The sequence below is a fragment of the Micromonospora sp. BS32 genome (assembly GCF_059089345.1).
On sequence record NZ_JBSSHR010000029.1, the window covers coordinates 1 to 55,988 of the forward strand.

Genomic DNA, 55,988 nt, shown 5'->3' on the forward strand with positions numbered 1-55,988 from the left:
CCGCCGGCGATGGACCATGCGCTGGAAACCCGCCCTGAACGCCTTCGAGTGGCCTTCGAAGGCCGCCTGACCGCAGGCCGCAAGTAACCCTCAACAACCCGAGTTACACCGTTCGTTTGACAGACCCATGAAACGCCCTAGCAGCCGGTAGCGTTCCACTGTGATCCGTGGAGCGGTGCTTTTTGATGTCGACGGGACGCTTACGGCGACGAGCAGCGGGCAGTACCTGGCGGAGTTCTTCGGCTATGTCAAGGTCATTCACGAGGTGCAGGCCGACTACGGCGCCGGCAGCCTGAGCAGCCAGGAGGCCGCCGCCCTCGAAGCTCGCGGCTGGGCAACACGGACGCCCACGGAGGTGCTCGGGTTCCTGGAGTCGCTGCCGCTGGTGGACGGCATTGCCGAGACGGTTCTTTGGTGCCGCCGACATGGGCTGGCACCCGTCCTGGCCACGCTGGCCTGGGACATCGTAGGCACCCATCTGTGCGACCGCTATGGCTTCGATCGAGCCTGCGGACCGCGCCTGGAGCTGGTTGACGGCCGCTACAGCGGGGAGGTCGCCGAGCAGTTCGACGAACTGAGCAAACGCGACTTCGCGGTGAGCGTGGCCGCCGAGCTGGGCGTGGAACCGAAGCGTTGCGTGGCCGTTGGCGACGGGCGCTCGGACGTGCCGCTCTTTGCTGCGGTCGGGCTGGCCATCGCCTTCAACGCAACCCCGGCGGCTCGCGCAGCCGCCCACGTATCAATCGACGGAACCGACCTGCGGGCCGTGCTGCCGCTCCTCGGCGCATGGCTGAGCGCCATGCCTGCATCGTGGGAATGAGGAGCCTACCGAATTCCTTCTCGGCGCACTGTTCTCGGCATGACAGGACTTGCGCCGGCGGCCATCCTGTCGCCCCTAGCTTGCTCGATCTGTCGCACATCACCTGGCAAAGCTGCGTCGCACATCAGTTGTCAGATCACAGACGCGGTCAAGCCCCGCCAGCTAGGGCGTGTCCCGCGATCTCGATGGCAGTCTTGGTGTAAATCGCCTATGCGGATGATGGCACTCTCGACGTCGCATAGATCCGCATCTGGCTCCGGCGCCATGTCCGTGATCCGCAAGCTGGGGACCACGTAGTCTCCACGGGTGAAGGAGATTGGGACGTATGTAGAAATGACGGCCCGTGACCAGCTCAATCCGGCGGCATCGATGCCCGGACTGGTCTTGAAGCCCCTGGGTCGGGATTCGCCGCTGGTTGTTGACCTGCGGACCAGGATCGGCGCCCCTTACGGTTGGAGGAGCGCACGCCGGACCGAGGAAGAATGGGGCGCATGGTTTGCCCAGTGCCCGACCAGGACGTTTTGGCTGCTGTCCATCGGGGGCGAACCTGTGGGCATGGTCTCCTACGATCTCCACTCCGGCGATGAAGTGGAAATCGAAGCCTTCGGGCTACTGCCCGATTTCGTCGGCAAGGGCCTGGGCGGATGTGCGTTAACGCTTGCAGTTCAACGGGCGTGGAAACTGAGCCCCGCAGTGAGTAGGGTCTGGCTGCATACATCGACGCTGGACCACCCCCGCGCCCTACCCAACTACCACCGCCGGGGTTTCCGCACCTTCAAGACCGAGGAAGGCGAGCGCGACTGACCGGGCGGGACACGCTCAAGATCACAGGACAGGGCCTAGTTCCGGAGGTCGTGGGCGGCGCGCACGATGAGTTGTCGTGCGTCTTCTCCGGTCACGGCTTCCTTCCAGAGTCGTTCGACGGCTTTGGCGTACGCCGCGGCTTCGTCGTCTCGGTGGGTCGTCTCGCCGACGAAGGTTTCCACGATGGCGGCGTCGTCGTACGTCTGAAAGGAGTTCTGCGGGGTGGTGGCGAGTTGAACGCCGAGCGGCAGGATGGCGAAGCGGATGTTCGGTACGCCCACCACGGTTTGGAGGCGGTCGAGTTGGCCGCGCATGACGTCGGGCGGGCCCACCAGGTCGCAGCCTCGATCAAAGCTGCGCCCTGGTTGTATTCCCTGCCATCTATGGGCGTTGGCGGACCGTCTCAGGGCTGGAAGTACTCGGGACCCCAGCAGGTCGCGTCCGCCGGCAACTCCCACCAGTGCGGCATCAACGTCGGCCGCCACGCCGGATCCGGCTGGAAGTCCATCCACTGGCCGTCGAAGGGCGCGGCCCCGGCGCGGGCCAGGGCAAGCAGTCGTTCGCCCTCGGCCCGGACCCCGGCAGCCTCGACTTCATCCCAGAACGCCGGCTCGCCGGTGTACTCGGCGAACGCGTCCTCGTCCTTCCACGACCACCTACCATCCGGATAGACGAGCAGGTCGAGCTCTTGGTCGTAGACGTCGACCCCACCAGCCCACCGGGTGACCGGACGCTCCAGGTTGACATACCAGCCGTCGAAATCGCCGTCCGGTCGCCAGCTCCACCAAACGGAGTGCGCCGCACCAGGCGGCATCAACATCAGAGTCCGGAAAGGCTCCCACGTACTCAGGCTGAGCATCGTAGTCATCCGCAGCGACGTGAGCAGCGACAGTTGCCGGGTCGGCTGGCCGGCGCCGTCAACCCGACGCATGGCCTGTGAGCCCGCCTCGATCCACAGCGCCAGCCCGCGCTCGTCGTCGCTGACCACCCGCCCGCACAGCACCGAGCCGACCCGGCCGTCCGGGTACAGGTGCCGGCGGACGATCGTCTGCCCCCGCTCAAAGATCATTCGAGCACGATACCCAAACGAGGGACGAGCGGGACTTCGTGAGGGAGATCGATCGGAGAGCCGCCAGTTGTTCCCCTTCTCCGGATAGGTGCCAAGGACTACGGCGCCCGGTCGGGGTCAAGGGGTGGCCGTAGGCCATCGGCGTGCCGACGCGCAGCGCCCTTGATGCCGACCGGGTGGCGAAGAGAATCGGGCATCCGGGGGATGGGTTACGCCCTGGTCCTCGTCGTCGAACCGCGAACAGTGCCCGCGCGACTCGGAGGCAAGCAGCTCTGCTGCGCGGCAGCGATCGCCCCGCCCTCGATGGAGAGCAATCCCGATGGCGATCGTCCCGCCTCAGCCCTTCATGCTCCTGGTGCTTCGCAGCGTGGCCGGCCGGCCCGGCCGATGCCGGCCGGGAGGTCGCCACCAGGCCGGGCCCGGACCGGCACGGCCCGCTTGCGGGCCGCCTTGATCTGATAGAGCGGACTTCGGCAGTGCTCGGCCCCATGTCAGTCTCGTGTCCCGGGAGATGCTTGACGATCGCGTCCCACCTGATGTTTGACATGATCCCCAAGCCGCGCCTTACGGTTTGCGACAGGGGCGCGCGTCGCGGCATGGGCAGAGGGTCGGACGATCCACTAACCTCCGGGTCGTGGCAGCCAAAGCAGCGGGAGCGTTTCGTCGGACGCCGATCGAGCGATCAGACCAGCGCATCGCATGGGAACGGACCGACCAGGCTTTCTTCGCTGCCGGAGCGTGTCACATCCTCGCCTGGGTCTGCCGAGGTTCTGACTGGGTCCCGGTGAAGTGGTCCACCTGTTGTGAGAGCTCGATGCCCCATGATGGGGCTGGGAGGGATCATCACCGATGGGTGCTCGACGGCGGCACACGCCGGAGCAGATCATCCGCAAGCTGCGGGAGGGCGAGAAGCTGATCGGGCAGGGCGGCGCCCTGCCCGAGGTGTGCAAGCAGCTGGAGATTTCCGAGGCGACTTGGCACCGGTGGGTGGCGCAGTACGGCGGGATGAAAGGCGATGACGCCAAACGGCTCAAGGACCTGGAGCGGGAGAACGCCCGGCTGAAGAAGATCGTCGCCGATCAGCTGTTGGACATCGACATGCTCAAGGAGCTGAACCGGGGAAACTGGTGAGTCCGGAGCGCCGCCGCCGCGCCGTGACGGTGCTGCAGCAGCGCTTCGGAGTGTCCCAACGACGTGCGTGCCGGCTGGTCGGGCAGCACCGGTCGGCCCAACGCCGGCCGGCGCCGGCTCCTCGTGACGCTGATGAGATGCTTCGGGCGCGGCTGCGGCAGATCTCCGCGCAGTATCCGCGGTGGGGGTGGCGCAAAGCCCATGCGATCGCCGCCCGGGAGGGCTTGGTGGTCAACCGGAAACGCACCCGCCGGCTGTGGCTCGACGAGGGCCTGAAACGCCCGCCCAGGGTGCGCAAGAAGCGGCGGGCCGGACCGGGCCGTCACCAGCGGATGCGCGCGACGCGGCCGGATCAGATGTGGGCGTTGGACTTCCAGGTCGACGTCACCGCCAACGGCAGGCAAGTCCGGTTCCTCAACATCGTCGACGAGTACACCCGCGAAGCCCTGGCCACCCGCGCCGCACGCTCCTTCACCGCGGACGCCACGGTCGCCGTCCTCGACGAGGTCAGCGCGCGGCTGGGTCGGCGGCCGAAGCACATCCGCATGGACAACGGCCCCGAGCTGACCGCCCACGCCCTGACCGACTGGTGCCGCTACACCGGCGTCGACCCCGCCTACATCGACCCCGCATCCCCGTGGCAGAACGGGATCTGCGAATCGTTCAACGGCCGTTTCCGCGACGAATTCCTCACCTGCGAGCAGTTCGACACCCTCCTCGAGGTCCAGGTACTGGCCGAAGACTGGCGCATCGAGTACAACACCTACAGACCCCACGGCTCGCTGGACTGGCTCACCCCCGACGCCTACCGGCAGCAGTGGATCACCAACCGGCAACCAACGCTCTCATAGCCGGTGGACCACCAACCGGGGCCCAGTCAGTTCCTACCCAGACCGGCCGATCGAGATAGCCGGGGTGCGCTACGCGGGCGGCTGGCAGGTCTTCCACGCCTACGCGGTCTGGGATGGCTGGGCGTTCGACCACTCGGGCTGGAATCCCGAGCCGGAATTGCTGGCGGTCAACACGGCCTTCGAAGGCCGCCCGCTGGAGCGCGTCAAGATCACGGACGGTCTCGCTGGCTTCTGCGAGACGCACCACTCCCGCATGCCGAACCAGTATTGGCAGGACCCGCTCCCCCGTGTTCGCGACTACGTGAGCCGATACACCCCACCTTGGGCATAGCACCTCGCCTCCGGCCTGGCAGCGGTGGCCTTTACAGGTGACGCAGCCTGGACGGCCGGTAGGGTCGCGAGATGGGTCACGGCGGCGAGCATGACGTGGAGCAAACGTTGGCCGGCGGGCGCTTGACGGCTGGTGTGGTCCGGGTTGGAGACACCGTGCGTCGCCCGGCCTCGCCCGCGTCGCGGTTCGTGGCGCGACTGCTGACTCATCTCGCCAAGACCGGCTTCGACGGCTGCCCTCAGCACCTGGGATGGGACCAACACGGCCGTGACATCTTGTCGTTCGTGCCCGGCCATGTTCCTCCACGATGGCAGCACTTCACCGACGACCAGGTCGGACAGGCAGCGACGCTGCTACGACAACTGCATGACGCCACGCGAGAGCTGGCGTGCAGCCTCCGGGGTGAGGTGGTCTGCCATCACGACCCCGGTCCGAACAACACGGTCTTCCGTGACGGCCGGCCGGTCGCCTTCATCGACTTCGACTTCGCGGCGCCTGGCCACCCGTTGGAGGACGTCGGGTACATGGCGTGGGCCTGGTGCATCTCGTCACGGCCCGACCGGGGACCCGCGACAGAACAAGCCCGCCAGGTGCGGAACCTCGCCGACGCTTACGGCTTGAGCTCGGCCGACCGTGGCCGCCTACCAGCCGCGATCCGCCAGCGCTTACGTCGCAACGAGGCGTTCTGGCGAGACATCCTCGACGACCAGGTCGCCTCCGTCCCGCACGCACGCTCTGCCGAAGTGCTCGCCTGGACCCAACGCGAACTCGCCTACACCGAGGCCACCCAGGAGACGTTCATCGCCGCACTGTGTCCGGCGTGAGCGGGTCCCCGGCTCGGCGACCGGCACGATCACTGATGGTGATGCTCGGTCGAAAGATCTAGGTCAGCCGTCAAACATGTGCTGGGACGGATTCGTCAAGCAGGTGGTGGGACTAGACATCGGCCCCATGTCAGTGTTTTCCGTCGACTGATGCGCGACACTTGTCCGCCAACTGATCTGCGACACCTCCGCGCGCTGATCGCGGCATGTGCGGATGGCCGCAGCGCACGCGACCTGCGACATGGGCCGGCCCTCTCAGAAGTGCTGCAAGTCGACGGGGTCACGTCCAACGACGCGACGTCACGGAGGCCCGGCGGCTATGACCCGAACTTCGTCCATTGCCCTTCGGAGACCACCTCGACGGAGCCGTCGACGACCTTGATGGCCGTCTGTTCGTCAATGGCGTAGGCCGGGACGCCGATTTCGGCGGCCCACTGCTCTGCGTCGGCCAGGGTGTTTGTTGGGAAAGCGTCCAGGTGCGGGAAGATCGAGAAGTCGACGACTCCCAGGGTGCGGTCGTCCGGCGCGGACGGCCACTCGACGAAGTACGCTCCGATCCGGGGCGTCATCACCATGCTTCCGGCACTCACTCCCACCCAGACTGTGTCGGGCAGCGAAGGCAGCAGATCGGCCAGCCCGGACTCCCGCATCCAGTGGCACAGGTACGTCGCGTCGCCGCCGTCGACCAGGAGCACGTCTGCCTCCCGGACCCAGGGCACCCATCGCTCCGCGCCGATGGTGGGTAGTGCGGTGAGCTCGAGGACACCGAGCGACGCCCAACCCAGGCCGGACAGGTACTGAAATACGGGCTCGGCGGCTACGAAGCCCCGCACCGATGTCGGACCGCACATCGGGTGACCCCACTGTGCTGTCGGGACGCAGAGGGCGTGGCACTCGGCGATCGGCTTGCCGAGGAGCTGCACGAGCGCCGAGTGGATGCTTGGGTTTGTGATGCCCCCTGACGTCAGCAAGAGCTTCAAGGTGCCTCCAAGTTCGCGCGCGGTAGGTGGATGTGATTGAAGACGCGGGACCGTGCTGGGACTCATCGCAGTTCGGGCAACCTCTTCAAGAATCCCTCAAGTCGCCGGGCGCGATTGCCCACTAATCCACCACCCGGTACTACCCCGCACAACACGTGCACCCGACCGACGCACGCAAGATGCGCATGTCGCGGCGACCGCTCATCGGCAAAGCAGAACGTCCGCGCCAGCGAGGCTCTGCTACGGACGGTGATGGGCGCACCGGCTGCCCACGCGCTCGATCCGCGGCAGATCCGGATGCCGCGCGGGCCAAGCGCGGCGCCACGCAAGACGTCGAGCACCGGAGCGCTCGATGCTCTGGTGTCCTGCAGGGGTGGAGGACTGGGGTCTTGGTAAGTCACAGCCAAGGTTCCGACAGTGGACGGGGAATCCGCCCGGGATCCCTCATCATTTTTTTGACCTGGTCGTCGACGGGAGCAGCCATGAAGTGCATAGACGTATGGATCCGTGCCGTCGGAGGGACGGTCGTACTCGCGCTCGCGTTGACCGGGGTGGCCGGGTGCGGCGGATCCGCGACGACCGGGGATGCGGCGACGGGGCGTTCGGCCTCCGCCGGGACGGGCGCGATCCCCGGGGCCACTGCGGCCACCACCACACCGGCGGCCACCACGGGCGGGCCGTCGGCCAACGCCTCCCCGGTACTGGCCGACGGCCGGAGCGCGGTCTACCTCACCGGCCTGGACACCACCCGGAACACCGTCACGTTCGACCTGATCGAGTTCCTGACCGGCGACGCGGCCAAGGCGGAGTGGAAGAAGGAGCACCCGGAGAACCCCGACGGCCCGGACAACGACTACATGATCGTCAACAACAACAAGATGTTGCGGACGCTGCCGGTCGCTGCAGGTGTGCAGTGCGTGGCGCTGTCGACGCTGGGCGGCACGGACATGAAGACGATCAGCTTCGCCCACTTCCCGGCATTTCTAAAGCAGCAGAACAAGGGGATGACGCTCACCCCACCGGACATCGCGGTGCTGCCGTTCTGGCTGACGGTGCAGCAAGGGACTGTCATCAGGTTCGAGGAGCAGTTCCTGCCTTGATACACGAGCGGGAGAATCGGGCCCGCGTTCGTCTACCTGCACGAGCGGATGTCGAACCGGCCGGTCATCGTGACGCCGCGCAACGGTCGACCAGCGGCAGATGCGGATGTCCGATCATGGTTGGTTGAACGCGCCGGGGCGGGGCCTCGCTCGAAGTGTTCCCAGGGGGTGCGCGAACGTCAGTGAGCGGGCCCTAAACTTGCGGCTCGTGACGACACCCCTCACTCCGGTCGAGGTGGCCTTCGCGCTGTTGCGGGAGGGTCGCATGGGCGACGCCGAGAACCTCATGACGCGCGAGCTGCAGGCCGTCACGGACAAACATGGTCACGGCAGCCCGGAATGGGCCTCGGCCCAGTGCGACCTCGGCAATGTGCTGCTCAACGCCGATCAACGCGACCGCGCGATCGAGTGCTACCGCCGCGCCGTCTCCGCGACGCCGCGCGATCACGAGTCCCGCAAAGACCAGTTGACCCACCGACTCAATCTGGGCTTGGCGCTGCGCATGGCCGGACGACTCGACGAGGCCGAGACGGAGCTACGCCAGGGCGTTCAGGAGCGGCTCGCCTTCTACGGTCGCGAGCATGCCGGGTACGCGTTCGGCCTGGAACCGCTGGCGGACCTGCTGCGGCAGCGTGGCGACGTGGCAGGTGCCCGGCAGGTCGTCGAGGAGGCGGTGGCCAATCTGTGGCGCAACGGGCACGAGCGGGTGGCCTCCGCGTTGGCGCTGCGAGCAGCGATTGTGCACGCCGGTGGCACCCGTGAGCCGCTCTTCGTGGGCCTGCACCAACTGCCGGACGAGGTTGTCGAGCAGGTCGGGCGAGTCGTCACCCAGATGCTGGACCACGACGATCCAGCATCCAAGCCCCTGCTCACCTCCCTGGTCGCCGCCTTGGAGGAGCGGCTCGGCATTGACCACCAGGCGACGCTCAACGCCTTGTCCGCGCTGGCGAACCTCGGCCGTGATCTCGATGACCAGGCGGGGCGGGTTGATGCGATCGAGCGCGTGCTCGCTTCGTACGACCGCCTGGGCCGCCAGGAGGAGGCGCTGATGGCAGCGCTCGGCTTGGCGATGGCCCAGGACGAAGCCGGCGATGCCGAGGCGGCGCTGCGCACGTATGCGTCGGCGCACGCGAGGGCGGAGCGCATCGGTCGTCCGGAGCTGCGGAGTCAGGTGCTGCGCAACTGGGGTCTCGCACTGAAGGAGGCCGGCCAGGTGGGCCTGGCGGAGCAACGGCTGACCGAGGCAGTGAGCCAGGCACGCCATGGCACCGACCATGACACGGTCGGGCGAGCTTGCATCGCCCTCGGTCTGTTCCTTCAGCATGAGGCGCGGCTGTCGGAGGCCCGCACGGTCCTGGAGGAGGGCCTGACCGTCATGGATCCCGTACACCCGGACGCGATCATCGGCCGCAGCCACCTCGGTGCGGTCCTGGATGGCCGCACCTGCGGGTGCGGCGATATGGCGGGCACGATCGCCGACGCGTTCCGCGAGTTCGTCATTACCAGGCTTCCCGCGGACCTGCTCGACCGCCTCGACGTGGCGATCGTGGACGGCGACTTCAAAATCGATGTCGGGCTGCGGCGAGAACCGGCCGAGTCCGAGCTTGAGCGGCTCAACGACGTCTTCCAGACCGCTCACGCGGAATTCCGCCGCCGGCTCAGTGAGCCCCGCTACGCCGGCTGACCGTCCGGCTGCCGTTGCAGTACCAGGCCATGGGCGCGCGTGTCAGCCTCGCCATGATCACGCGCACTGTTCTCGGCAGATCCGCAAGTCCCGAAGCGCACTGATGTGGCCCTAGGTTCATCGCGCTGTCGCGCATCACGCGGCGGAGATGTGTCGCACATCAGTTGTGTCGCACATCAGTTGTCGGATCACACGCCGGCGGCCGGCTGCTGGGTCTCAGGACCTGCATGACAGATCGGTATCAGGACGTGCGTGACACTCCGCCGAGTGTTGGTGGAGATTAGCGTGACGGAGCAGCGGTATCGGGCTGTATTGGCGGTGCAGGCAGGGTCACGGTGACCGACGTGGCGGCCCGCTTCGGCGTCTCGGCAGGCCGTCCATCGGTGGCTCACCTGGTAATGCCGATGAAGGTCTTAACGGGTTGGCGAACCGGTCAAGCCGGCCCCTGTCCTCGCCGACACAGACCGCTTCCGAGATCGAGGCGCTGATTTGCGAGCTGGGTCGGACTCATCCGCGCTCGGGTGCCCGCCGAGTCCTGTTCGAGCTGCAGCGCACGGGTTGCCCTGGACCGCTTCCGTCACGGATCACCGTGCATCGGATCTTGGTCCGGCATGGCTTGGTCGATGAGCGGCCTCGCGGTCTCCGTCGCGAGGACTATCGGCGCTGGGAACGCGACCGACCGATGGAGCTGTGGCAGCGACATGCCGCTTGGACTACACGTTCCACGTGCCGAGGCCCGGCGGACCGAGGCAGTGCTCGACCCGTCAGCGGCCGGTGGCGTGCACGAGGCCGCGGGGCAGCGGGACGCGGTCAGCCGCGCAGTCGCACGCGATAAACCCCGGTGACGTCGGTGGTCATGCCCGCGAAAATGGCCGATGTGGAAGAGGTCGAGGTCGTCGTCGCCCATCACGAACGCGCGACCCTGCGCGTCGGCGACGTGTTCCTGAAGATCGACGCTGATCAGACGCGCACCGACGTCGAGGTCGAGGCGATGGCTATGGCGCCGATCCCGACTCCGGAGGTCCTGTGGCGGAAGCCGCCCGTGCTCGCGCTCGTCGCTCTCTCAGGGACGGCACTCGGCCGCCTCGGCGAGCCGTCGACCGCGTCGCCGGCGGCGTGGGCCGCGGCGGGTGCCGCCGCACGGATGCTGCACGACGCGCCGCTGCCGCCATGGCCCGGTCGGCGCCTCGACGAGTTGGCATCGCACCTCGACAGCGAATGCGAGTGGCTCGTCACGAACGGCGTCCTTCCCACCGACTTGGTCACGCGCAACCGCCGGGTTGCCGAGGCTGCGCTCCGGCCGTGGACATCGGTGTTCACGCACGGCGACCTGCAGGTCACCCACGTGTTCGTCGACGGTGACGAGATCACCGGCGTGATCGACTGGTCCGAGGCGAGCCAGGGCGATGCCCTGTTCGACCTCGCCACCTTGACGCTCGGACACGAGGAGCACCTTGGCGATGTCGTCGCCGGTTACGGCACCGACGTCGACCTCGACGTGATCCGCGCGTGGTGGTCGTTGCGAAGCCTGCTGGCGATCCGCTGGCTGGTCGAGCACGGCTTTGACCCGTCCTCGCCAGGCTGCGAGGTCGACGTGCTGAGATCTCGGCTGTGAGGCTGCACGAGCCCGACGGCCACGAGTGCGTTCTGCCGCACCGATCGGGCCATCTCCTTCAAGCGCGTCGTCTTCCGGACCGACGAGGTCATGGTCCTCGAAGATCCCGGGCGGCCGGTCGGCGACATCGGAAGCCAGCGCACGACTCGACCGGACCTATGCCGACGTCCGGTTCGGCGGGGACTTCGAGCCGGTCACCGCACCGACGCCGAAGCAACGAGAGGTTTCTGCTGAAGCAGGTGAAGGCAACGTCACCGCAGAGGCAACTTCCTAGCCGGAGCTGTCACCCACGTCGCGAGACGGGTCTGTCACGGACGTCTTGGGACTCGGCATCTGTCCGGTCTCTGGACCTGGGTGACAGATCGGCATCAGGACCTGCGTGATCCGCGTTTGCAATACTGAGCCGCGTGATGGATACCCAGCGGCTCAGCCTGATCCCGCTCGACCGCGAAACAGCACAGGCCATTGTGGACAGCGACCGCACCGGCCGGGCATGGCACGAGCAGTTCCCCCGCGAAGACGACCGCGACGGGGTTAGTGGGTGGCTGCGCCAGAGCGACTCGGTATTCGGCAACTTCGTCATCGTCGAGCAGGCGTCCGGACAGGCCGTGGGCACCATCGGCTTCTTCGGCCCGCCTGACGAGACCGGCACGGTGATGGTCGGCTACGGCCTCGTCGAGCCGTGCCGCGGTCACGGCTACGCCACCGAGGCGCTGCGGGCGCTGGTCGGTTACGCGGCGCGGCAACCGGCGGCCAAGCGCGTGGTCGCCGATACCGAAAAAGACAACGTGCCCTCGCAGCGGGTGCTCGACAAGGCCGGCTTCGCCAAGACTCACGAGACCGACGACGCCTTCTGGTACGCGCTGGACCTCTAGGTTCTGCAACAGGTCGTTGTCGCGCAGCAGCCGTCACATTCCGGCCTGGCGGGGGCCCGCAACCAGCGGGCCTACCCGCCGGAGCAATGACTTGGTTCAACATGTGGCGAAGCCACTGGCGGAGGAGTTCAATGCGGCCGGCATCGTGCCGACCCGAGCGACCGGAATGCACGCGCTCCGACACTTCTACGCCTCGGCGCCGCTCGACGCGGCGGAGAGCATCAAGGCTCTCGCCTCCTACCTCGGCCACTCCGACCCGGCTTCACCCTCCGGGTCTACACGCATCTCATGCCGGCCAGCGAGGAACGCACCCGCAACGCCATCGATCGACTCTTCCGGCCCACCGCTGCTGACGGCCCCAGGACAGCCTGACGTGGGGGAGGGGTGACGTTCGCCCAGCGCGGGGTCTGTGTCACCACGAGAATCCGGCGTACAGGTCGACTCGTCCGTCGCCCACCAGGTCAGCCACCCTCACGTGGTGGCTGACCTGCTGTTCCTTCGGGTGTTGCCCGTTGTAGGTGTGCGCGCCGGCCGCCAGGTTGCCCGCCAGCGCGCACACCGCAATGGTCAGCAGCAGCTTGACGCGGCACCGCTGAAGACCGGCTCCTGCTCGGCCGCCGGGGTGCAGCAGGCGCTCTCGGTCGCCTTCTGGAGCTGGTCCGAGTCGGCCTTGACGGTGTAGACCTCCCAGGGCTCGTTGCCCGGACCGCGCACCCAGACCTTGTCCTGGAGGGCGTAGCAGCACTCGGTGCTGTTCTCCTCCAGGGTGATCAGGCCGGCGTTGGTGAGCCGCTGGGTGGCGGCGTTGACCTCGTCCGTGCTGAACACCTCGACGCCCAGGTGGTCCATCACGGTGGGCTGCTCGGGCTCGCCTTCGAGCAGGACGAGCTTCAGCGGCGGGTTCTCGATGGCGAAGTTGGCGTAGCCGGGGCGACGCTTGGCCGGCTCGGTGTTGAACAGCTTGGAGTAGAAGGCGACGGAGCCTTCGAGGTCGGACACGCGCAGAGCGAGCTGGACACGGGACATGGGATTTCCTCCTGTTAGGTCAGCGGACGAGCAGTTGGTCGGCATGCGACGGAAGGCCTTGATCACAGCTCGCCCTTGCCTAGATGGTTTTCGAAGCAGCCCCACTGTTGCACCCTGTTTTTACATCTGTCAACCTAGAGGAATGTCGAAACAACCTCTTCCTGTGGTGGGTCTTCAAGCGGTGGCGTGTTGCTCTCGGCTGGCGGTACGTCCGCTGGATACCGATCAGGCGGCGGTGGTCGCGCCGATGTTCAAGGCCCTCGGCGACCCGGTCCGGCTGCGGCTGATGTCGATGATTGCCTCGGTACCCGAGATGTGCGTGTGCGACCTGACCCCGGCGTTCGACCTGTCCGGGCCGACCATCTCGCACCACCTGAAGGTGCTGCGGGAGGCCGGTCTTGTCGACTCCGAGCGTCGAGGCACGTGGGTGTGGTACCGGGTCAAGCCGGAGGCGTTCCGTCAGCTCGGGGCGCTGCTGGATTTGCCCGCCGCGCCCGCGCCGGTCGACCAGGCCGCAGCGTGAGCCTCGCCCTGGCGCGCGTTCGCCGAGTCCGCCGGCACCGCCTACTGGCCGCCGCGGTCGTCGGATTCCGGATCGCTGCCGCCCGCCTGTGGCGGCTATGAGGGCAGCCCTAACCCCTCGCTTGTAGGAACTGCGCACATTGGTGGTCAGCGTCCGGGCACGTCCGCCTACGGCTGCGCGAGAGCCGTCTGCGCCGGCGGCACGCAACGAACTGCTCACGTTACCCGTGCTGCTGCTCGCCTCGGCCGTCCTGCTGGCGCTGTGTCTCGGCTGTGCCGCCTTCTGGCTGTACAACTAATCCGGTAGTTGTTCGCGTTGCTGGTGAGGCGCTCCGGAGGTCAGGAATGGTAGAGCACCAGGATCCGCCGCTGGCGGAGCTGGTGGCCGGCACAGCCGACGACGTCTGGCGGTTCACCGAGACGATGGGCAGTGAGCAGGGGCTGGCGTATGCGCAGGGGTGGATACGCGATGCGGATCCTGGCGTGCGAGAGGTTGGGTTCATGGCGCTCGGGTCGGTGGCGTTGAACTATCCGCCGGCGCTGGAGGAGTTGCTCGATCACGCCGACGCCGGCTGCGCCGATGTCGACGTGGGCGTCCGAGCCGCGGTGGCCCAGGTGCTCGGCAACCAGAGCGGCGAACAGCGGTGCGTGCCTTTCTTGCTGCGGCTGCTCAACGATGCCGACGTCGAGGTGCGCCGGATAGCGATCGGCGGCCTTCCGATTGTGCTGGACGACCCAACGGCAGACGACCCCGCGGTCACGGCGCTGGTCGGGCTGCTCGCGGACCGCGAACCGATGCTGCGTGACTGGGCGGCGTTCGCGCTCGGCAGCCAGCTCGATGTCGACTCACCGCAGATTCGTGCCGGGCTGCGTAGCCTGCTCAGCGAACCGGACACCGCTGAGGCCTACCCGGCGGCGGAGGCCGCCCTTGGACTGGCTCGCCGCGACGATCCAGAGGTGTCTACCGCTATCGCAGATCGCCTGACCAGGCCGGACCCCAGTTCGTTATGGCTGCGCGCCGCCGCCGAACTTGCCGACCCTCGCCTGCTTCCAGCACTCGTCCAGCTGCGGGCACCGGACAACGAACCAGATGATCCGTGGGTCGAGCAGCTTGAGCACGCCATCGCCCGTTGCACCGCCGCCCGGATGGACGACGACGAAGATCGGCACGGCGATTGAGCCGCGCATGTCAACCGGCATTTCGACCAGCTCCGCGAGCGGGCGGGTGTGCTGTGGACTGTCCGGGACCCGGTGCAAGGTTTCAGGGTCGGCGATGACGAAAGGACGCGATGGAGACGTTGGACTTGGAGCTCTTCGCGGACTACCACCAGATCCACCTGACGGACGACGGGTCGACGACGGACCTGGGCGAGGCTTGGACCGGCCGGGCCGTGCACGACCAGCTGGCCGTAGCCGGTGATGCGATGGCAGTCGGCACGTCGGTCAACGTGACGGTCGCCGTAACCGTCGAGGTGTTGGACGCTCCGCCATCGGGCGACCTCGCGGACTTCGACCACGTGGTCGAGGGCGGTATGCAGGTTCCGTCAGGTCGACTCGTCGTGATGGGCTGCACTGACTACGAGCCGGATGCCGCAAGGGTCAACGTGCTGGCAGGACCGGTTCGCGTCCGGATAGGCAGGAGCAACCTGGCCGAGGCGGAACGCTTGGGGATCGACTCTGACGACGACCCGTCGACGAGGGAGCGGCTACGAGTGCAGGTATGGTCCGCCCCGCTGGGCGATCCGGTCGTGTTGAAGCGCTGGAGGCCGCTCGTCGCTTAGCAACGCGACAACCCCGGCGATCATGCCAAGCGTCTGATGGGACGCAAGTGACAAGCATGTCCCGTGACGCGACAGGCCGGCAGCCGGCTCTCGTACTCAGTCATGCTCCGGGGTGCCGCTGACCCGGTGGGCGGCGGCGTGCAGCACCTCGGTCACGAGCCGGCGCACGTGCCCGCCCCTGGCCCGGTAGAGAGCCCGGCGGCCGTCGCGTCGCACGCTCACCAGCCCGGCCAGCCGGAGCTTGCCGAGGTGCTGTGACACCGCCGGTCGAGCCATCCCGACCGCCGCCACCAGCGCCGTCACGTCGTGCTCGCCCTCGCTGAGCAGCCACATCAGCCGCAGCCGGGTGCCGTCGGCGAGCATCCGCAGCATCTCGGTCGCCGCCTCGACCTGCTCCTCGCCGGGGAGGCGTTGTTGCAGGTCGTTGGCACCTGCAACGTTGTCGCGTGCGTACATGAGCACATATTATCGCTGGTGGGCGGCGCGGACCCACCGTGGCCGCCCGAGGCAGGGGGAACCGGTGCAGGATCACGACCACGATCACCGCCACGGCGAGCCGCACCATCACCACGATCATGATCATGGCCACGATCGTCGGGTGGGCGGGTGGCGGCATCGGCTGGGACACGCCTTCGTCCCGCACTCGCACGACTCCCGGGCGAAAATCGATCCCGCGCTGGAGTCGTCCCGGGACGGATTGCGCGCGCTGTGGATCTCGCTGGTCGGCCTGGGCCTCACCGCCGTCGCCCAGGCCGCCGTCGTGGCGTTCTCCGGCTCAGTCGCCCTGCTCGGCGACACCCTGCACAACGTCGCCGACGCCCTCACCGCCGTACCCCTCGGGATCGCCTTCCTCCTCGGCCGGCGGGCCGCGACCCGCGCCTACACCTACGGCTTCGGGCGCGCCGAGGACCTCGCCGGCATCGTCATCGTCGCGGTCATCGCCGCGTCCGCCGTCGCCGCCGCCTGGACCGCGGTCGTCCGCCTGCTCCACCCCGCCGAGATCAGCCACCTGCCCTGGGTCGCCGCCGCCGGGATCATCGGCTTCGTCGGCAACGAGCTGGTCGCCCGCTACCGCATCCGCGTCGGCCGCCGGATCGGCTCCGCCGCCCTGATCGCCGACGGCCTGCACGCGCGTACCGATGGCTACACCTCCCTCGCCGTGGTTGCCGCCGCCGGCGGGGCCGCGCTCGGCTGGCGGTGGGCCGACCCCGTCGTCGGCCTGGTCATCGCCGTCGCCATCGCACTCGTGCTCAAGGACGCCGCCCGCGAGGTCTACCGACGGCTCATGGACGCCGTCGACCCCGCCGTCGTCGACCAGGCCGAAGCCGCGCTGCGGGCCGTCGACGGCGTGCGCGACGTGGCGGCGGTCCGACTGCGGTGGATCGGCCACCGGCTGCACGCCGAGGCGGATCTCGTGGTGGACGCCGAGCTCAGCCTCGTCGCCGCGCACGAGATCGCCGCCGACGCCGAGCACCAGCTCACCCACGCCGTACCCCGGTTGACCAGCGCCACCGTGCACACCGATCCCGACAGCCACCCCGGCGGGCACCACCACAGCGATCTCTCCCACCGGCGCCGCCGGCTGCCGCGCTGACTCCGCCAGCCGGGCCGTCCCCGCCCCGCTACGCCGGTCCGGGTGCGTACGGCCGACGCCGTTCCGCCGCCCGCACCGCGGCCGGCATCACCAGCCCCACCGCGACGAACACCCCGCCGAGCAGCAGCCACCCGGGCGCGCCCCAGGTGAGGCAGCAGAGCGCGAGCACCGACGGCGCCGCCACGCCGGCCAGCCCGGAGCCGAAGCCGAAGAGCCCGGTGTACTGCCCCTGCGCGTGGGCGGGCGCCAGCGCGAACCGCAGTTCCAGGGAGCCGGCGGTGTGCCACAGCTCGCCGACGGTGTGCACGCAGATGCCGACCACGATGAGCGCGGCGGCGAAGCGGCCGGGGAGTCCAGCCGCCGCGGCCATCGCCGCCATGCCGACCAGGAACGCCACGCCCGAGCGGCGGATCACCCGGGCGGCGGTGGCGGTGTCGTCGACCCCGCGGCTGGCCCGGACCTGGAGCAGCACGACCAGCGTGGTGTTGACCAGCGCGGCCCCGCCGACGAGCCAGCGGGGCGCGTCGGTGTTGCCGACGATCCACAGCGGCAGCGCGAAGAGCAGCACCTGGTGGTGAATGGACAGCACTCCGTCGAGCGCGGTGACGGCGACGTATCCGCGGTCCCGCAGCGCACTCCACCGGCCGGTCTCCGGCGGTGCGGGCAGGGGCGGCAGGGACGGTAGCGCGGTGATGACGGCGGCGCAGGCAAGGAAGCTGACCGCGTTGCCAAGGACCAGGGCGAGGTACGCCGGTCGGCTGTCCAGCTGTACGGCGAAGCCGGCGGCGACCGCCGCGCCGCTGCCGGCGAGGTTCGCCACCGATCGCAGGTACGACCGGTACCGCGCGAGCTGGTTCCCGCCGACCTGTCGGACCAGCGGTCCGCGGGCCGCGGCCCCGGCGGCGCGGGCGAGCTCCCCCAGGCAGAGCGCCGCGACGAAGAGCCCGAAGGAGTGGACGAACACCAGCCCCGCCATCATGACCGCCTGCACGCAGAGCGTCAGCAGGTAGACCTCGCGTGGTCCGCGCCGGTCGGCGACGTGGCCGACCGGCACCCCGGCGAGCAGACCGACCACGGCGGCGACGCCCATCCCCAGGCCGACCTGGGTGACGGAGAGCCCGACCGGGCGGGTGAAGAACAGCGCCGAGCTGACCATGAAGAGGCCGCTGCCGACCATGTTGACGAACGTGGCGAGCGCGAGGACGCGTTGCGACCGGGACTCGGGCAGCAGCCCCCGCCGCACCGGCCAGGACCGCCGGTCCGGGCGAATGTCGGGCTGTTCTTCCTGCGTGGCATGTACGGACATGGCGGTGTTGTCCTTCCCCCGTGGACGGCCCGCCGATGATGCCAACGCCGGCACCGGGGCGGCATCGGCTCACTGCCCGATACCGGACAGGGGTCGACGCTGATACGTTCATTACGGTCGAGGAGAGCGGTTTGGACAGGCCGCCCCGCAGGTCCCGCCGTACTCCGGCCGTGCCGCGTGGCCAGCGCCGCGACCCACTCCGCCCGTTTCCGGTACGCCTCGTCCCGCCTGACCGTGGCCTCCCGCTCAGTGGACCGACAGCTCCTGGGCCCGCACCTCCGGCTCGGTACGCACAACCGGCGGGACGGCACGCCGACCGGACCAGAGCACCCGGGCGACGATCCCCGGCGCGAAGAGCCCCGGCGGCGGAGTCATCAGGTTGGCGACGCTGAGGAAGCGCCGTCCGACGACGGCGTGCCGTGCGGCGGCGACGTGCAGCCGGGTGACGTACCCGTTGAGGAAGCGGGTCCGGCGGCTGCGCGGCCCCACCACCGTCGGGTGGCGCAGGTCGGCGCCGACCGCCATGTCCCACGGGACGTCCACCACCTTGGCCGCTCCGGCGAAGAAGCGGCGCGGCAGCTCCTGCCGGCCCTGCCGGAGGCAGTCGCGCAGCACCATCGCCTCCACCGCGGCCACCGTCATGCCCTGTCCGTAGGCCGGGTTGAAGCTGCACACCGCGTCGGCGACGGCGACGAAACCCTCCGGCAGTCGGCTCAGGTGCTCGTACCGGCGGCGCACGCTGGTGGGCAGCCGCATCCGCTTCGGCGGGCCGAGCGGCTCCGCCCGGCTCAGCAGCGCGTGCAGCTCCGGGGCGGGCAGCCGGCCGGCGAAGGCGAGGTAGCCGTCCGGGTCGACCGGTGGGGCCTGGCCCGGGCCCACGCCGAGCAGCGTGACCATCCAGCGATCGCCCTCGGCCGCGATGGCGACCCCGCCGTACGGGGTGGCCGGCGACGGGCTGCTGACGAAGGCGGCGAAGTCGGCCTCGCCGGGGGTACGGCGGTAGTCGCGGGAGACGTACACCGTGTGGGGGTCGACCCGCTCCTCGGCGGGCGGCTGGTAGCCGAGTTCGGCGAGCCAGGTGGGGCCACGGTTACCGCGGCCGGTCGCGTCCACGACCAGCTCGGCGTCGTGGTGTTCCTCGGTGCCGCCCCGGGGCAGGATCCGCGCGCCGGTGACCGTGCCACCGTCGGCGTCGGCGAGCAGCCCCAACGCCTCGCATCCGTCGTGGATCTCGACGTTCGGCAGCGCGCGGACCCGGTCCCGCACGTATCCCTCCAGGGCTCGCCGGCTGACGCAGAGCCCCTGCAGGCCGGAGGCGACCCGGGGGATCCGGTGGCCGTCGTTGACCCAGAGGCAGTCCCGCTGGATGTCGATGGCGAGGGCGCCCTGGGCGGTCAGGTCGGCGGTCAGGCCGGGGAAGAGCTCCTCGAGGACCTGTCGGCCCCGGGCGAGCAGGCCGTGCGAGTGCCCGCTCTGCGGCACACCCTTGCGGTCGGCGGCCGCCGTCGGCAGCTCGTCACGGTCGAAGACGACGACCTTCGCGTACGACTCGCTCAGGACCCGGGCGGCGAGCAGGCCGCCGATGCTGCCGCCGAGGACGATCGCCTTCCCGGTCTCATTGGTGGTGGACACGGTGGACTCCGTTTCATCAAATGGGTGCCTACAGTGAGCGACACGGCGGCGCGGTGAAGAAAGCGAATTGGCGGACGGCTACTTTCCTGTCGGGTGTGGTGACCGATGTCTCAGTCGTCTACCAGTCAATTTCTCCGGCGGTCATTTCGCCGAATGGATGATCGGGCGACCTGGTCGATCGGGCGTTCCGGGAAGGCTGAAAGGTCCGCTTCGGCTCGCCGGGCGTCCTGCGCGCGACCTGATCGCGGTCCTCCTGGCGGAGAGCCGTTGGCCGGTCGCCTGAGAAGATCACGCGTGGCATTCGACGAGCGGATCGCGGAACTACTGGCCGAGCGGCGCCTGGTGGAGTGGCGGCAGCTCGGTTACGACCGGTGGCGGGCGATGCTGGACGACCGGGATTCGCGCCGGGTCGACGGCCCGGACGGCCGGGCGTACACGGTGGTCAGCTACGCCCTCGACGACGGTGACGGGCGGATCCGGCTGGTGGTCGCGGTGGACGACGGGGGTCGATCGGCGTACTCGCCGCTGACCCGGGACGAGATCATGCGACCCGACGGCACCTTCATCGACTGACCTCGCGCCCGCCGCCGCCCGAGTCGCCGCCAGCTCGCCGGGGAGTGTCACCGGCCGAAGTGGACCCGACCCTATGTAGAACTGCGATATAGTCCAGGCATGCGGATGACCATTCCGGTCGCCAAGGTGCTCTCGGCGCTGCTCGCCGACCCCGACGCCGAGCGCTACGGCCTGGACCTGATGAAGCTGACCGGCCTGCCCAGCGGCACCCTCTACCCGGTGCTGCACCGGCTCCAGGACGCCGGCTGGCTCGCCGCCGACTGGGAGGCGGTCGACCCCACGGCCGCCGGCCGGCCCGCCCGGCGCTACTACCGGCTCACCCCCGACGGCGTGGTCGCCGCCCGGCAGGCGCTCGCCGAGCTGCGGGCGCTCACCCCGGAGGTCGGCCCGTCCCTCGGCGGCGCGACCGGGGCGCCCGCATGGTGAGCCGCCCGGCCGCGCCGCACCACACGAGGGGTGCCGACCTGGCGACCGGCCCGGCCGTCCTGAACCGGCAGCAGGCACCCACATGGTGACCCGACGCGTCGCCGAGGGGCTGCTCCGTGCGGCGGCCCGCCGCTGGCCCGCCGACCTTCGCACCGAGCTGCACCGCGAGTGGGCCGCCGAGCTGCACGTGCTAGCGCAGAGCGGGCAGCGGGCCCGGATGCTGCGCTTCGCGGCCAGCCTGGCCACCAGCCGGGCAGCCACCCCGCTGGTGGACCGGACGGTCCTGCACCGTCAGCTCCGGCGGACCGCCGCGGCCCTACTGCTCGCCCCGGTCGTCTGCGTCGCGATCGTGCTCGTCGCCGTGACCGCGATGAACCGGGCGTACGCCGCGCTGCTCGGGGTCACCGGCCGGGCCGACGCGGTGCAGCTGCCGCTCTGGTCGGCGCTGACCGCCGGGCTGGGCGTGCTGCTGGCGCTCCTCGTCGCCCGGGCGGCCCGGCGCGGGGTCCGGGTCGGCCCGCTGGCCACCGCGCTCGGCGTCGCGCTGCCGCTCGCGGCCACCGCGCTGCTGGTCGAGTCGGGCGTCAACGACAATCCGGAGAAGCTGGCCCGGACGCTGCCCGGGGTGCTGGTCTGGCTGGTCGGGCTGACCCTCACGCTCTGGGCCGCGGCCCGGCTGGCGCGGGCCGGGCGGACCCGGCTGGCCTGGACGGTCGGCGTGCTCGGCGCGTTCGCGGCGGCGGACGTCGCGGTCATCCTCACCGTGGTCGCCAACATCCCGGCCGTCGACCCGGTGGCGCAGGCCGGCGAGCTGCCGCCCGACGCCGTGGACCGGGTCTCCGCCCCGCTCTGGCTGTTCGCGTGCTGGACGGACTCGTCGTTCGGGCTGCCCCGGCCGACGAGCTGGGAACGGTTCCTCATCACCGACCTGGTGCTCACCGAGCCGTACTTCTACCTCGCCTGCACCCCGTACGCGTTGACCTGGGCGATCCGGACGGCGCGCAGCGAGCCGGTCGCCGTCGCGTCGCCGGCCGGCGTACCGGCCTGAGCCGGGGGAGAAGCCGGGGCTGAGCGGCCCCGCGCGGAGGGCCGTCAGCCGGCCACGGTCAGGTCGTCCCAGGACGTGCCGGCCGGCAGGTACCAGGCCGCCCCGTCCGGGGCGAGTGCCCGGGTGATGACCAGCCGGGCGTGCGCGTCCAGCGGGGGCAGCGCGTCCGGCGGGAACCACCGCACCGCCACGGACTCGTCGTCGTTGACCCGGGCCGTGCCGCCGAGCAGTCGGCACTCGAAGCCCAGGTTGAGGTACTCGCACCGGTCGCCGTTGGGATAGGTGTGCGGGTGCGAGACGACACTGGCCAGTCGTACCGGCTCCACCCGCAGGCCGGTCTCCTCCTCGACCTCGCGCACCACCGCGGTCGCCGGCTGCTCGCCGGGCTCCACGAAGCCGCTGACCACCGACCAGCGACCGTCGTCGGCGCGCTGCCCGAGCAGCAGCTCACCGGCGGGGTTGCGGACCACCGCGCTGACGCTCGGCAGCCAGAGCAGTTCGGTGCCGACGTGCGCGCGCATCCGGCGGATGTAGTCAGGTGTGGGCATCCGGCGACTCTAGCCAGCCGGCCGCGGCGCCGGCAGCCCCGTCACGCCGGGCAGGGCAGCCGCTCCAGCGTCGCCGGCCCGGGCGTCGGGCCCACCACCTGCGCGAAGCACCCCGCGGCGGTGGCCCGCTGCCAGCCGAAGACCGTCGCCGCGGTCTTCGCCACGCGTACCCGGAAGACCAGCCGGACCCCGTCGCGACCCGGCACGTCACTCTCGACGGCGAGCACCTCCACGCCGTCGACCTCGGTCGCGGCCCGGCGCAGCCGCTCCCGCGACGCCGTCGGGTCGGCGAGCAGCTCACCCCGCGCGCGCTGCGCCGTCGCGGTCACCTCGCGGTCGGCGCGCCGCTCCAGCCGCCGCTGCGAGTGGTCCCGCAGCAGCGGCACCGCCACGACCACCCCGACCACCGCCACGATCGCGACCACCGCCACGACGACCAGCCCACGTCGTACCCGGACCGTTGTTCCTCCCCCGAAACGCACCGCAGGATTCTCCGCCACCGACCGCCCTCCCGGCTGCCCCGTCCGCCCTCCCGGCCGCCCCGTGACCGGCCGCGACGGATTCCGCCGTTCCGCTCCCCGCCCCCGTCAGCACGTCTACTGTGGATGTCATCGGCGACTTTTGGCGGTTCCGGTGGCGGCCGGACTGCTCGCGGTGCACAGTGATCTCATGAACGACAGCGGAAGTGGTGGGCACTACTACTGGTGCACGCGACACCACCGGGTCGAGACCGATGCCGACGTGTGCCCTGCGAAGCACGTTCTCGGACCGTACGACTCGGCCGCCGACGCGGAGAACGCCCTCCAGCAGGTGCGGGAGCGCAACGAAGCGTGGGAGGCCGAGGACGCCCGTTGGGCCGGGGAGGGCTGACAAACGGCGCGGGACGGCCCGTGCCGAGGAACTCCGCACCTCCGTGAGGAGGCGCGCGAGAGCATGTCCCCAAGGAGGGAACCGAGATGGCCGAAGCACGTCAGGCCACCACCCGCCCGGCCGCCAGGAAGACCGCTGCGGCGGCGCGAGGCGCCGGCGCGACCCGGAACACCGCGGCACGCCGGTCCACCACCGCCACGGTGGCCGCCGACAAGGCCGCTCCCAGCGCGGCGGGCGCCGGCTCCGGCCGGTCCCCGGCGAGCGCGGCCACCGTCGCGAAGAAGACGGCGGCGAGGAAGACCACGGCGGCGGCGAAGACCACCGCGAAGAAGGCCCCCGCCTCGAAGACCACGGCGAAGAAGGCCCCCGCCGCGAAGACCACCGCGAAGAAGGCCCCCGCCGCGAAGACCACCGCGAAGAGGGCCACCGCCGCGAAGACCACCGCCAAGAAGGCGCCGGCCCGCAAGACCGCGGCGAAGGGCACGGCAGCGGCGAAGAAGACGACCGCGACCGCGAAGAAGACCACCGCAGCGGCGAGGAAGACCACCGCCACCAAGGCGTCCACCGGCGCTCGCAAGGTCACCTCCACGGGTACGAAGGCCACCGCCTCGGTCCGGAAGAGCACCGGCGCGGCGAAGACCACGGCCGCGGCGAAGAAGACCACTGCGGCGAAGAAGGCCCCGGCGAAGAAGGTCACCGCGAAGAAGGCCCCGGCCTCGAAGACCACCGCCAAGAAGGCGCCGGCGAAAAAGGCCACCGTCAGCTCCTCGACCGCCACCCGCAAGGCGGCCGCGAAGAAGGCGCCCGCGAAGAAGACCACCGCCAAGAAGGTGACCGCCCGCAAGGCGCCGACCCGGACCGCCGCCGCCCGGGCCACCGCGCCGGCCAGCGCCCGGTCCCGGGCCCGGAAGGCCACCGGCTGACCGTACGCCGACCGCCACCGCTCCGCCGGAGAGCGGATCACCCGCGCCACTGCCAAGATTGACCTCGTGGTCATCCGACGCGTACTGGCGCCCCGCATCGACTTCGGCGCGCTGCGCCGCGAGCTGGGACTGCCCGCGGCCTTCCCGCCCGCGGCGCAGCGCGAGGCGGACGAGGCGGCCGCCGCGCCGCTGCCCGAGCGGGCCGACCGGACCGACGTCCCGTTCGTCACGGTCGACCCGGCCAGCTCGCGCGACCTCGACCAGGCGATGCACCTGAGCCGCCGGGCCGGCGGCTACCGGGTCCGGTACGCCATCGCCGACGTCGCCGCGCACGTCCGCCCCGGCGGCGGGCTGGAGGAGGAGACCTGGCGGCGCGGCCAGACCGTCTACCTGCCCGACGGCAACGTGCCGCTGCACCCGCACAGCCTCAGCGAGGGCGCGGCCAGCCTGCTGCCCGACGCCGACCGGGCGGCCGTGGTCTGGACCATCGACCTCGACGGCGACGGCGCCACCGTCGCCGTTGCGCTGGAACGCGCCCGGGTGCGCAGCCGCGCCAAGCTGGACTACGTCGGCGTCCAGGCCGACGCGGACGCCGGGCGGCTGCCCGAGCCGATCGCCCTGCTGCCCGAGATCGGCGCCCTGCTCACCGCCCGCGGGCTGCGCCGTGGCGCGATCAACCTGCCGCTGCCGGAGCAGGACGTCGAACCCGACGGCGACGGCTGGCGACTGGTGCTGCGCGGCCCCAGCCCGATGGAGGACCACAACGCCCAGATCTCCCTGCTGACCGGGATGGCCGCCGCCGACATCATGCTGGCCGGCCGGATCGGCCTGCTGCGGACCATGCCCCGGCCGAAGCCGGAGGCGGTGGCCCGGCTGCGCGCGGCGGCCGCCCCGCTGGGCGTGGACTGGCCGGACGGGACGGGCGTGGGCGAGATCCTGGTCCGGCTGGACGCCTCCCAACCCCGGGCCGCCGCCTTCATCGACCAGGCGGCCGAGCTGATGCGCGGGGCGGCGTACACGGCGTTCGACGGCGAACTGCCGGAGCAGCCCGAGCACGGTGGGGTGGCGGCCGCGTACGCCCATGTCACCGCGCCGCTGCGCCGGCTGGCCGACCGGTACGCCACCGAGGTGTGCCTGGCCCTGCACGAGGGGCGGCCGGTGCCCGACTGGGCGCGGGAGGCGCTGCCGAAGCTGCCCGAGGTGATGGCCACCACCGACCGGACGGCCGGCGCCGCCACCCGGGGCGCGGTCGAGCTGGCCGAGGCGGTGCTGCTGGAACACCGGGTGGGGGAGACCTTCGAGGCGGCCGTGCTGGACGTCGACGCCCCGCCGAACGGGCAGTCGAAACCGAGCCGCCCGCCCGGCGGCACGGTGGCGCTGGACGCCCCGCCGGTACGCGCCCGCTGCACAGGTGAGCTGCCGCTCGGCGAGCGGGTCCGGGTTCGCCTGGTCACCGCCGACCCGGTCACCCGCACCGTCCTCTTCGCGCTGGCCTGAGCCGGGGCAGCGGGGATTGTCACAGCGCCTCGCGCTGCTGCCGCCCGGCCTCGTTTGCGAGGATGGCGGCATGGCTTACGACGCGACCACGCTGCCCGACGTGTCCGGGCTGACCGTCGGCATCATCGGCGGCACCGGCGACCAGGGGCGGGGTCTCGCCTACCGGTTCGCCCGTGCCGGGCAGACCGTGCTGATCGGATCCCGTTCCGCCGAGCGCGCGGCGGAGGCCGCCGCCGAGATCGCCGCGCTGCCCGGGATGCCGGCCGGCGTCGACCTCACCGGCGCCGACAACGACGAGGTGGCCCGGCGCAGCGACGTCGTCGTCATCGCCGTGCCGTGGGACGGCCACGCCGCCACCGTCGCCGCCCTGGCCGGGCCGCTCGCCGGCAAGATCGTGGTGGACTGCGTCAACCCGCTCGGCTTCGACAAGCAGGGCCCGTACGCGCTGACCGTGCCCGAGGGCAGCGCCGTGCAGCAGGCCGCCGGGCTGCTCCCCGACTCCCGGGTCTGCGCGGCGTTCAACCACGTCAGTGCGCCGCTGCTGGCCGACCCGGAGGTCGACCGGATCGACCTCGACGTGCTGATCTGCACCGAGGACCGCGAACTGGTCGACATCGTCGGCGCGCTGGCCGCCCGGATCCCCGGCATGCGGGGCATCTACGCCGGCCGACTGCGCAACGCCCACCAGATCGAGGCGTTCACCGCCAACCTGATCGCCATCAACAAGCGCTACAAGGCGCACGCCGGGATCCGCGTCACCGACCTCTGAGGTCGGGTCGCCCGACGGGTGTCGTACGCCGGGCGCATCATGGCCGGATGGAATGGCAACTGGTGATCGACTGTCGGGATCCGTCGCGCCTCGTGGCGTTCTGGGCGGAGGCGCTGCGCTACCGGCCGCAGCCGCCGCCGGACGGGCACCCGACGTGGCGGGACTGGTATCTGTCCGTCGGCGTCCCGGCCGACGAGCTGGAGGGCGACTGCCTGGACCGGTTGGAGGACCCGACCGGGGCAGGCCCGCGGATCTGGTTCCAGCCCGTCCCAGAGGTCAAGTCGATCAAGAACCGGCTGCACATCGACCTCAAGGTCGGTGGCGGCCGGGCGGTGCCGGTGGCGCAGCGCCGGATCACGGTCGACGCCGAGGTCGGCCGGCTGACCGCGCTCGGCGCGCGGGTGCTGGGGTCGATGGACGATCCGGAGAACGGCTACTACTCGTTCCAGCTGGCCGACCCCGAGGGCAACGAGTTCTGCGTGGTCTGACCGGCGGCCGTCCAGTGCTTCGGAAGAGCCGTCCCGGCGGTGTGACGGCTGCGCCGCACCGCCGGGACGGCGTACCTCAGAAGGTGTGCTCGGCGGCCGGGAACTCCCCGGCGCGGACCTCGTCGGCGAACCGGCGGGTCGCCTCGGTGAGCGCGCCGGCCACGTCGGCGTAGCGCTTCACGAAGCGCGGGGCCTTGCCGGTGCGCAGGCCGGCCATGTCCTGCCAGACCAGCACCTGCGCGTCGGTGTCCGGCCCGGCGCCGATGCCCACGGTCGGGATCGGCAGCTCGGCGGTGATCCGCTTGGCCACCTCGCCCGGCACCATCTCCAGCACCACCGCGAAGGCGCCCGCCTCGGTCACCGCCCGGGCGTCGGCGAGCACCTCGTCGGCGGTGTCGCCCCGGCCCTGCACCCGGTACCCGCCCAGGGTGTGCTCGCTCTGCGGGGTGAAGCCGATGTGCGCCATCACCGGGATGCCGGCGCCGACGATCGCGGCGATCTGGTCGGCGCAGCGCCGGCCACCTTCCAGCTTGACGGCGTGGCAGCCGCCCTCCTTCATGAACCGCACCGCCGTGCGCAGCGCCTGCGTGGGGCCCTCCTCGTACGAGCCGAAGGGCAGGTCGCCGACGATCAGCGAGTGCCGGGTCGCCCGGACCACGGCCCGGACCAGCGGCAGCAGCTCCTCGGCGGTCACCGGCAGGGTGGTCTCGTAGCCGAAGACGTTGTTCGCCGCCGAGTCGCCGACCAGCAGCACCGGGATCCCCGCCTGGTCGAAGATCGCGGCGGTGTACTGGTCGTACGAGGTGAGCATCGACCAGCGGTCGCCACGCTCCTTGGCGGCGATCAGGTCGCGGGTGCGTACCCGCCGGGTGACCGGGCCGCCGTAGAGGGCGGTCACCTCGGCTGGAGTGGACTCCACCATCACTGTCTCCTTCCTCGAGGCCGCCTTCGCGGTCCCCGGGTTGCACCGCGATCGTCGCACCGCTCGCCCCGGCGACGGCAGGGCGGAGTGCAGGATTTCACTCCGCCCCGCCCGGCCCCGGCGCGGCGCAAGGAGGTCAGCCGTGCTCCCGCCAGCGGTTGGTGATCGGCAGCCGGCGGTCCCGGCCGAACGCCTTCATGGAGATCTTCGTACCCGGGGCGGACTGCCGGCGCTTGTACTCGGCGGTGTCCACCAGTCGGAGCACCTTGTCGACCACCGCCGCGTCGTGACCGGACTCGACCAGCCCGTCGCGGCCCAGGTCGCCGTCGACGTACCCGATCAGGATCGGGTCGAGCACGTCGTAGTCGGGGAGGCTGTCGCTGTCCAGCTGGCCCGGGCTCAGCTCCGCCGACGGCGGCTTGCCGATCGAGTTCTCCGGGATCGGGGCGGTCGTGCCGCGCCGCTCGGCGTCGGCGTTGCGCCACGTCGCCAGCCGCCAGATCAGCGTCTTCCAGACGTCCTTGACCGGGTTGAAGCCGCCGACCGAGTCGCCGTAGAGGGTGGAGTAGCCGACCGCCAGCTCGCTCTTGTTGCCGGTGGTGAGGACCAGGTGGCCCTCCTGGTTCGACAGCGCCATCAGGATCACGCCGCGTACCCGGGCCTGGAGGTTCTCCACCGCCACCCCGGAGAGCGACATGTTGGCCAGGAAGGTGTCCACCATGGGCTGGATCGGCTCGATCCGATAGTCCAGCCCGGTCCGCTTGGCCAGGTCCTCCGCGTCGGCCCGGGAGTGCTCCGACGAGTGCTGGCTGGGCAGCGACACCCCGACCACCCGCTCCGGCCCGAGCGCGTCCACGGCGATCGCGGCCACCACCGCCGAGTCGATGCCGCCGGAGAGGCCCAGCACCACCGAGGGGAAGCGGTTCTTGTTGACGTAGTCGCGCAGGCCCAGCACCAGCGCGTGCCAGACCTCCGCCTCGTCGGCTACCGGCTCCAGCACGCCGCCGTCGGCCGCCGGGCCCGCCGGGGCCGCCGGCACGGCGTCGACGGTACGACGGACCAGCCGCATCCCGTCCGCCAGCTCACCGGCCTCGCCGGCGTCCGCCGCCGCCCCGGCCAGCTCCACGTCGTGCACCATCAGGTGCTCGACGAACTGGGGCGCCCGGGCGAGCAGTGTGCCGTCCGCCGCCACGATCATCGAGTCGCCCTCGAAGACCAGCTCGTCCTGGCCGCCGATCATGTTGACGTACGCGATCGGGGCGCCCGCCTCGGCGGCCCGGCGGCGGACCAGCGGCAGCCGGATGTCGTCCTTGTTCAGCTCGTACGGCGAGCCGTTGATGTTGACCACCAGCCCGACGCCGGCCTGCCGGGCCACCGCGAACGGGCCGCCGGCCTGCCACAGGTCCTCGCAGATGGTCAGCGCGACGTCCACCCCGCCGACCCGCACCACGGTGAGGGTGTCGCCGGGCACGAAGTAGCGGTCCTCGTCGAAGACGCCGTAGTTGGGCAGGTGGTGCTTGAAGTAGGTGGCGACGATACCGCCCCGGTGCAGCAGCGCGGCCGCGTTGCGGGCCCCCCGGCCTGGCTCGGCGTCCCCGCTGACCTGCGGCGGGCCGTCGGCGTCCAGGTAGCCGACCACGACCGGCAGGTCACCGAGGCCGTCGGCGGCCAGGTCGGCGGCGAGCCGTTCCAGGGCGGCCTTCGAGGCGGCGACGAAGGAGCGGCGGAAGACCAGGTCCTCGACCGGGTACCCGGTCAGCATCATCTCCGGGAAGGCGACGAGCTGGGCGCCGGCGTCGGCGGCGCGCCGGGTCCAGGAGCGGACCAGCTCGGCGTTGCCGGCGAGGTCGCCGACCGTCGGGTTGACCTGGCAGAGAGCGAGACGCAGGGTGGGCATGTCCTCATCTTGCCCCAGCGCCCGCAGGGCAATCCGGCACCTCGGGGGAGACGGCGGACACCCTCCGCCGCGCGGGACCGGCGGTCGCCGGTCGATCAGGCGGGACACGGCGGGACGGCGGGCGGCGGGTCGCGTAACGTCGGCGTAACGAGGCCCGGGGAGACTGGGCGGTCAGGTCGGGCAGAGCCCGGTCGAAGGCGGACAAGAGTGTCGCGAGGGGTTGGGGAAGTGGACCGTCAGCAGGAGTTCGTCCTCCGTACGCTGGAAGAGCGGGACATCCGGTTCGTCCGGCTGTGGTTCACCGACGTGCTCGGCACGCTCAAGAGCGTCTCGGTGGCCCCCGCGGAGCTGGAGGCGGCCTTCGAGGAGGGCATCGGTTTCGACGGCTCGGCGATCGAGGGCTTCGCCCGGGTCTTCGAGTCCGACATGGTCGCCATGCCCGACCCGACCACCTTCCAGGTCTTCCCGTTCGAGGGCGGGGTCAGCGGCGAGAGCGCCCGGATGTTCTGCGACATCCTGCTCCCCGACGGCGGCCCGTCCTGGGCGGACCCGCGGCACGTGCTGCGCCGGATGCTGTCCCGGGCGGCCGAGAAGGGCTTCACCTTCTACACCCACCCGGAGATCGAGTTCTTCCTGCTGGAGAACGGGGCGCAGGACGGCTCGGTGCCGACCCCGGTGGACACCGGCGGCTACTTCGAGCACACCACCCACGCCGTCGCGCGGGACTTCCGCCGGCAGGCGGTGCTGGCCTTGGAGCGGATCGGCATCTCGGTGGAGTTCAGCCACCACGAGGTCGCCCCCGGCCAGCAGGAGATCGACCTGCGCTACGCCGACGCGCTGACCACCGCCGACAACATCATGACCTTCCGGCACGTGGTGAAGGAGGTGGCGCTCTCCACCGGGGTGCAGGCCAGCTTCATGCCGAAGCCCTTCACCGACCAGCCCGGCAGCGGCATGCACACCCACCTGTCGCTGTTCGAGGGGGAGCGCAACGCGTTCCACGACGCCGGCGACCCGATGAAGCTCTCCAAGGTGGCGAAGTCCTTCATCGCCGGCCTGCTGATGCACGCCCGGGAATACACCGCGGTCACCAACCAGTGGGTCAACTCGTACAAGCGGCTCTTCCCGCTGGCGCTGCCGGACCGGATCACCGAGAGCCCGGCGTACGTCTGCTGGGGTCACCTGAACCGTTCCGCGCTGGTCCGGGTGCCGGCGTACGGCAAGCCGAACTCGGCCCGGGTGGAGGTCCGCTCGCTGGACTCGGCGGCCAACCCGTACCTGGCCTTCGCGGTGATGCTGGGCGCCGGCCTCAAGGGCATCGAGGAGGGCTACGAGCTGCCCCCGGGCGCCGAGGACGACGTCTGGTCGCTGACCAGCGCCGAGCGTCGGGCGATGGGCTACGAGGCGCTGCCGGAGAACCTGGCCGAGGCGATCGACGTGATGGCCGGCTCGGAGCTGGTCGCCGAGGTGCTCGGCGAGCACGTCTTCGACTTCTTCCTGCGCAACAAGCGCGCCGAGTGGGAGCAGTACCGCCGCGAGGTCACCCCGTACGAGCGGCAGCGCTACCTGTCGCTCTAGGCGGGCGCGATCAGGCGGGCGCGATCAGGCGGGGCGTTCGGCGAGGGTGTAGCGCACCCGCTGGGTCAGCCGGATCGTCCCGTCGTCGCCGCGGAGCCCGTGGACGAAGTCGGTGGTGGCTCGGCGTACCGTCTCGCGCTCGCCCTCGGCGACGGCGTCCCAGAAGGCACGCTGACCGTGCGACATGGAGAAGGCGTGCCAGTGGTCGGGGTCGGTGAAGACGGCCTCGATGTCGACCCCGACGGTGCGTACCCGCTGGTAGCCGGTGGCCGTCAGCAGCTCCTCGACGCCGGCGTCGCTGGCGAACGGGCCGGTGGTGCCGCTGGTGCGGGCGTCGAGCAGCTGCGGCGGCAGGTGCGGCCGGAAGATCTCGTCCAGCTCCTCCCAGCGCGGGTCCCGGTCGGAGAAGGTGGCGACGCCCAGCCGGCCGCCGGGCACCAGCAGCTCCCGCCAGGCCCGCAGCGCCGCCGCCGGGTCGGGCAGGAAGAACAGCACCAGCGACGAGGCCACCACGTCGTAGCCGCCCGCCGGCAGGTCGGGGGCGGCGGCGTCCATCAGCCGTACGTCCACCTGGGCCAGTCCGCGCCGGGCCACCTCGGCCCGGGTCGCCGCCACCATCTGAGGTGCCAGGTCGGCAGCGGTCACCGACCCGGTCGGACCGACCGCCCCGGCGAGCGGGACGAGGACCGCTCCCCGCCCGCAGCCCACGTTCAGGGCGCGTTCGCCGGGCCGGGGGGCGAGCTCCCGGACCAGTCCCTGGGCGATCGGGGTGAACCAGGGCACCCCGACGTTGTCGTACGTGCCGGCCACCCGGTCGAAGAGGGCGGCCACCCGGGCGCTGCGCGCACTTCCCGCTGGGTCCATGCCGGCGAGTCTCGTCCCGCCCGTCCCGCCGGCACAGCCCCGTACGGTCAGCCGACGCCGCCGCGCTGGGCGGTAATCCGCCCGACGGGCGCGCAGGACAGGGCCCGCGGGACTGCCGGAGGTGGTGCGGTCCCGCTATCGTCTCGATCACCGCGCCGGCACTCCCGCCGGGCGTAGAGGTCGGGAGGCTGTCGGTGCTGGAGGATCTGCTCACCGGAGCATGGCAGAGCGTCGTGTTCGGGGTCGTCGGGGTGGGGCTGATGGCGGCCGGCTTCGTGCTGGTCGACCTGCTCACGCCCGGGAAGTTGCGGGAGCTGATCTGGGTGCATCGCAACGGCAACGCCGGGTTGCTGCTCGCCGCCAACCAGCTCGGCATCGCCGGGATCGTCTTCACCGCGATCCTGACCAGCTACAGCGACTTCGGCAAGGGACTCGCCTCGACGGTGATCTTCGGGCTGATCGGGCTGGGCATCATGGCGCTGGCCTTCTTCGTGCTCGACATGCTGACCCCGGGAAGGCTCGGCGAGATCATCTGCTCGGACGAGCCGCACCCGGCGGCCCGGGTCAGCGCCGCCACCCACTTCGGCGCCGCGCTGATCGTCTGCGCCTGCATCGCCTGAGTGTCGTACCCCGGGCTTAGCTTCCGGGGGTGAACCGCACCGACCGTCTCTACGCCCTGGTAGAGGAGCTGCGGGCGGTGTCGCCGCGGCCGCGTAGCGCCCGCTGGCTGGCCGGGCGGTTCGAGGTGAGCACCCGCACCATCGAGCGGGACATCGCCGCGTTGCAGGCCGCCGGGGTGCCGATCTGGGCCGAGCCGGGCCGCACCGGTGGCTACGCGGTCGACCGGGCGCACACCCTGCCCCCGGTCAACCTCACCGCCGCCGAGGCGGTGGCGATGGCGGTGGCGCTGCGCCGGCTGGGCGGCACCCCGTTCGCCGGGGCGGGCGCCACCGCGCTGCGCAAGCTGCTCGCGGTGCTGCCGGCCGCCGACGCCGCCGAGGCGCGCCGGCTCGCCGGCCGGGTGCACCTGATCGGTGACGGGCCGGCGACGCCCGTCCCGGCCACCGTCGCCGACGCGGTCGCCGCGCGCCGCGTGCTGCGCCTGCGGTACGCCGACCGCGCCGGCGCCGACTCGCTCCGCGAGGTCGAGCCGCTGGGCTACCTCGGCAACCCGTCGCACTGGTACCTGGTGGCCTGGTGCCGGCTGCGCGACGGGCTGCGCTGCTTCCGCACCGACCGGATCCGCGCGGTCGAGGCACTGCCCGAGGTGGTGACCCGGGAGCTGCGGGTGGACGATCTGGACATCCCGCACGGGCGGGTCCGCGCGCTGAGCCTGGTCTGAGCGGTTTTCCGTTATCGGCCGGGCGGCCGCCCGTCTCCGTAGGGGGAAGGGGCACGACCCGTCCGACGCACGAAGGTGGGAGACATGCGGGAAAACGGTCGCGGTGGACCCGACCCGGGCACCGTCGCGGCGGCCCGCGACGGTGACCCCGCGGCGCTCGACGCGCTGGTGGCGCAGTCGCTGCCGCTGGTCTACAACATCGTCGGCCGGGCGCTGCGCGGGCACCCCGACGTCGACGACGTGGTGCAGGAGACCCTGCTGCGGGTCGTCCGGCACCTGCCGGACCTGCGGGAGCCCGGGGCGTACCGGTCCTGGCTGGTGGCGATCACCGTCCGGCGGATCCGGGACCATGAGCAGCACCGCCGGGCGGAGGCGACCGTGGACGCCGGGCTGGACGCCGCCGTGGAGCTGCCCGACCCCGGTGCCGACTTCGCCGCGGCGACCATCCTCCGGCTCGGCCTGACCGACCAGCGGCGGGAGGTCGCCGAGGCGACCCGCTGGCTGGACCCCGACGACCAGCCCCTGCTCGCCCTCTGGTGGCTGGAGACGACCGGCGCGCTGCAGCGGGCCGACCTGGCCGCCGCACTGGACCTGTCGCCGGCGCACGCCGCCGTGCGGGTACGCCGGATGAAGGAGCAGCTCCAGCTGGCCCGCACGGTGGTGCGGGCGGTGCACGCCCGGCCCGGCTGCCCCGGGCTGACCGACGTCGCCCGGGAGTGGGACGGCCGGCCGGGGCCGCTGTGGCGCAAGCGGCTGGCCCGGCACGTCCGCGACTGCGGCGTCTGCGCGGCGTACGCCGACGACCTCGTCCCGGTCGAGCGGCTGCTCGTCGGGCTGTCCCTGCTGCCCGTCCCGCCGCACCTCGCCGCCCACCCGGTCCCGCCGCCGGCTGTCCCCACGCCGGGCGGGGCGCCGTCGACCGCCAGCCGGCCGGTCGGGTCCGATGGTGGCGGATCCGATGGCGCCGCGGGCCCACGGCCGGGTCCGGAGCCCACCCGCAGGGCGGGCGCCCCCGCGAGCGGGCGGCGGTTGCTCGCACCGGTCTCCGCCGCGGTGGCGGTCTGCGTGCTGGCCGGGGCGCTCGCCGTGGCCCACCTGACCGGCGGGGGCGGGGCGTCCGCACCGGCGCCGGCCGAGCGCCTGACCGGCGGGCGGTTCGCCACCCCGACGGCCGCCGTCGCGCCGAGCGGCGCCATCGCCATCCCGCCGTCGCCGAGCGCGCCGCCGCGTACCCCGGCCGCCACCCGCCCCCGCACCACCGCGCCCCGGGCCACGGCGTCGCCCGCGGCCGCACCGGCCGCCGCGCCGGTCGTCTCCTCGGCTCGTAAGGGCGTCGGGGTGTGGACGTTCCCCGGGGTGGACCGGGCGCTCGACGGATCCGGGGCCGGTTGGTACTACACCTGGAACACCAGCCACCAGGGCGTCAGCACCCCGAGCGGCACCGAGTTCGTGCCGATGATCTGGGGGGCGAAGAGCGTCACCCCGACCGGCCTGGCCCAGGCGCGGCAGGCCGGGCGCTACCTGCTCGGGTTCAACGAGCCGGACATGGCGGGTCAGTCGAACATGACGCCGGAGCAGGCGCTCGACCTGTGGCCGCAGCTGGCGGCGACCGGCCGGCAGCTGGGCAGCCCGGCGGTCGCCTTCGGGGGTGCCACCCCGGGCGGCTGGCTGGACCGGTTCATGGCCGGCGCGAAGGCCCGGGGCCTGCGGGTCGACTTCATCGCCCTGCACTGGTACGGCGGCGATTTCCGGACCGCCGAGGCGGTACGCCAGCTCCGGTCGTACCTCCAGGCGGTGTACGACCGTTACCACCTGCCGATCTGGCTGACCGAGTTCGCGCTGATCCGGTTCTCCGGCGGGGCGGTCTTCCCGTCCCAGGGGGAGCAGGCGGCGTTCCTCACCGCGGCCACCCGGATGCTGGCCGGGCTGCCCTGGCTGCGCCGGTACGCCTGGTTCGGGCTGCCGGCCAGTGACAAGGACCGGTCCGGGCTTTCCGCAGCGGCCCCGCCGTGACGGAGGTGGGCCGGGCCTTCCAGGCGGCCCGCTGACCCGGCGCCCGTACCGGCCGGACCGGGACGCGCCGGCCGGATCGGCGAACACCGACCGGATCGGAAACACCGACAGGACGTTGTCGCCGACGGGGGCGAGGCTGACTCCCGACGACGCCGGCCGACCGGGCCGGCGCGGGATGCAGGAGGCAGCGCATGTCCACCACGCCCATCACCTGGTTCGAGATCGGCACCGACCGGCCGGACGAGGCGGAACGCTTCTACGGCGAGCTGTTCGGCTGGTCCTTCGAGGAGCAGGGAGCCGGCGGGTCGTACCGGGTGACCGGGGCCGGCGGGGAGACGGGGATCGGCGGGGCGATCCGGGCCACCGGGGGAGGCTCGCCCAACTACGCGATCTTCTACGCGGAGGTGGCCGACGTGGCGGAGGCCTGCCGCCGTGCCGAGGCTGCCGGCGGAAAGGTGCTGGTGCCCCTGGTGACGGCGCCGAGCCGGCTCACCTTCGCCCACCTGGCCGACCCGGCCGGTAACCACATCGGCGTCTTCACGCCGCCGCCGGCCGGCTGACCGGCGCTGCCGACGTGGCGGTGTCCCGGTCGCCGGACACCGCCGCCTCGCCGATCCCGAGTCGATGGCGCCGCGACAGTGCTACTGGCGCGGCTGCCCGCGGTGGGTGATTCGGCGCGTTCTCCGACGAATGCCGGTTGTTATCCTCGCGTAGCTCATCGTGCCGGCCCGGCGGGTTCCAGCGGTGCGGTGGTGGCCTGCGATCCGGCGCTTCGGCTGTCGGTGCGGACGACGCAGCCGACGAAGGAGGCGCCATGCCCCCCGCAGCACGGGCACCGCGCGATGTCCGGGTGCCCGGACCTGGAGCCGCGGTCCTTCGTGTCGGCGCTGTGGTGGCGACGACCTCCATCGCGGCCCTGACGTATCTCCCGTACGGCAACCGCCACCATTTCTACGATCTGCACATCTATTACGACGCCCTGAGGTGGTGGGCCGACGGACACCCGCTCTACGACTATTCGAGACCGGACGAGGTGCAGGGTCTCCTCTACTTCACCTACACCCCGTTCGCGGCCCTCGTCATGTGCCCCATCTCCTTCCTTCCCTTTGCTGCGGTCGCTCTGATCTTCACCGCCCTGACCGTGGCGGCCACCTACGTCGCCACGGCGTGGCTCTGTCGAATGGCGAAGGGCGGTTGGCGAGGAGCGTCGCCCTGGTACGTGGCGGCACTGGTGACCCCCCTGCTCCTTCTGGTGGAGCCCATGCGCGAAACCATCACCCTCGGGCAGATCAACCTGCTGCTGGTGCTCCTGATACTGGTGGATTTCGCCTACTGCCTACCGAGGGGGCACCGGTTCGCCGGCATCGGGATCGGGCTGGCCACCGCGATAAAGCTCTTCCCGGGCATCTTCATCCTGTACCTGCTCGCCACGCGCCGTTGGCGGGCGGCGGTGGTGGCGATGGCGGCGGCATCCGCCGCGACCGTGCTGGCCGGGCTGGTGGCACCCGGGACCTCGTGGCGATTCTGGACAGACGCCCTGTGGAGCACCGAACGGGTCGGACGTCTCGACTACACCGGTAATCAGTCCCTGCTGGGACTGTGGAGCCGGCTGGTGGCGCCGGAGCCCGCCAGCCGACCGCTCTGGCTGATCGCGGCCCTGCTCGTGGTGTTCCTGGGAATACGACGTGCCGCCCGGGCGGCGGCGGCCGGCGACGAGCTGTTGGGGCTGACGATCACCGGGCTCGTCGGCGGCCTGGTCAGTCCGATCACCTGGCCACACCACATCTTCTGGCTGCTTCCGGCGCTGCTCGTGTTAGTTGGCAGGGCGACCGCCGCCGACACCCGTGTCGCTCCTCGCGCGCTCACACTCCTGGCGGTGGCCGGCGTCTACGCCGTCGCCTTCTACGGCGTCGTGTCATTCACCAACCGGGGCGACGCCGTCGAGCGGACCGACAGCGTCCCCGAGTTCGTGCTGCGCAACCTGCTCGTCCTGGTCGCCCTCGCGCTGGTCTTTCTCGTCCCGGTGCGAGGGCGCTCGGAGGTGGGTGGCGTCGACGCCGGGAAGGAAGCGGGCGTTCGTTCCTTGCACCGTCCGGCGTGACCGTCGCGGTCATGGTCTTCGCTCAATGCCGGGGCTGTCCTGGCGGAGGGGAGCCGCGCCACTGGCCTCCGTGGGTCAGGATGGGTGCGGGCGACCGCGGCCGAGCAGGCAACGGGGACGGGGCTGAGGTGGCCCCGCCGCGGGGGCTGGCCGGCCGGGAGGAGAGGGAGCGGCCGGGCGAGGGGGCGGCGGGGCCACCGGGTCACTTGCCGGTCATGCCCTCGGGGCCGCCGTGGTGGCCGCGGCCACCACCGCCGGGGAAGACGCCGGCCTCGGCGGCCTTGGTGATCGCGTCGGCCTGCTCCTGGGTGAGCTTGCCGTCCTTGACCGCCTGGTCGAGCCGCTCCTTGAGCTGCGCCTGCCGGTCCTCGGTGGACGGCCGCTCCGGTCGGTCGGCCTTCTGCTGCTCGCGCACCTTCTCCAGGGCGGCGGTCACCTTGTCGGTGGAGACGCCCAGCTCCTTGGCGAGCGCCTCGGCGAACGCGTTCTGCCGGTCGGCCCGCTGCTGCTGCCGGTCGGTGCCCTGGTCGCTGCTGCTGGCGCTCGGCGTCGGGGTGGCGCTGTCCTCGGCGAAGGCCACCGTGGGGGCGGCGATCCCCACGCCGAGCACTCCGGCGGCGGCCAGGCCGGCCAGCAGGTGCTTCTTCGACATCGTGCGGGACATCAGTCCTCCAGCTGTTCGGTGGTAGTGCGATGACGTCACCGACAGTGACCAGTGAACCTGGAGGAACCCCGTCCCGACCCTGTCAGCCAGCTGGCAATCCGGCCGACAGAGCGGGCGAAAACGGAATCAGCGGACGGCGGGGGAGACGGTGAGGGTGCCGGCGTCGGCGTCCAGGGTGGCGCGGGTACCCACCGGGACGGTCAGCTGCCCGACCCCGTGACCGATCGGCAGCCCGCCGAGCACCGGCACGCCCAGGTCGCCCAGGCGGTCGGTGAGCACGTCCACGACGGTGGTGTCCCAGCCGTCGGCGCACTCGGTGAACTGGCCCACCGCCACCCCGGCGATCCCGTCCAGCGCGCCCGCCCGGCGCAGGTGGGTGAGCATCCGGTCGACCTTGTACGGCGGCTCCTGCACCTCCTCGACCAGCAGCACCGCCCCGGTCAGGTCCGGCATGTCCGGCGTGCCGATCGACGCGGTGATCAGGCAGAGGTTCCCGCCGAGCAGCGGCCCCACCGCCCGCCCCGGCACCCGGACGCCGAAGGTCTCCTCTCCGGCCGACGCGGCCACGGCGACCGGCGCGGTGGTCATCAGCGCGGCGTGCAGCGACTCCGCCGACGCCAGCGGGGTGCGCTCGTCCAGCCAGGCCGCCCCGGGGCCGTGCACGCCGGCCAGCCGGGCGCCCCGCCAGAGCGCGAACTGCAACGCGGTGATGTCGGAGAAGCCGGCCACCACCTTCGGGTCCCGGCGTACCGCGGTCATGTCGATCAGGTCGACCACCCGCTGCGCGCCGTAGCCGCCCCGAGTGCAGATCACCCCGCGGATCCCGGGGTCGGCGAACGCGGTGTTCAGGTCGGCGGCGCGCAGCTCGTCGCCGCCGGCCAGGTAGCCCTGCCGGGCGTACGCGTTCGGGGCGAGCACCGGACGCAGCCCCCAGCCGGTCAGCAGCTCGATGCCGCGGGCCACCCGCTCCGGCCGGGTCGGCCCGGACGGCGACACCAGCATCACCGTGTCGCCGGGACGCAGGACCGGTGGACGCAGACAGTCTTCGGTGATCACAGCGGCCGAGCGTAGCGGTCGTGGGTGCCCAGGCCGAGCCGTTCCGGGTCGATCCCGACCCACCCGATAGCCTCGACACCGTGGCGACCGCGCTGGTGATCGAGAACGACCCGACCGACGACCTCCGCCGGCTGGGGGATTGGCTGACCGAGGGGGGCCTGGAACTGCGGGTGCTCCGCCCGCACGCGGGCGACGAACTCCCCGCCGACCTGACGGGGTACGCCGCGCTGGTGGTGCTGGGCGGCGAGCAGCAGGCCTACCCGCTGCCCGACGGCAACCCCGGCGCGCCCTGGTTCCCGGCGTTGGAGGGGCTGCTGCGCAAGGCGGTCCGACACCGCCTGCCCACCCTCGGCGTCTGCCTCGGCGGGCAGCTGCTCGCCACCGCGCACGCCGGCCTGGTGGAGCGCAGCCCGTCCGGCCCGGAGGTCGGCCCCGGCGTGGTCGGCAAACGGGACGCCGCCGACCACGACCCGCTATTCCGGTACGTGCCGCTGATCCCGGACGTGCTCCAGTGGCACTCCGACGAGATCACCGAGCTGCCCCGGGGGGCCACCCTGCTGGCCGCCTCGACCCGCTACCCGCACCAGGCGTTCCGCCTCGGCGACCGGGCCTGGGGTCTGCAGTTCCACATCGAGTGCGACACCGCGATGATCGCCGACTGGGCCCGCGGCTCCGAGCTGCTGGCCGAGCTGGGCTACGACGAGGAGCTGGTGGTGGCCGCCTGTGACCGGGTGATGGCCGACGTCGAGGAGGTCTGGCAGCCGTTCGCCATCCGGTTCGCCGCGCTCGCCCTCGGCGAGCTGGACGACGACACCACCCGCCGCAGCCTGCCGCTGCTCGGCCACTGAGATGACCAGACCGGCCAGGGGGCGGCTCGCCCGGTACGGCTTCGGCGCCGCCGAGGGCGGCGGCGAGGCCCGCGCCGCCGACCTGCTCGGGCCGGACGGGCTCGGGCTGTGGCGCCTCGACGAGCAGGAGCCCGCCGGCGAGCGAGCCGCCGAACTGCTGGCCGGGCTCTCCCGGGCCGCCGACCCCGACCTGGCCCTGCGTCAGCTGCACCGGCTGGTCGAGGCGGAACGCCGGGGCGCCGGCACCACTGGGACCGCCGAGTCGGCGCTGCTCGACGCCCTGCACGCCGACGCGGGCCTGCGCCGCCGGCTGATCGCCGTGCTCGGCGCCTCCTCGGCGCTCGGCGACCACCTGGTGGCCAACCCCGGCCAGTGGACGGTGCTCTCCACCGCGCCGGACGGGCTCGCCCCCATCGCCGAGGGTCGGCTCGACCTGGCGCTGGCCGGGCGGCTGACCGCCGCCACCCAGCCGACCGCAGTGCTCCGGCAGGCGTACCGGCTGGCGCTGCTGCGGATCGCGGCGGCCGACCTGACCGGCGGACGCGGCCTGGAGCAGACCATGGCGGCGCTCTCCGCGCTGGCCGACGCCACCCTCGCTGCGGCGTACCGGATCGCCGTCGACGAGCTGCCCGATCCGACGTCCCCGCCTCGGCTGGCCGTCGTGGCGATGGGCAAGTGCGGCGGCGACGAGCTGAACTACGTCTCCGACGTCGACGTGATCTTCGTGGCCGCCGACGACGAGGACCTCACCGCCGCCACCATGATCGCCACCCGCCTGATCCACATCTGCGGCCTGGTCGCCTGGCCGGTGGACGCCGCGCTGCGCCCCGAGGGCAGCCGGGGGCCACTGGTGCGCACCCTCGCCAGCCACCTCGCGTACTACCAGCGGTGGGCCCGGACCTGGGAGTTCCAGGCGCTGCTCAAGGCCCGGCCGGCCGCCGGCGACCTCGACCTCGGCCGGGAGTGGATCGAGGCGCTCGCTCCGCTGGTCTGGCGGGCCGCCGAGCGCCCCGAGGCCGTCTCCGACGTCCGGGCCATGCGCCGGCGGATCATCGAGAACATCCCGCCCAAGGAGCTGGAACGCGAGATCAAGCGCGGCTCGGGTGGGCTGCGCGATATCGAGTTCGCGGTGCAGCTGCTGCAACTGGTGCACGGCCGCGGTGACGAGTCGCTGCGTTCGGGAGGCACCATCCCGGCGCTGCGCGCGCTGGTCGCCGGCGGCTACGTCGGCCGGGCCGACGGGGAGGCGCTGCTGCGTGGGTACCGCTTCCTGCGCGGCGTCGAGCACCGGCTCCAGCTCCAAGGCCTGCGGCGTACCCACACCGTGCCGACCGAGCCGGCCGCGCTGCGCTGGCTCGCCGCCGCGCTCGGCTACACCGCCGCGCCGGGCCGCAGCGCCGTCGAGGCGTTCCGGGTCGACTGGGTCGCCCACGCCGCCGAGGTACGCCGGCTGCACGCCAAGCTGCTCTACCGGCCGCTGCTGGAGTCGGTGGCCCGGGTGCCCGCCGACGGGCTGCGGCTCACCCCGGAGGCCGCCCGGCACCGGCTGGAGATCCTCGGCTTCGCCGACCCGGCCGGGGCGCTGCGTCACCTCCAGGCGCTCACCGGCGGGGTGAGCCGGACGGCGGCCATCCAGCGCACCCTGCTGCCGGTGCTGCTCAGCGAGTTCGCCGACGCCCCCGAGCCGGACCGCGGGCTGCTCAACTACCGGCAGGTCTCCGACAAGCTCGGCAGCACCCCGTGGTACCTGCGGCTGCTGCGCGACGAGGGCCCGGTGGCCCGCCGGCTGGCCCGGGTGCTCTCCTCGTCCCGGTACGCCGCCGACCTGCTCGCCCGCGAGCCGGAGGCGCTGCGCCTGCTGGCCGAGGAGAGCGAGTTGGCCCCCCGTGGCCAGGAGGTGCTCTGCGACGGCTTCGCCGCCGCGGCGGCCCGCTACCCCGACCCGGAGCAGGCCACCCGGGCGGTGCGCGCGCTGCGCCGCCGGGAACTGGTCCGGATCTCCTGCGCCGACCTGCTCAGTCGGGCCGGCGGGCTGGCCCCGCGCCCGGAACGCGGCTCGACAGCCGCGCCGCTGGCCGACATCACCGCGGTCGGCAGCGCGCTGGCCGACGTCACCGACGCCACCCTGGCGGCGGCGCTGCGGACCGCCCGGGCCGCCCAGCCGGGGCCGCCCGGGCTGCGTTTCGCGGTGATCGGCATGGGCCGGCTCGGCGGGTACGAGTCGAACTACCTCTCCGACGCCGACGTGCTCTTCGTCTACGACCCGCCGGCCGGGGCGGTCGAGAGCACGGCCAGCGCCGCCGCGCACCAGATCGCCGAGGAGCTGCGCCGGCTGCTCGGCATGCCCGCCCCCGACCCGCCGCTCGGCGTCGACGCCGACCTGCGTCCGGAGGGCCGGCAGGGCCCGCTGGTGCGCAGCCTCGCCGCGTACGCCCAGTACTACGCCCGCTGGTCGAAGGTGTGGGAGGCGCAGGCGCTGCTGCGGGCCCGGTTCGTCTGCGGCGATGCCGACCTGGGCGCCGAGTTCGAGGCGATGGTCGCCCCGGTCCGCTGGCCGGTAGACGGGCTGACCCGGGAACAGGTGGTGGAGATCCGCCGGATCAAGGCCCGGGTGGAGCACGAGCGGCTGCCCCGGGGCGCCGACCCGGCCACCCACACCAAGCTGGGCCGGGGTGGCCTCGCCGACGTCGAGTGGGCGGTGCAGCTGCTCCAGCTCCGGCACGCCGGCACGCATCCCGAGCTGCGCGGCACGCGTACCCTCGACGCCCTCGCGGCGGCCCGGGACGCCGGCCTGGTCGACCCGGCGGACGCCGCCGAGATGGCCGCCGGCTGGACCCTCGCCGCGCAGGTCCGCAACGCGTTGATGCTGGTCCGGGGCCGCGCCGGCGACCAGCTGCCCCGGCACGGGGTGGAGCTGGCCGGGGCGGCCCGGCTGCTCGGCCGGGAGGACCCGGGCGAGTTCCTCGACGAGTACCTGCGCACCGCCCGGCGGTCCCGCGCCGCGATGGAACGGGTGATGGAGGCCTGAGTCGTCCCGCCGTCAGCGGCGGCGCACCAGCACCAGGTGGTCGACCAGGGTGGCGGGCTCGCCGCCCGGGCCGGTGACCTGGCGACGCGGGGCGTCCAGCCGTTCGGTGAGCCAGGCCGCCGGGTCCAGGTCGAGCACGGCGAGGGTCTCCTCCGGGGTGTAGAAGCGGACGTGCGGGTGGGCGAGGCGGCTGCGCGGCGGGACCTCGCCGTGCTCCACGACGAGCAGCCGACCGCCGGGCGCCACCGCCCGGGCGGCGGCGCGCAGCACCTCGGTCCGGGGGAAGTCCAGCGGCGACTGGAGGAACTGCGCGGAGACCAGGTCGAACCGGCCCGCCGGGAAGGTGCGGGTGAGGTCGTGCCGCTGGAAGTCCACCAGGGACGACACCCCCGCCCGGGCCGCCTCCGCCGCGGCCCGGTCCAGGGCGGTGGCGGAGACGTCGACGGCGGTGACCCGCCAGCCGCGGCCGGCGAGCCAGAGCGCGTCGCCGCCCTCGCCGCAGCCGAGGTCCAGCGCGGTGCCGGCCGGCAGGGCGCCGGCGACCTCGGCCAGGTGCGGGTTGACCCGCCCGCTCCAGACCCGCTCCCGCCGCTGGTAGTGCTCCTCCCAGTGCCGCGCGGTCTCCGCGTCCACCGCGCCGGAGTCGCCGGCCTCGCCCTGCTCACGCCGGGCGGCGACCGCGGTGGCCGTCTCCTCGGCGATCAGGTCGGCGTTGAGCGCGGCGGCGGCCTTCAGCCCGGCCGCGGCGGCGGCGATGACGGTGGCCTGCGGGTCGGCCACGTTGCCGGCCGCCCAGACCCCGGGTACCCCGGTCGCCCCGCTCGGGTCGACGGCGACGTGACTGCCGAGCACCTCCCCGGCCAGGACCAGGTCGGTGGTGGGCAGCGCGAGACCGGCGAGCATCCCGATCCGGGCGTGGAACCGGGGACCGACCACCAGGGCCTGCCGGGCGACCACCTCCCCGGTCCGCAGCCGTACGCCGGTGAGCGTGTCGTCGGTCACCTCCAGGGCGGTCACCTCGCCCGCGACGACGGCGACGCCCCGGGCGGCCAGCTGCTCGGCCTGCTCGTCGGTCAGCGCCGGCCCGGTGTGGGTGAACACCACCACGTCGTCGGTGAGCTGGCGGAACAGCAGCGCCTGGTGGGTGGCGGCCGGGGTGTTGGCGAGCACGCCGACGGCCTGGTCGCGCACCTCCCACCCGTGGCAGTACGGGCAGTGCAGCACGTCGCGCCCCCACCGCTCGGCGAGGCCCGCGACGGCGGGCAGCTCGTCGACCAGGCCGGTGGTGATCAGCAGCCGGCGGGCCCGGACGGTACGCCCGTCGGCCAGCTCGACCGCGAACCGGGCGCCGTCCGGCTCGGCGCCCAGCGGCCGGGCGTCGGTCACCCGGGCGTCGACCACCGGCACGTCGTACCGGGCCAGTTCCGCCCGGCCGGTGGCGTAGAGCTCGGCCGGGGGGACTCCCTCGCTGGTCAGGTAGTTGTGCACGTGACCGGCGGGGGCGTTGCGCGGGGTGCCGTCGTCGAGCACCAGCACCGACCGGCGGAAGCGTCCCAGGGCGAGGGCGCCGCTGAGCCCCGCCGCCCCACCGCCGAGCACCACCACGTCCCGGACGTCTGCCTGCTTCATGATCTTCGCCCTCCTCCGGGCGGACCGGTCCCGCCCCGACGCTCCGGATCGTCCGGGCACCCGGCGCGTGCGACAACTATCGTTGCCGTTATGGCAAACGATCGGGCGTCGGACGAGGACCGCGTGGCGCCGGACGAGGTGTTGACGGCGGTCGGGCCCCGCCTGCGGGCGCTGCGCCAGCAGCGCGCGGTGACGCTGACCCAGCTCGCCGCGGCCACCGGCATCTCGGTCAGCACCCTGTCCCGGCTGGAGAGCGGCGGCCGCCGGCCCACCCTGGAGCTGCTGCTCGCCCTGGCCCGGTTCCACCGGGTGCCGCTGGACGACCTGGTCGGCGCCCCGGAGACCGGGGATCCCCGGGTCCGCCCCCGGCCGCTGGTCCGCAACGGGGTGACCATCGTGCCGCTGACCCGCCGTCCCGGCGGCGTGCAGGCGTACAAGATGCTCTACCCGCCGGGGGCGCGGGCGGGGGAGCCCACCCAGCAGGTCCACGAGGGATACGAGTGGCTCTACGTGCTCTCCGGCCGGTGCCGGCTGCTGCTCGGCGCGCACGACCTGACCCTCGACGCCGGCGAGGTCGCCGAGTTCGACACCCGCACCCCGCACTGGTTCGGCAACCCGTTCGACACCCCGCTGGAGGTCCTCAGCCTCTTCGGACCGCAGGGGGAGCGGCTGCACGTCCGGGCCCGCCCGTCCCCGGTCCGCCGCGACCCGGGCGCGGCCTGACCGGCGCCGCGCGGCCCGGCCGCGAGCGCGGCCGTCAGCCGCCCAGGGTGTACGTCCCGGCGGCCGGCACGGTCACCGTCGTCCAGTCCCCATCGGCGCCGACCGTGGCGCCGCCGGACGCGGTCAGCCAGCGGGTGTACCGGACGCGGACCGGCACCGGCCCGGCGCCCGGGGCGCGGAACGTCAGCGACGCGGCGTCGGAGCGCACCAGCTCGCCCGGCGCGCCGACGAGCGGGGTCGGGTCGGCCACCGCCCAGAGCCGCCAGTGGTCGTCCGACCAGACCTCGGTCAGGTGCGGCAGTCCGGCCTCGACCAGCTCCGCCTCGGCCCGGCCGACCCAGGAGAGCGGGACGTCGGGGACCGCCACGTACTGCACCGCGTTCTCGTCCAGCCAGGCCCGGTAGCTGTCGGCGGTCAGCGGAACTCCGGTGCCGGTCGCCCCGGGCACGGTGGTGAAGAAGAGCGGGTTGCGGGCGATGTCCGCCTGGCGCAGCCAACCCCGGGCCAGCGGGACCTCGCCGAGCTGGGCGGCCTCCCAGTAGTTGCGGGTCGGCGGCACCTCCACCCGGCCGGTGAGCCCGCGCCGGGCCAGCTCCGCGGCGAGCGGGGTGAAGAACGACCGGTCGGCGGTCGGGTCGCCGACGCTGCGCAGGTCGGCGGCGACCACCGGCGGCTGCCACCAGCAGACCACCGCCAGCAGCGCGCCGAGCGCCACCCACCCGGCCACCCGGCCCCGGCCGGTCGCCCCGGCCCGCTCCGGGTCCCGCCCTCCGGCGGTCAGCCGGTCGGTCAGCCGGCGCGGGGCACGGGCGGCGGCGGCCAGCAGCGGCAGCGCGAACATGACCACCAGCCGGGTGGCGTTCAACCCGACCGGGGTGTGCACCAGCGCCGCCGCCAGCACCCCGGCCGCCGAGAGCAACGCCCCCACCCGTACCGGCCGGTGGGCCACCAGCGCGGCCACCAGGAGGCTGGTCAGCGCCGCCCGCAGGGTGTCGCTCCGGCTGATGTTCATCCAGCCGCCCTCGCCGAAGAGCAGCCCGGTCACCGCGAGCGGCAGCGCCGCCGGCACCGCTAGCAGCAGGCCGTCGGCGTACCGGCGGGTGAGCAGCAGCGCGGCCCCGGCGAGGCCGACGAAGAGGCCGGCCACCGGGCTGGTCGCCGACGCCAGCAGCGCGCCGGCCACCACCAGGACCGGCCTGACCCACCGCCGGGCCGGGCCGCGGGGCAGGGTGAGGGCGAGCAGCGCGGCCAGACCGAAGGCCACCCCGAGGGCGTACGTCACCCGGCCGGAGACCAGGTTGCCGGCGATGGTGAGCACCCCGACCAGGCTGCCGAGCAGTGGCCGGGGCACGCCGGTGCGGACCAGCAGGGCGGCGAACGCGGCGGCCGACGCGACCAGCGCGAGCACCCCGGTGAGCCGTACCCCGAGGGTCGCCATCAGCGGCGGGGAGACCAGGCTGTAGCCGAGCGGGTGGATCCCGCCGTACCAGCGCAGGTCGACCAGGGCGGGGCCGTGCGCGGCGAAGAAGTCGGCGCGAGCCACCTGGGCGGAGAGGTCGGAGCCCATCCGGGGCAGGGCCAGGAACACCACGCCCAGGACGGCCGCGGACACGGTGGCCACCGCCACCTGCCTGCTGCCCCGCATGCCCACCTCCGGTCCGCGACCACCGTACTGGCAGCATGTCGGACGTGCCTCACCACCTCTCGCGCTGGATCGGCCTGGCGGGTTCGACGGTGCTCGCCGTCACCGCGTACCTCGGCGGCGCGCTGCCGGACTCCCCGCTGCGCGCCACCCCGGTCAGCGTCTGGCAGGGCCCGCGCGGGCCGCTGGTGATCGGGCTGTGGCTGCTCGGGCTGGGCCTGCTGGCCTGGGCCTGGTGGAGCCTGCGCGACCGGGTGCCGTCGGCCCGCTGGGCGCTGGTCACCGCCGGGCTCTGGCTGCTCCCGCTGCTGGTCGCGCCGCCGCTGGGCAGCCGGGACGGCTACGCGTACGCCTGCCAGGGGGCGAGCTACGCGGCCGGCATCAACCCGTACGAGCAGGGCGTCTCCGCGCTGCCCTGCCCGTGGCTGGACACCATCTCGTACATCTGGCGGGACACCCCCGCGCCGTACGGCCCGCTGTTCGTGATGCTCGCCGGGGCGATCGTGAAGGCGACCGGCTCGCTGACCGCCAGCATCGCGCTGTTCCGGCTGCTCGCCGTCGCCGGAGTGGTGCTCACCGCGGCCTGCCTGCCGGTGCTGGCCCGCCGCTGTGGGGTGCCGGTGGAGCGGGCGCTCTGGCTGGCGCTGGCCTCCCCGCTGATCGGCGTGCACCTCATCTCCGGGGTGCACAACGACGCGCTGATGGTCGGGCTGCTGGTCGCCGGGCTGGCGGTGGTGGCGTCCCGGCCGGGTCGCCCCTGGCCGCTGCTGGCCGGCGGCGTGCTGCTCGGGCTGGCCGGCGGGGTCAAGGTGACCGCGCTGGTGGTGGTGCCGTTCGCCGCGCTGGCCGCGATGGGTGGGCCGTACCGGATCCGGACGCTGCTGCGCGACGGCGGCCCGGTGGTCGGCGGCGCGGTGGCCGCGGTGGTCGGGGCGACCCTCGCCGCCGGCCTCGACTTCGGCTGGATCAGCGGCCTGGAACAGGGCAGCCTGGTGGTGGCCTGGACGTCACCGCCGACCGCGATCGGGCAGACCGTCGGGTACCTGCTGGCGCCCTTCGGGGTGCACGTCGACGCGCTGCCGGTCACCCGGGCGATCGGCGTGCTGGTCCTCGCGGTGCTGCTGGTCTGGCTCTGGTGGCGGGCCCGGCACCGCGACCCGCTCTGGCACGCCGGCCTGGCGCTGGCCGCCACGGTGGCGCTGGCCCCGCTCTTCCACCCCTGGTACTGGACCTGGCCGCTGGTGGTCCTCGCCGCCACCGCCCGGCACGCCACCCGGTGGTTCGCGCTGGTCGCGCTGGTCTCGTCGTTCCTGGTGCTGGCCGACGGCACCGGGCTGGCCCGGTACACGAAGATGCCCGGGGCGCCGCTGATGACGCTGTTGGTGATCGTGGTGGCGGTCCGGTTGGTACGGTCGGCTCGGGCGGCCCGTGAGCCGGCCCCCGTCGACCGATGAGAGGTGGCCGGTGACCGAGGCCGGCGCGCCGACCGACGGCCGGCCCCGCCTCGCCCGGTACGCCGGCCTGGCCGGCGCGGTGCTGCTGGCCGTGGCCGGCTGGCTCGGCGGGGCGCGTCCGCACGTCCCGCCGACCGGCCCGTGGCTCGCCCCGTACGGGCCCTGGGCGCTGGGCTGCTGGCTGGCCGGCACGGCGCTGCTGGTGGGCGCGTGGTGGGCGCTGCGCCGGGGCGTCCCGTCGACCCGGTGGGCGTACCTGACGGCGGGGCTGTGGCTGTTGCCGCTGTTGGCCGCGCCGCCGCTGGCCAGCCGGGACGTCTACTCGTACGCCTGCCAGGGCTGGTCGTACGCGGCCGGGCACGACCCGTACGGGACGGGGGTGGCGGCGGCGGGCTGCCCGTGGGTGGACTCGGTGGCGCCGATGTGGCGGGACAGCCCGGCCCCGTACGGCCCGTTCTTCATGCTGCTCGCCGCGCTGGCCGCGGTGCTCGGCGGCGGCCTGGTCGGCACGCTGCTGCTGCTTCGGCTCTTCGCCCTGGCCGGGGTGCTGCTGGCCGGGCTCTGCCTGCCGGGGCTGGCCCGGGCCGCCGGGGTGCCGACAGGTCGGGCGGCCTGGCTCGCGCTGGCCTGCCCGCTGGTCGGGGTGCACCTGGTGGCGGGTGCGCACAACGACGCGGTGATGCTCGGGCTGCTCCTGCTCGGCCTGCTGGTGCTGGTCCGGTTCCCGGGCCGGCCGCGCGGGCTGCTGGTGGCCGGGGTGCTGCTCGGGCTGGCGGTGGGGGTGAAGGCGACCGCGGTGGTGGTGCTCCCGTTCGCCGCGCTGGCGGCGGTGCTCGGCCGGTACACGGTCCGGGCGCTGCTGCGCGACGGCGGCTGGCTGGCTGCCGGGGTGCTGGCCGTGCTGGCGGCCATCTCGGCCCTGTCCGGCCTGGGGCTGGGCTGGGTCGGCGGGCTGGCCCGTAGCGGCGACTCGCAGCAGTGGACGTCGCCGCCGACCGCGGTCGGTTTCGTCGTGAACTACCTGGGGGAGCTGACCGGGCGGCGGCCGGGGGCGGTGCCGGTGACCCGGGCGGTGGCGCTGCTGCTGTTGGCGGTGCTGCTGGTGGTGCTCTGGTGGCGGGCGTGGACGTCGCTGCGGGAGCTCAACGACGTACCGCAGCGGGTCCGTCGGCTCTCGGCGGCCCGGCCCCGGGTGGCCCTGTTCGGGGCGGGGCTGGCGCTGGCCGCCACGGTGGCCCTGGCCCCGGTCCTCTACCCCTGGTACGTGACCTGGCCGCTGGCCGTGCTGGCCGTGTCGGCGACCCGGACCACGTGGTTCGTGCTGCCCAGCGCGGTTTCCGCCTTCCTGGCCCTGCCGGACGGCACCACGGTGGCCCGCTACAGCAAGGCGCCCGGGGCGATCGCGATGACGGCGCTGCTGGTGCTGCTCGCGGTGCGGGCGGTGCGGGCCCGCCGGACCCGATCGGTCTGAATTCGCCGACGTGCTTGACGAGGCTTCTCGAGCAGCCTACGTTTAACGCATCAGTTAATTAACGAGGTGGTTAAGAGCATGGCGACCGACCGGCTCAGCGTGATCTTCGCGGCGCTGGCGGACCCGACCCGCCGGGCGATCCTCGCCCGGCTGGCTGAGGGGGACGCGACCGTCACCGAGCTGGCCGAGCCGTTCGAGATCAGCCTCCCGGCGATCTCCCGGCACCTGAAGGTGCTCGAACAGGCCGGCCTGATCACCCGGAGCCGCAGCGCCCAGTGGCGGTCCAGCAGCCTCAACCCGGAACCGCTGCGGGAGGCGACGGACTGGATGGAGCGCTACCGCCGGTTCTGGGACGCCAACCTCGACCGGCTCGACGCCCACCTCAGGAAGCTGCAGGCCCGACCGGGGCCGGACGACCGACAGTGAGAGAGGACCGCACCATGACCGACACCACGGCCACCCACGAACTCGTCATCACCCGCGTCTTCGACGCCCCGCGCGAGCTGGTCTACCGCGCCTTCGTCGACCCTGATCAGCTCGCCGCCTGGTTCGGGCCGGTCGGCTGGTCGGTGCCCCGGGAGACCGTCGACATCGACGCCCGGGTCGGCGGCCACCAGCGGTTCACCATGGTCAACGACGCCGACCATCAGATGACCTCCGCGGTCGAGGCCACCTTCACCGAGCTGGTCGAGAACGAGCTGCTGGTCGGCGAACAGCGCGTCGACTTCGGTGCGGGCGACATTGTCATGAAGCTGCGGGTCGAGTTCCACGACGAGGACGGTCGGACCCGGCTGGTGTTGCGGCAGGGGCCGCACGACCCGGCGATGGAGGCCGGCGCCCGGGCGGGCTGGACCAGCTCCTTCGACAAGCTGGACGCGCTGCTCGCCCGCTGACCGCCGGGGGGAAGCGGCCGGGCCGGCCCCGCGATCGCGGAGCCGGCCCGGCCGGTGCTGGTGGAGCGTGCCCTGCTGAGCGACCTCAGCAGTCGAAGTACATCGCGAACTCGTGCGGGGTCGGCCGCAGGCGGACCGGGTCGACCTCGTTGGCCCGCTTCCAGCCCACCCAGGTGGAGATCAGGTCCGGGGTGAACACGCCGCCGTCGAGCAGGTAGTCGTGGTCGGCCTCGAGCGCGTCGAGCACCTCGGGCAGCGAGCCCGGCACCTGCTTGACGTCGCCCCACTCCTCCGGAGGCAGGTCGTACAGGTCCTTGTCGATCGGCGCCGGCGGCTCGATCTTGTTCTTGATGCCGTCCAGGCCGGCCATCATCATCGCCGAGAAGGCGAGGTACGGGTTGCTGGACGGGTCCGGTACCCGGAACTCGACCCGCTTGGCCTTCGGGTTGCTGCCGGTGACCGGGATCCGGGTGCACGCGGAGCGGTTGCGCTGCGAGTAGACCAGGTTGACCGGCGCCTCGAAGCCCGGCACCAGCCGGCGGTACGAGTTGACCGTCGGGTTGGTGAAGGCCAGCAGCGACGGCGCGTGGTGCAGCAGACCGCCGATGTACCAGCGGGCGGTGTCCGACAGGCCGGCGTAGCCGGTCTCGTCGTAGAACAGCGGCTCGCCGTTCAGCCAGAGGCTCTGGTGGGTGTGCATGCCGGAGCCGTTGTCGCCGAAGAGCGGCTTCGGCATGAAGGTCGCGGTCTTGCCGTTGGCCCAGGCCTCGTTCTTCACGATGTACTTGAAGAGCTGGAGCTGGTCGCCGGCGTGCAGCAGGGTGGAGAACTTGTAGTTGATCTCCGACTGACCGGCGGTGCCCACCTCGTGGTGCGAGCGCTCCACGGTGAAGCCGCCGTCGACCAGCCGCCGCACGATCGAGTCGCGGAGGTCGGCGTAGTGGTCCACCGGCGGCACCGGGAAGTAGCCGCCCTTGTAGGCGGTCTTGTAGCCGCGGTTGCCGCCCTCCTCCTCGCGGCCGGAGTTCCAGGCGCCCTCGATCGAGTCGATGTAGTAGAACGACTGGTGGGCGGAGGTCTCGTGGCGGATCGAGTCGAAGATGTAGAACTCCGCCTCGGCGCCGAAGTACGCGGTGTCGGCGATGCCGCTGGCCGCCAGGTACGCCTCGGCCTTCTTGGCCACGTTCCGCGGGTCCCGGGAGTAGGCCTCACGGGTGAACGGGTCGTGGATGAAGAAGTTGAGCGCAAGGGTCTTCTGCGCGCGGAACGGGTCGATGAACGCGCTCGCGACGTCCGGGAGCAGGAGCATGTCCGACTCGTGGATCGCCTGGAAGCCGCGGATCGACGAGCCGTCGAACGCGAGACCGTCGGTGAAGACGCTGTCGTCGAAGGACTCGACCGGCAGATTGAAGTGCTGCATCACGCCGGGCAGGTCACAGAAACGTACGTCGACGAACTTCACGTCCTCGTTCTTGAGGTATCGCAGGAGTTCCTCGGGATTGGCAAACACACGTCCTCCTGGCACGTCCACTCCGGTGGCTGGGCACTGGCGACGGTATGACCACGGGGTTGCCCGGCCGTGTCTCCTATGTTTCTGCCGTGTTACGTCGCTCGCGGAGCGTCATCTGCGCCGCTCGGTCCCCTCCGGGACCCTCGTTCGGACGATACCCGCTGGGTCGGTTGATAGCTAATTGGCATGGTTGGCCCGATTCCACGATCCGTGGCGAATCGGCTCCCGGCCCCCGCCTGACTACCCTTGACCGTCGTGACCAACCCGTACGCCGCGCCACCGGTGCCGCCCGCCGCAGACCCGTCCTTCACCCCGCCGAGCCTCGGACGCCGGTTCGGCGCCCTGGTGATCGACTGGGTGCTCTGCCTGCTGGTGTCGAACTTCTTCGCCGACCCGGTGCGCGACGGCTGGCCCCCGGTGCTGGTGCTGATCCTGGAGTACGGCTTCTTCCTCGGCCTCTTCGCCCAGACCCCCGGCATGTACGTCACCCGGATCCGCTGCCTCGGCTGGGCCGACGGCGGCCGGATCGGCATCGCCCGTGGGCTGCTGCGCGGCCTGCTGCTCGCCTTGGCCGTGCCAGCCCTGATCATGGACGAGCACCGTCGCGGCCTGCACGACCGCCTGACCGGTGCCGTCATCACCAACGCCCCTCGGCGCTGACCGCGCCGGAAACGGCGAGGAGCCGGGCCCGCACGGGCCCGGCTCCTCGCGTACGTCAGAAACGGTCAGCGGCCCCGCGACTGGCGGAAGGCGCGCGGCGGACGCATGTTCTTCGGGATCGCGCCCTTGGGCATCTGCGGGCGGGCGGTGAGCGCCTTGAGCCGCTTGTCGAGCGCGTTGACGTCCTTGCCCTGGAGGTTGCGCGGCAGCCGCATCAGGGTCGTCCGCAGCTTGCGGATCGGCAGCTCGCCCTCGCCCTGGCCGATCACGTAGTCGTAGAGCGGCGCCGAGCCGATGACCTTGGCCAGCCGGCGCTTCTCCTGGCCGAGCAGGCCGCGGACCCGCTGCGAGTTCCCCTCGGCCAGCAGGATCACGCCGGGACGGCCGATGACCAGGTGCACCATGTCCATCTGGGTGGTCGAGCTGACCGCCGGGGTGACCCGCCAGTCGCCGCGCATGCTCTCCATGATCTGCGCCGCCGCGCCGGGCTGCCCCTCGGCGGCGTTCATCATCGCCTTGTTGGACCGCAGGTTCAGCACGATCAGCACGGCGAGCAGGGTGAGCAGGATGCCGATCGGCAACCAGATCCAGCTCCAGAGGACGACCGCGACCACGGTGAGCGCGAGCGGGATCAGGACCGCGGCGGCGATCAGCGGCGCGAACCACCTGTCCTGCTTGGCGGTGAACCGGAACACCATCCCGATCTGCTTCAGCCGCTGGCCGAACGAGACCTTCTCCTGGGGCTTTGCCATGACCCAGAGTCTAGTGGTCCCCGTCCGCCCGGTTGATCCCCGGCCGGCTGAGTACCTTACGAGCCCTCAGTGCCCCGTTGCGGGCCGGGTAAGGAGGGGGAGTGGGCCGAAGATCAGGCGGTACACCCATGCCCCCGGGGCACCTTCGCGCGAAGAGTCAGAGTCGGCGGTCGACGACAGCGCCGACCCGATTCGAAGGAGCCCGACATGTTCGGCAACGACGCGGAATTCCTGCTCACGATCCACCGCTCGCACGCCGCGGAGCTCCAGGCCGAGGCCGAAGCGGCCCGCCTGGCCCGCTCGCTGCCCCGCCGGCATTCCGGCGGCTGGCTCAGCCGACGCCGCCGGCCGGGCCGTACCGACGCGGCCAGCCGGTGACCACCGCGACGGCCGCCGCACCGGCGGCTCGCACCGACGGGCCGCCGGCGGACGCCGCCGGCAGCGCCCCGCGACCGGCCGGCACGGGGCGGCCGGTCGCGGGGCGGCCCGCCGGCGGGACCGGCGACGGCGACAACCATGGCATGCTCGGTGCCGTGACCGTACGCGCCGCCAGCACCGTCCTCGTGGGCCGCCAGGGCGAGTTGGGGATGCTGCGCGCCGCCTTCGACCGGGCCCGCTCCGGCGAGCCGACCACCGTCCTGGTCGGCGGTGAGGCCGGCGTCGGCAAAACCCGCCTGCTGGACGAGTTCGGCGCGCTGGCCACCGCCGCCGGGGCGCGCATGCTGGTCGGTCAGTGCCTGGAGCTTGGTGAGGCCGGGCTGCCGTTCGCGCCGTTCGCCGCCGCGCTGCGCGAGGTGCTGCGCCGCGACGGTCCGGGCGCCTTCGACGGGTACGAGGCGGAGTTCGCCCGGCTCCTGCCCGAGCTGGCCCGGGTGCCCGCCGCGGTCGCCGCGCCGGTCGGGCCGATCCCCTCCGACGCCCCCCGGGGCTACCTGTTCGACCTGGTCGGCGAGTTGTTCCACCGGCTCGCCGCCGCCCAGCCGATGGTGCTGCTGATCGAGGACCTGCACTGGGCCGACCGGTCCACCCGGGATCTGATCGGCTTCCTCGTCCGGGCCACCCGCACCGCGCGGATGCTGCTGGTCTGCACGTACCGCACCGACGAGCTGCACCGGGGTCACCCGCTGCGCCCCTTCCTGGCGGAGCTGGACCGGGCCCGCGGCGTCGAGCGGGTGGACCTGGCCCGGCTGGGCCGGGACGGCACCGCCGCGATCCTCACCGACCTGCTCGGCGGCGAGCAGTCGGCCCGGGCCGTGGACGACATCCACGAACGGACCCAGGGCAATCCCTTCTTCATCGAGGAGCTGGCCGCCGCCAGTGGCCCGGTCGGCTGCGCCACCCTGCCCGATACCCTGCGTGACCTGCTGCTCGCCCGGGTCGACCGGCTGCCCGACGCCGCCCAGCGGGTGCTGCGGGTCGCCGCCGCCGGCGGTACCCGGATCGCCCACCAGCTCCTCGCCGAGGTCGCCCGGCTGCCTGAGCACGAGCTGGAGGACGCGCTGCGCGCCGCGGTCGCCGCCCAGCTCGTCGTCGCCGGCCCCGACGGTGACTACGAGTTCCGGCACGCGCTGGTCCGGGAGGCCGTCCACGACGAGCTGCTCCCCGGCGAGCACGCTCGCCTGCACGCACGGTACGCCGCCGCGATCGAGGCGCAGCCGCACCTGGTCGCCGCCGGGCGCGCCCCGGCCGAGATCGCCCACCACTGGCACGCCGCCCACGATCACCCCCGCGCCCTGGTCACCGCCCGGGCGGCGGCGGAGGCGGCCGCCGACCGGTACGCGTACGCCGAGCGGAGCCGGCTGCTGGAGCGGGTCCTGGAGCTGTGGGAGGTGGTGCCCGACGCCGCCGACCGGC

General features: G+C 72.5%; 55 protein-coding genes and 1 pseudogene (1 of these 56 running past the window's edge). 37 read left to right on the top strand and 19 right to left on the bottom strand.

The genetic code is table 11. The features are described 5' to 3' along the window. Positions 1-160: 160 nt before the first annotated feature. Positions 161-820 carry an HAD family hydrolase gene (locus AC5RWQ_RS28100; RefSeq protein ID WP_494285648.1) on the top strand — a complete coding sequence of 220 codons (660 nt, stop codon included), beginning with the start codon at positions 161-163 and terminating at the stop codon, positions 818-820. A gap of 306 nt (positions 821-1,126) precedes the next feature. Further along, the gene (locus AC5RWQ_RS28105) at positions 1,127-1,624 is read left to right on the top strand and encodes a GNAT family N-acetyltransferase (RefSeq protein ID WP_494285649.1); all 498 of its coding nucleotides are present in this window, start codon (positions 1,127-1,129) and stop codon (positions 1,622-1,624) included. Between the two features lie 35 nt (positions 1,625-1,659). Here AC5RWQ_RS28105 and AC5RWQ_RS28110 read toward each other — a convergent pair whose 3' ends face one another. Together AC5RWQ_RS28110 and AC5RWQ_RS28115 are read right to left on the bottom strand one after the other, a co-directional pair. Then, positions 1,660-1,956, bottom strand: coding sequence for a Scr1 family TA system antitoxin-like transcriptional regulator (locus tag AC5RWQ_RS28110; protein ID WP_494285650.1), 297 nt, complete (start codon positions 1,954-1,956; stop codon positions 1,660-1,662). Positions 1,957-2,027: 71 nt separating this feature from the next. Then, the gene (locus tag AC5RWQ_RS28115) at positions 2,028-2,612 is read right to left on the bottom strand and encodes a ribonuclease FAU-1 family protein (protein WP_494285651.1); all 585 of its coding nucleotides are present in this window, start codon (positions 2,610-2,612) and stop codon (positions 2,028-2,030) included. A gap of 930 nt (positions 2,613-3,542) precedes the next feature. Here AC5RWQ_RS28115 and AC5RWQ_RS28120 point away from each other — a divergent pair. The 3 genes from AC5RWQ_RS28120 (at position 3,543) to AC5RWQ_RS28130 (ending at position 5,830) form a co-directional block, all read left to right on the top strand. Beyond that, positions 3,543-4,675 (top strand): IS3 family transposase gene (locus AC5RWQ_RS28120; protein ID WP_494285652.1). Its coding sequence is split into 2 segments (ribosomal slippage): positions 3,543-3,810 and positions 3,810-4,675, totalling 1,134 coding nucleotides; the frame shifts between segments, so codons are not numbered across the junction. Between the two features lie 64 nt (positions 4,676-4,739). Next, positions 4,740-5,006, top strand: a complete 267-nt coding sequence (locus AC5RWQ_RS28125; protein ID WP_494285653.1) for a hypothetical protein — start codon at positions 4,740-4,742, stop codon at positions 5,004-5,006. 71 nt (positions 5,007-5,077) lie between these two features. Beyond that, positions 5,078-5,830 carry a phosphotransferase gene (locus tag AC5RWQ_RS28130; RefSeq protein ID WP_494285654.1) on the top strand — a complete coding sequence of 251 codons (753 nt, stop codon included), beginning with the start codon at positions 5,078-5,080 and terminating at the stop codon, positions 5,828-5,830. A 317-nt stretch (positions 5,831-6,147) separates the two neighbouring features. Here AC5RWQ_RS28130 and AC5RWQ_RS28135 read toward each other — a convergent pair whose 3' ends face one another. Continuing rightward, positions 6,148-6,810 carry a Type 1 glutamine amidotransferase-like domain-containing protein gene (locus AC5RWQ_RS28135; RefSeq protein WP_494285655.1) on the bottom strand — a complete coding sequence of 221 codons (663 nt, stop codon included), beginning with the start codon at positions 6,808-6,810 and terminating at the stop codon, positions 6,148-6,150. Positions 6,811-7,292: 482 nt separating this feature from the next. Here AC5RWQ_RS28135 and AC5RWQ_RS28140 point away from each other — a divergent pair, with 482 nt between their 5' ends. The 5 genes and pseudogenes from AC5RWQ_RS28140 to AC5RWQ_RS28160 form a co-directional block, all read left to right on the top strand. After that, positions 7,293-7,910, top strand: a complete 618-nt coding sequence (locus tag AC5RWQ_RS28140) for a hypothetical protein (RefSeq protein ID WP_494285656.1) — start codon at positions 7,293-7,295, stop codon at positions 7,908-7,910. Positions 7,911-8,118: 208 nt separating this feature from the next. Then, entirely contained in the window at positions 8,119-9,594 is a 1,476-nt protein-coding gene (locus AC5RWQ_RS28145) for a tetratricopeptide repeat-containing protein (protein ID WP_494285657.1), read from the top strand. Positions 9,595-10,435: 841 nt separating this feature from the next. Beyond that, a complete protein-coding gene (locus tag AC5RWQ_RS28150; RefSeq protein WP_494285658.1) occupies positions 10,436-11,209 on the top strand; it encodes a phosphotransferase family protein in 774 nt (257 codons plus the stop codon). A gap of 410 nt (positions 11,210-11,619) precedes the next feature. After that, on the top strand, positions 11,620-12,084 hold the full coding sequence (locus AC5RWQ_RS28155; protein ID WP_494285696.1) for a GNAT family N-acetyltransferase: 465 nt from the start codon (positions 11,620-11,622) through the stop codon (positions 12,082-12,084). Positions 12,085-12,217: 133 nt separating this feature from the next. Next, positions 12,218-12,456: pseudogene (locus tag AC5RWQ_RS28160) on the top strand (site-specific integrase); the annotation flags it as partial. Between the two features lie 195 nt (positions 12,457-12,651). Here AC5RWQ_RS28160 and AC5RWQ_RS28165 read toward each other — a convergent pair. Then, a complete protein-coding gene (locus AC5RWQ_RS28165; protein ID WP_494285659.1) occupies positions 12,652-13,110 on the bottom strand; it encodes an ArsI/CadI family heavy metal resistance metalloenzyme in 459 nt (152 codons plus the stop codon). 142 nt (positions 13,111-13,252) lie between these two features. On the opposite strand from AC5RWQ_RS28165, the gene AC5RWQ_RS28170 reads away from it, so the two are divergent. The 3 genes from AC5RWQ_RS28170 to AC5RWQ_RS28180 all read left to right on the top strand — a co-directional run bounded on the left by AC5RWQ_RS28170 (position 13,253) and on the right by AC5RWQ_RS28180 (position 15,413). Then, positions 13,253-13,633 carry an ArsR/SmtB family transcription factor gene (locus tag AC5RWQ_RS28170; RefSeq protein ID WP_494285660.1) on the top strand — a complete coding sequence of 127 codons (381 nt, stop codon included), beginning with the start codon at positions 13,253-13,255 and terminating at the stop codon, positions 13,631-13,633. A 344-nt stretch (positions 13,634-13,977) separates the two neighbouring features. Then, a complete protein-coding gene (locus AC5RWQ_RS28175; protein WP_494285661.1) occupies positions 13,978-14,811 on the top strand; it encodes a HEAT repeat domain-containing protein in 834 nt (277 codons plus the stop codon). 110 nt (positions 14,812-14,921) lie between these two features. Then, positions 14,922-15,413, top strand: coding sequence for a hypothetical protein (locus AC5RWQ_RS28180; protein WP_494285662.1), 492 nt, complete (start codon positions 14,922-14,924; stop codon positions 15,411-15,413). Positions 15,414-15,509: 96 nt separating this feature from the next. Here AC5RWQ_RS28180 and AC5RWQ_RS28185 read toward each other — a convergent pair whose 3' ends face one another. Then, complete coding sequence (locus AC5RWQ_RS28185) at positions 15,510-15,869, bottom strand: ArsR/SmtB family transcription factor (protein WP_494285663.1); 360 nt, start codon at positions 15,867-15,869, stop codon at positions 15,510-15,512. Positions 15,870-16,011: 142 nt separating this feature from the next. On the opposite strand from AC5RWQ_RS28185, the gene AC5RWQ_RS28190 reads away from it, so the two are divergent. Continuing rightward, the gene (locus tag AC5RWQ_RS28190; RefSeq protein ID WP_494285664.1) at positions 16,012-17,007 is read left to right on the top strand and encodes a cation diffusion facilitator family transporter; all 996 of its coding nucleotides are present in this window, start codon (positions 16,012-16,014) and stop codon (positions 17,005-17,007) included. 28 nt (positions 17,008-17,035) lie between these two features. Here the strand turns inward: AC5RWQ_RS28190 and AC5RWQ_RS28195 are convergent, their stop codons facing one another. Further along, positions 17,036-18,313 (bottom strand): MFS transporter, encoded by a 1,278-nt coding sequence (locus AC5RWQ_RS28195; RefSeq protein WP_494285665.1) that lies wholly within the window; start codon positions 18,311-18,313, stop codon positions 17,036-17,038. Positions 18,314-18,559: 246 nt separating this feature from the next. After that, on the bottom strand, positions 18,560-19,945 hold the full coding sequence (locus tag AC5RWQ_RS28200) for an FAD-dependent oxidoreductase (protein WP_494285666.1): 1,386 nt from the start codon (positions 19,943-19,945) through the stop codon (positions 18,560-18,562). Positions 19,946-20,239: 294 nt separating this feature from the next. Here AC5RWQ_RS28200 and AC5RWQ_RS28205 point away from each other — a divergent pair, with 294 nt between their 5' ends. The 3 genes from AC5RWQ_RS28205 to AC5RWQ_RS28215 all read left to right on the top strand — a co-directional run bounded on the left by AC5RWQ_RS28205 (position 20,240) and on the right by AC5RWQ_RS28215 (position 21,992). Beyond that, entirely contained in the window at positions 20,240-20,518 is a 279-nt protein-coding gene (locus tag AC5RWQ_RS28205) for a hypothetical protein (protein WP_494285667.1), read from the top strand. Positions 20,519-20,617: 99 nt separating this feature from the next. Continuing rightward, positions 20,618-20,944 (top strand): PadR family transcriptional regulator, encoded by a 327-nt coding sequence (locus tag AC5RWQ_RS28210; RefSeq protein WP_494285668.1) that lies wholly within the window; start codon positions 20,618-20,620, stop codon positions 20,942-20,944. A gap of 82 nt (positions 20,945-21,026) precedes the next feature. Then, positions 21,027-21,992: a hypothetical protein gene (locus AC5RWQ_RS28215; RefSeq protein WP_494285669.1), complete on the top strand. Its 966-nt coding sequence runs from the start codon at positions 21,027-21,029 to the stop codon at positions 21,990-21,992. Positions 21,993-22,036: 44 nt separating this feature from the next. Here AC5RWQ_RS28215 and AC5RWQ_RS28220 read toward each other — a convergent pair whose 3' ends face one another. Both AC5RWQ_RS28220 and AC5RWQ_RS28225 read right to left on the bottom strand, forming a co-directional pair. Further along, positions 22,037-22,540: an NUDIX hydrolase gene (locus tag AC5RWQ_RS28220; RefSeq protein ID WP_494285670.1), complete on the bottom strand. Its 504-nt coding sequence runs from the start codon at positions 22,538-22,540 to the stop codon at positions 22,037-22,039. A gap of 41 nt (positions 22,541-22,581) precedes the next feature. Then, positions 22,582-23,022, bottom strand: a complete 441-nt coding sequence (locus AC5RWQ_RS28225; RefSeq protein WP_494285671.1) for a hypothetical protein — start codon at positions 23,020-23,022, stop codon at positions 22,582-22,584. A gap of 187 nt (positions 23,023-23,209) precedes the next feature. Between AC5RWQ_RS28225 and AC5RWQ_RS28230 the strand changes: the two genes are divergently transcribed. Beyond that, the gene (locus AC5RWQ_RS28230) at positions 23,210-23,410 is read left to right on the top strand and encodes a hypothetical protein (RefSeq protein ID WP_334485860.1); all 201 of its coding nucleotides are present in this window, start codon (positions 23,210-23,212) and stop codon (positions 23,408-23,410) included. A gap of 100 nt (positions 23,411-23,510) precedes the next feature. Here AC5RWQ_RS28230 and AC5RWQ_RS28235 read toward each other — a convergent pair whose 3' ends face one another. After that, positions 23,511-24,326 (bottom strand): hypothetical protein, encoded by an 816-nt coding sequence (locus AC5RWQ_RS28235; protein WP_494285672.1) that lies wholly within the window; start codon positions 24,324-24,326, stop codon positions 23,511-23,513. 73 nt (positions 24,327-24,399) lie between these two features. Between AC5RWQ_RS28235 and AC5RWQ_RS28240 the strand changes: the two genes are divergently transcribed. The 3 genes from AC5RWQ_RS28240 (at position 24,400) to AC5RWQ_RS28250 (ending at position 27,087) form a co-directional block, all read left to right on the top strand. Further along, positions 24,400-25,830, top strand: coding sequence for an RNB domain-containing ribonuclease (locus tag AC5RWQ_RS28240; protein ID WP_494285673.1), 1,431 nt, complete (start codon positions 24,400-24,402; stop codon positions 25,828-25,830). Positions 25,831-25,900: 70 nt separating this feature from the next. Continuing rightward, positions 25,901-26,599, top strand: coding sequence for an NADPH-dependent F420 reductase (npdG, locus tag AC5RWQ_RS28245; protein WP_334485866.1), 699 nt, complete (start codon positions 25,901-25,903; stop codon positions 26,597-26,599). A 47-nt stretch (positions 26,600-26,646) separates the two neighbouring features. Then, positions 26,647-27,087, top strand: coding sequence for a VOC family protein (locus AC5RWQ_RS28250; protein WP_494285674.1), 441 nt, complete (start codon positions 26,647-26,649; stop codon positions 27,085-27,087). Between the two features lie 76 nt (positions 27,088-27,163). Here the strand turns inward: AC5RWQ_RS28250 and panB are convergent, their stop codons facing one another. Further along, positions 27,164-28,009: a 3-methyl-2-oxobutanoate hydroxymethyltransferase gene (gene panB, locus AC5RWQ_RS28255; protein ID WP_334485870.1), complete on the bottom strand. Its 846-nt coding sequence runs from the start codon at positions 28,007-28,009 to the stop codon at positions 27,164-27,166. Between the two features lie 136 nt (positions 28,010-28,145). Next, positions 28,146-29,906 (bottom strand): NAD+ synthase, encoded by a 1,761-nt coding sequence (locus tag AC5RWQ_RS28260; protein WP_494285675.1) that lies wholly within the window; start codon positions 29,904-29,906, stop codon positions 28,146-28,148. A gap of 228 nt (positions 29,907-30,134) precedes the next feature. On the opposite strand from AC5RWQ_RS28260, the gene glnA (AC5RWQ_RS28265) reads away from it, so the two are divergent. Continuing rightward, complete coding sequence (glnA, locus tag AC5RWQ_RS28265; RefSeq protein ID WP_334485874.1) at positions 30,135-31,484, top strand: type I glutamate--ammonia ligase; 1,350 nt, start codon at positions 30,135-30,137, stop codon at positions 31,482-31,484. Positions 31,485-31,508: 24 nt separating this feature from the next. On the opposite strand, the gene AC5RWQ_RS28270 is transcribed toward glnA (AC5RWQ_RS28265), so the two are convergent. Next, positions 31,509-32,348, bottom strand: a complete 840-nt coding sequence (locus tag AC5RWQ_RS28270) for a class I SAM-dependent methyltransferase (protein ID WP_494285676.1) — start codon at positions 32,346-32,348, stop codon at positions 31,509-31,511. A 194-nt stretch (positions 32,349-32,542) separates the two neighbouring features. Here AC5RWQ_RS28270 and AC5RWQ_RS28275 point away from each other — a divergent pair, with 194 nt between their 5' ends. The 5 genes from AC5RWQ_RS28275 (at position 32,543) to AC5RWQ_RS28295 (ending at position 37,804) form a co-directional block, all read left to right on the top strand. Then, on the top strand, positions 32,543-32,968 hold the full coding sequence (locus AC5RWQ_RS28275) for a DUF350 domain-containing protein (protein WP_494285677.1): 426 nt from the start codon (positions 32,543-32,545) through the stop codon (positions 32,966-32,968). 29 nt (positions 32,969-32,997) lie between these two features. After that, on the top strand, positions 32,998-33,690 hold the full coding sequence (locus AC5RWQ_RS28280) for a helix-turn-helix transcriptional regulator (RefSeq protein ID WP_494285678.1): 693 nt from the start codon (positions 32,998-33,000) through the stop codon (positions 33,688-33,690). Between the two features lie 84 nt (positions 33,691-33,774). Beyond that, complete coding sequence (locus tag AC5RWQ_RS28285; RefSeq protein ID WP_494285679.1) at positions 33,775-35,703, top strand: sigma-70 family RNA polymerase sigma factor; 1,929 nt, start codon at positions 33,775-33,777, stop codon at positions 35,701-35,703. Between the two features lie 191 nt (positions 35,704-35,894). Further along, positions 35,895-36,263, top strand: a complete 369-nt coding sequence (locus tag AC5RWQ_RS28290; RefSeq protein WP_494285680.1) for a VOC family protein — start codon at positions 35,895-35,897, stop codon at positions 36,261-36,263. 254 nt (positions 36,264-36,517) lie between these two features. After that, positions 36,518-37,804, top strand: coding sequence for a glycosyltransferase 87 family protein (locus AC5RWQ_RS28295; RefSeq protein ID WP_494285681.1), 1,287 nt, complete (start codon positions 36,518-36,520; stop codon positions 37,802-37,804). 202 nt (positions 37,805-38,006) lie between these two features. Here the strand turns inward: AC5RWQ_RS28295 and AC5RWQ_RS28300 are convergent, their stop codons facing one another. Together AC5RWQ_RS28300 and AC5RWQ_RS28305 are read right to left on the bottom strand one after the other, a co-directional pair. Beyond that, complete coding sequence (locus tag AC5RWQ_RS28300; RefSeq protein ID WP_494285682.1) at positions 38,007-38,468, bottom strand: hypothetical protein; 462 nt, start codon at positions 38,466-38,468, stop codon at positions 38,007-38,009. 126 nt (positions 38,469-38,594) lie between these two features. Next, positions 38,595-39,524 carry a S66 peptidase family protein gene (locus AC5RWQ_RS28305; protein ID WP_494285683.1) on the bottom strand — a complete coding sequence of 310 codons (930 nt, stop codon included), beginning with the start codon at positions 39,522-39,524 and terminating at the stop codon, positions 38,595-38,597. 80 nt (positions 39,525-39,604) lie between these two features. Here AC5RWQ_RS28305 and AC5RWQ_RS28310 point away from each other — a divergent pair, with 80 nt between their 5' ends. Next, complete coding sequence (locus tag AC5RWQ_RS28310) at positions 39,605-40,372, top strand: type 1 glutamine amidotransferase (RefSeq protein ID WP_494285684.1); 768 nt, start codon at positions 39,605-39,607, stop codon at positions 40,370-40,372. Position 40,373: 1 nt separating this feature from the next. Beyond that, the gene (locus tag AC5RWQ_RS28315) at positions 40,374-43,400 is read left to right on the top strand and encodes a bifunctional [glutamine synthetase] adenylyltransferase/[glutamine synthetase]-adenylyl-L-tyrosine phosphorylase (RefSeq protein ID WP_494285685.1); all 3,027 of its coding nucleotides are present in this window, start codon (positions 40,374-40,376) and stop codon (positions 43,398-43,400) included. Between the two features lie 12 nt (positions 43,401-43,412). Here AC5RWQ_RS28315 and AC5RWQ_RS28320 read toward each other — a convergent pair whose 3' ends face one another. Next, entirely contained in the window at positions 43,413-45,029 is a 1,617-nt protein-coding gene (locus AC5RWQ_RS28320) for a methyltransferase domain-containing protein (RefSeq protein WP_494285686.1), read from the bottom strand. Positions 45,030-45,119: 90 nt separating this feature from the next. Here AC5RWQ_RS28320 and AC5RWQ_RS28325 point away from each other — a divergent pair, with 90 nt between their 5' ends. Next, positions 45,120-45,752, top strand: coding sequence for a helix-turn-helix domain-containing protein (locus AC5RWQ_RS28325; RefSeq protein WP_494285687.1), 633 nt, complete (start codon positions 45,120-45,122; stop codon positions 45,750-45,752). Between the two features lie 34 nt (positions 45,753-45,786). Here AC5RWQ_RS28325 and AC5RWQ_RS28330 read toward each other — a convergent pair whose 3' ends face one another. Next, a complete protein-coding gene (locus tag AC5RWQ_RS28330) occupies positions 45,787-47,397 on the bottom strand; it encodes a hypothetical protein (RefSeq protein WP_494285688.1) in 1,611 nt (536 codons plus the stop codon). Positions 47,398-47,441: 44 nt separating this feature from the next. Between AC5RWQ_RS28330 and mptB (AC5RWQ_RS28335) the strand changes: the two genes are divergently transcribed. The 4 genes from mptB (AC5RWQ_RS28335) (at position 47,442) to AC5RWQ_RS28350 (ending at position 51,212) form a co-directional block, all read left to right on the top strand. Then, positions 47,442-48,848, top strand: a complete 1,407-nt coding sequence (gene mptB / locus AC5RWQ_RS28335) for a polyprenol phosphomannose-dependent alpha 1,6 mannosyltransferase MptB (protein WP_494285697.1) — start codon at positions 47,442-47,444, stop codon at positions 48,846-48,848. Positions 48,849-48,858: 10 nt separating this feature from the next. After that, positions 48,859-50,319: a polyprenol phosphomannose-dependent alpha 1,6 mannosyltransferase MptB gene (mptB, locus tag AC5RWQ_RS28340; RefSeq protein ID WP_494285689.1), complete on the top strand. Its 1,461-nt coding sequence runs from the start codon at positions 48,859-48,861 to the stop codon at positions 50,317-50,319. A gap of 78 nt (positions 50,320-50,397) precedes the next feature. Next, positions 50,398-50,745, top strand: a complete 348-nt coding sequence (locus AC5RWQ_RS28345; protein WP_334485909.1) for an ArsR/SmtB family transcription factor — start codon at positions 50,398-50,400, stop codon at positions 50,743-50,745. Positions 50,746-50,759: 14 nt separating this feature from the next. Further along, entirely contained in the window at positions 50,760-51,212 is a 453-nt protein-coding gene (locus AC5RWQ_RS28350) for an SRPBCC family protein (protein ID WP_494285690.1), read from the top strand. 85 nt (positions 51,213-51,297) lie between these two features. Here AC5RWQ_RS28350 and glnA (AC5RWQ_RS28355) read toward each other — a convergent pair whose 3' ends face one another. Further along, entirely contained in the window at positions 51,298-52,722 is a 1,425-nt protein-coding gene (gene glnA, locus AC5RWQ_RS28355) for a type I glutamate--ammonia ligase (protein WP_494285691.1), read from the bottom strand. Between the two features lie 255 nt (positions 52,723-52,977). Between glnA (AC5RWQ_RS28355) and AC5RWQ_RS28360 the strand changes: the two genes are divergently transcribed. Continuing rightward, positions 52,978-53,382, top strand: a complete 405-nt coding sequence (locus tag AC5RWQ_RS28360) for an RDD family protein (protein ID WP_494285692.1) — start codon at positions 52,978-52,980, stop codon at positions 53,380-53,382. A gap of 65 nt (positions 53,383-53,447) precedes the next feature. Here the strand turns inward: AC5RWQ_RS28360 and AC5RWQ_RS28365 are convergent, their stop codons facing one another. Continuing rightward, entirely contained in the window at positions 53,448-54,134 is a 687-nt protein-coding gene (locus tag AC5RWQ_RS28365; RefSeq protein WP_494285693.1) for a DUF4191 domain-containing protein, read from the bottom strand. Positions 54,135-54,341: 207 nt separating this feature from the next. Here AC5RWQ_RS28365 and AC5RWQ_RS28370 point away from each other — a divergent pair, with 207 nt between their 5' ends. Together AC5RWQ_RS28370 and AC5RWQ_RS28375 are read left to right on the top strand one after the other, a co-directional pair. After that, on the top strand, positions 54,342-54,512 hold the full coding sequence (locus AC5RWQ_RS28370; RefSeq protein ID WP_494285694.1) for a hypothetical protein: 171 nt from the start codon (positions 54,342-54,344) through the stop codon (positions 54,510-54,512). Positions 54,513-54,667: 155 nt separating this feature from the next. Continuing rightward, positions 54,668-55,988, top strand: the start of a protein-coding gene (locus AC5RWQ_RS28375; RefSeq protein ID WP_494285695.1) for a helix-turn-helix transcriptional regulator. The gene runs 1,598 nt beyond the window's last position; only the first 1,321 of its 2,919 coding nucleotides appear in the window; the start codon lies at positions 54,668-54,670; the stop codon falls past the right edge of the window.

Coding starts and splice junctions, on each gene's coding strand:
- AC5RWQ_RS28130 (WP_494285654.1), top strand. CDS start 5,078: ATGGGTCACGGCGGCGAGCATGACGTGGAGCAAACGTTGGCCGGCGGG.
- AC5RWQ_RS28140 (WP_494285656.1), top strand. CDS start 7,293: ATGAAGTGCATAGACGTATGGATCCGTGCCGTCGGAGGGACGGTCGTA.
- AC5RWQ_RS28155 (WP_494285696.1), top strand. CDS start 11,620: ATGGATACCCAGCGGCTCAGCCTGATCCCGCTCGACCGCGAAACAGCA.
- AC5RWQ_RS28165 (WP_494285659.1), bottom strand. CDS start 13,110: ATGTCCCGTGTCCAGCTCGCTCTGCGCGTGTCCGACCTCGAAGGCTCC.
- AC5RWQ_RS28170 (WP_494285660.1), top strand. CDS start 13,253: ATGTCGAAACAACCTCTTCCTGTGGTGGGTCTTCAAGCGGTGGCGTGT.
- AC5RWQ_RS28175 (WP_494285661.1), top strand. CDS start 13,978: ATGGTAGAGCACCAGGATCCGCCGCTGGCGGAGCTGGTGGCCGGCACA.
- AC5RWQ_RS28180 (WP_494285662.1), top strand. CDS start 14,922: ATGGAGACGTTGGACTTGGAGCTCTTCGCGGACTACCACCAGATCCAC.
- AC5RWQ_RS28185 (WP_494285663.1), bottom strand. CDS start 15,869: ATGTACGCACGCGACAACGTTGCAGGTGCCAACGACCTGCAACAACGC.
- AC5RWQ_RS28195 (WP_494285665.1), bottom strand. CDS start 18,313: ATGTCCGTACATGCCACGCAGGAAGAACAGCCCGACATTCGCCCGGAC.
- AC5RWQ_RS28210 (WP_494285668.1), top strand. CDS start 20,618: ATGCGGATGACCATTCCGGTCGCCAAGGTGCTCTCGGCGCTGCTCGCC.
- AC5RWQ_RS28215 (WP_494285669.1), top strand. CDS start 21,027: ATGGTGACCCGACGCGTCGCCGAGGGGCTGCTCCGTGCGGCGGCCCGC.
- AC5RWQ_RS28220 (WP_494285670.1), bottom strand. CDS start 22,540: ATGCCCACACCTGACTACATCCGCCGGATGCGCGCGCACGTCGGCACC.
- AC5RWQ_RS28230 (WP_334485860.1), top strand. CDS start 23,210: ATGAACGACAGCGGAAGTGGTGGGCACTACTACTGGTGCACGCGACAC.
- npdG (WP_334485866.1), top strand. CDS start 25,901: ATGGCTTACGACGCGACCACGCTGCCCGACGTGTCCGGGCTGACCGTC.
- AC5RWQ_RS28250 (WP_494285674.1), top strand. CDS start 26,647: ATGGAATGGCAACTGGTGATCGACTGTCGGGATCCGTCGCGCCTCGTG.
- panB (WP_334485870.1), bottom strand. CDS start 28,009: ATGGTGGAGTCCACTCCAGCCGAGGTGACCGCCCTCTACGGCGGCCCG.
- AC5RWQ_RS28260 (WP_494285675.1), bottom strand. CDS start 29,906: ATGCCCACCCTGCGTCTCGCTCTCTGCCAGGTCAACCCGACGGTCGGC.
- AC5RWQ_RS28270 (WP_494285676.1), bottom strand. CDS start 32,348: ATGGACCCAGCGGGAAGTGCGCGCAGCGCCCGGGTGGCCGCCCTCTTC.
- AC5RWQ_RS28285 (WP_494285679.1), top strand. CDS start 33,775: ATGCGGGAAAACGGTCGCGGTGGACCCGACCCGGGCACCGTCGCGGCG.
- AC5RWQ_RS28290 (WP_494285680.1), top strand. CDS start 35,895: ATGTCCACCACGCCCATCACCTGGTTCGAGATCGGCACCGACCGGCCG.
- AC5RWQ_RS28295 (WP_494285681.1), top strand. CDS start 36,518: ATGCCCCCCGCAGCACGGGCACCGCGCGATGTCCGGGTGCCCGGACCT.
- AC5RWQ_RS28300 (WP_494285682.1), bottom strand. CDS start 38,468: ATGTCCCGCACGATGTCGAAGAAGCACCTGCTGGCCGGCCTGGCCGCC.
- AC5RWQ_RS28315 (WP_494285685.1), top strand. CDS start 40,374: ATGACCAGACCGGCCAGGGGGCGGCTCGCCCGGTACGGCTTCGGCGCC.
- AC5RWQ_RS28320 (WP_494285686.1), bottom strand. CDS start 45,029: ATGAAGCAGGCAGACGTCCGGGACGTGGTGGTGCTCGGCGGTGGGGCG.
- AC5RWQ_RS28325 (WP_494285687.1), top strand. CDS start 45,120: ATGGCAAACGATCGGGCGTCGGACGAGGACCGCGTGGCGCCGGACGAG.
- AC5RWQ_RS28330 (WP_494285688.1), bottom strand. CDS start 47,397: ATGCGGGGCAGCAGGCAGGTGGCGGTGGCCACCGTGTCCGCGGCCGTC.
- AC5RWQ_RS28345 (WP_334485909.1), top strand. CDS start 50,398: ATGGCGACCGACCGGCTCAGCGTGATCTTCGCGGCGCTGGCGGACCCG.
- AC5RWQ_RS28350 (WP_494285690.1), top strand. CDS start 50,760: ATGACCGACACCACGGCCACCCACGAACTCGTCATCACCCGCGTCTTC.
- AC5RWQ_RS28365 (WP_494285693.1), bottom strand. CDS start 54,134: ATGGCAAAGCCCCAGGAGAAGGTCTCGTTCGGCCAGCGGCTGAAGCAG.
- AC5RWQ_RS28370 (WP_494285694.1), top strand. CDS start 54,342: ATGTTCGGCAACGACGCGGAATTCCTGCTCACGATCCACCGCTCGCAC.